The organism is Streptomyces sp. NPDC048639 (assembly GCF_043199075.1).
Taxonomy (GTDB): Bacteria; Actinomycetota; Actinomycetes; order Streptomycetales; family Streptomycetaceae; genus Streptomyces.
The window spans coordinates 452,122-508,456 of record NZ_JBICVP010000006.1 but is presented as its reverse complement, the minus strand read 5'-3'; the positions used below and the strand labels follow the sequence as shown (position 1 = coordinate 508,456).

The 56,335-nt window shown below is 71.6% G+C and carries 53 protein-coding genes, 1 tRNA gene and 1 pseudogene (1 of these 55 cut by a window edge); 37 read left to right on the top strand and 18 right to left on the bottom strand.

Annotated features, from left to right (window positions below):
- On the top strand, positions 1-166 hold the 3' end of the coding sequence (locus ACGFNH_RS19535) for a CHAD domain-containing protein (RefSeq protein WP_393655257.1). It extends 1,421 nt beyond the left edge of the window; 166 of the gene's 1,587 nt are visible here — the last part of the coding sequence; its start codon lies beyond the left edge, outside the window; its stop codon occupies positions 164-166.
- On the top strand, positions 166-678 hold the full coding sequence (locus tag ACGFNH_RS19530) for an NUDIX hydrolase (RefSeq protein ID WP_393655255.1): 513 nt from the start codon (positions 166-168) through the stop codon (positions 676-678). The genes ACGFNH_RS19535 and ACGFNH_RS19530 overlap by 1 nt, the downstream gene beginning before the upstream one ends.
- A gap of 177 nt (positions 679-855) precedes the next feature.
- Here ACGFNH_RS19530 and ACGFNH_RS19525 read toward each other — a convergent pair whose 3' ends face one another.
- A complete protein-coding gene (locus tag ACGFNH_RS19525; RefSeq protein WP_393655253.1) occupies positions 856-1,887 on the bottom strand; it encodes an aldo/keto reductase in 1,032 nt (343 codons plus the stop codon).
- Between the two features lie 286 nt (positions 1,888-2,173).
- Between ACGFNH_RS19525 and ACGFNH_RS19520 the strand changes: the two genes are divergently transcribed.
- The 4 genes from ACGFNH_RS19520 (at position 2,174) to ACGFNH_RS19505 (ending at position 6,772) form a co-directional block, all read left to right on the top strand.
- Positions 2,174-3,292, top strand: a complete 1,119-nt coding sequence (locus tag ACGFNH_RS19520) for a hypothetical protein (protein WP_393655251.1) — start codon at positions 2,174-2,176, stop codon at positions 3,290-3,292.
- Positions 3,289-4,605, top strand: a complete 1,317-nt coding sequence (locus ACGFNH_RS19515) for a hypothetical protein (protein WP_393655249.1) — start codon at positions 3,289-3,291, stop codon at positions 4,603-4,605. The genes ACGFNH_RS19520 and ACGFNH_RS19515 overlap by 4 nt, the downstream gene beginning before the upstream one ends.
- Positions 4,606-4,859: 254 nt before the next feature.
- The gene (locus ACGFNH_RS19510) at positions 4,860-5,573 is read left to right on the top strand and encodes a hypothetical protein (protein ID WP_393655248.1); all 714 of its coding nucleotides are present in this window, start codon (positions 4,860-4,862) and stop codon (positions 5,571-5,573) included.
- On the top strand, positions 5,570-6,772 hold the full coding sequence (locus ACGFNH_RS19505) for a caspase family protein (protein ID WP_393655246.1): 1,203 nt from the start codon (positions 5,570-5,572) through the stop codon (positions 6,770-6,772). The genes ACGFNH_RS19510 and ACGFNH_RS19505 overlap by 4 nt, the downstream gene beginning before the upstream one ends.
- Here the strand turns inward: ACGFNH_RS19505 and ACGFNH_RS19500 are convergent.
- On the bottom strand, positions 6,732-7,568 hold the full coding sequence (locus ACGFNH_RS19500) for a class I SAM-dependent methyltransferase (RefSeq protein ID WP_393655244.1): 837 nt from the start codon (positions 7,566-7,568) through the stop codon (positions 6,732-6,734). The two genes, ACGFNH_RS19505 and ACGFNH_RS19500, sit on opposite strands and share 41 nt — an antisense overlap.
- A 316-nt stretch (positions 7,569-7,884) precedes the next feature.
- Here ACGFNH_RS19500 and mshA point away from each other — a divergent pair, with 316 nt between their 5' ends.
- A complete protein-coding gene (gene mshA, locus ACGFNH_RS19495) occupies positions 7,885-9,246 on the top strand; it encodes a D-inositol-3-phosphate glycosyltransferase (protein ID WP_393655242.1) in 1,362 nt (453 codons plus the stop codon).
- A complete protein-coding gene (locus ACGFNH_RS19490) occupies positions 9,239-9,772 on the top strand; it encodes a YbjN domain-containing protein (RefSeq protein ID WP_393655240.1) in 534 nt (177 codons plus the stop codon). The genes mshA and ACGFNH_RS19490 overlap by 8 nt, the downstream gene beginning before the upstream one ends.
- A 31-nt stretch (positions 9,773-9,803) precedes the next feature.
- Here the strand turns inward: ACGFNH_RS19490 and ACGFNH_RS19485 are convergent, their stop codons facing one another.
- The gene (locus ACGFNH_RS19485; protein WP_393655238.1) at positions 9,804-11,186 is read right to left on the bottom strand and encodes an MDR family MFS transporter; all 1,383 of its coding nucleotides are present in this window, start codon (positions 11,184-11,186) and stop codon (positions 9,804-9,806) included.
- Positions 11,187-11,294: 108 nt separating this feature from the next.
- Here ACGFNH_RS19485 and ACGFNH_RS19480 point away from each other — a divergent pair, with 108 nt between their 5' ends.
- Positions 11,295-12,056, top strand: a complete 762-nt coding sequence (locus ACGFNH_RS19480; protein WP_393655236.1) for a phosphoglyceromutase — start codon at positions 11,295-11,297, stop codon at positions 12,054-12,056.
- A 522-nt stretch (positions 12,057-12,578) separates the two neighbouring features.
- Complete coding sequence (locus ACGFNH_RS19475; protein WP_393655234.1) at positions 12,579-13,304, top strand: hypothetical protein; 726 nt, start codon at positions 12,579-12,581, stop codon at positions 13,302-13,304.
- A gap of 190 nt (positions 13,305-13,494) precedes the next feature.
- On the opposite strand, the gene ACGFNH_RS19470 is transcribed toward ACGFNH_RS19475, so the two are convergent.
- The 4 genes from ACGFNH_RS19470 to phoU all read right to left on the bottom strand — a co-directional run bounded on the left by ACGFNH_RS19470 (position 13,495) and on the right by phoU (position 18,491).
- Positions 13,495-14,958 carry an MFS transporter gene (locus ACGFNH_RS19470; protein WP_393655232.1) on the bottom strand — a complete coding sequence of 488 codons (1,464 nt, stop codon included), beginning with the start codon at positions 14,956-14,958 and terminating at the stop codon, positions 13,495-13,497.
- Positions 14,959-15,436: 478 nt separating this feature from the next.
- Positions 15,437-15,838 carry a DUF4234 domain-containing protein gene (locus tag ACGFNH_RS19465; protein WP_393655230.1) on the bottom strand — a complete coding sequence of 134 codons (402 nt, stop codon included), beginning with the start codon at positions 15,836-15,838 and terminating at the stop codon, positions 15,437-15,439.
- A 289-nt stretch (positions 15,839-16,127) separates the two neighbouring features.
- On the bottom strand, positions 16,128-16,652 hold the full coding sequence (locus ACGFNH_RS19460; protein ID WP_393655228.1) for a GNAT family N-acetyltransferase: 525 nt from the start codon (positions 16,650-16,652) through the stop codon (positions 16,128-16,130).
- Positions 16,653-17,813: 1,161 nt separating this feature from the next.
- On the bottom strand, positions 17,814-18,491 hold the full coding sequence (gene phoU / locus ACGFNH_RS19455; protein ID WP_393655227.1) for a phosphate signaling complex protein PhoU: 678 nt from the start codon (positions 18,489-18,491) through the stop codon (positions 17,814-17,816).
- A 277-nt stretch (positions 18,492-18,768) separates the two neighbouring features.
- On the opposite strand from phoU, the gene ACGFNH_RS19450 reads away from it, so the two are divergent.
- Positions 18,769-20,055 (top strand): sensor histidine kinase, encoded by a 1,287-nt coding sequence (locus tag ACGFNH_RS19450; protein WP_393655225.1) that lies wholly within the window; start codon positions 18,769-18,771, stop codon positions 20,053-20,055.
- Complete coding sequence (locus tag ACGFNH_RS19445) at positions 20,052-20,732, top strand: response regulator transcription factor (RefSeq protein ID WP_360860746.1); 681 nt, start codon at positions 20,052-20,054, stop codon at positions 20,730-20,732. The genes ACGFNH_RS19450 and ACGFNH_RS19445 overlap by 4 nt, the downstream gene beginning before the upstream one ends.
- A gap of 207 nt (positions 20,733-20,939) precedes the next feature.
- Here ACGFNH_RS19445 and ACGFNH_RS19440 read toward each other — a convergent pair whose 3' ends face one another.
- On the bottom strand, positions 20,940-21,644 hold the full coding sequence (locus ACGFNH_RS19440; protein ID WP_393655223.1) for a DUF461 domain-containing protein: 705 nt from the start codon (positions 21,642-21,644) through the stop codon (positions 20,940-20,942).
- A 664-nt stretch (positions 21,645-22,308) separates the two neighbouring features.
- On the opposite strand from ACGFNH_RS19440, the gene ACGFNH_RS19435 reads away from it, so the two are divergent.
- The 8 genes from ACGFNH_RS19435 (at position 22,309) to ACGFNH_RS19400 (ending at position 30,598) form a co-directional block, all read left to right on the top strand.
- Positions 22,309-22,791, top strand: a complete 483-nt coding sequence (locus ACGFNH_RS19435; protein ID WP_003953493.1) for a CarD family transcriptional regulator — start codon at positions 22,309-22,311, stop codon at positions 22,789-22,791.
- A gap of 313 nt (positions 22,792-23,104) precedes the next feature.
- Positions 23,105-23,893 (top strand): 2-C-methyl-D-erythritol 4-phosphate cytidylyltransferase, encoded by a 789-nt coding sequence (gene ispD / locus ACGFNH_RS19430; protein ID WP_393655432.1) that lies wholly within the window; start codon positions 23,105-23,107, stop codon positions 23,891-23,893.
- A complete protein-coding gene (gene ispF, locus ACGFNH_RS19425) occupies positions 23,883-24,386 on the top strand; it encodes a 2-C-methyl-D-erythritol 2,4-cyclodiphosphate synthase (protein WP_393655221.1) in 504 nt (167 codons plus the stop codon). Before ispD ends, ispF begins: the two co-directional genes overlap by 11 nt.
- Positions 24,387-24,540: 154 nt before the next feature.
- The gene (locus tag ACGFNH_RS19420; RefSeq protein WP_393655220.1) at positions 24,541-24,945 is read left to right on the top strand and encodes a PPOX class F420-dependent oxidoreductase; all 405 of its coding nucleotides are present in this window, start codon (positions 24,541-24,543) and stop codon (positions 24,943-24,945) included.
- A 119-nt stretch (positions 24,946-25,064) separates the two neighbouring features.
- On the top strand, positions 25,065-26,465 hold the full coding sequence (gene cysS / locus ACGFNH_RS19415) for a cysteine--tRNA ligase (RefSeq protein ID WP_393655218.1): 1,401 nt from the start codon (positions 25,065-25,067) through the stop codon (positions 26,463-26,465).
- A 155-nt stretch (positions 26,466-26,620) separates the two neighbouring features.
- Positions 26,621-27,595, top strand: a complete 975-nt coding sequence (gene rlmB, locus ACGFNH_RS19410) for a 23S rRNA (guanosine(2251)-2'-O)-methyltransferase RlmB (protein WP_393655216.1) — start codon at positions 26,621-26,623, stop codon at positions 27,593-27,595.
- Positions 27,596-27,841: 246 nt separating this feature from the next.
- On the top strand, positions 27,842-29,512 hold the full coding sequence (locus ACGFNH_RS19405; RefSeq protein ID WP_393655214.1) for a DoxX family membrane protein: 1,671 nt from the start codon (positions 27,842-27,844) through the stop codon (positions 29,510-29,512).
- Positions 29,513-29,926: 414 nt separating this feature from the next.
- Positions 29,927-30,598 carry a chitinase gene (locus ACGFNH_RS19400; RefSeq protein ID WP_393655430.1) on the top strand — a complete coding sequence of 224 codons (672 nt, stop codon included), beginning with the start codon at positions 29,927-29,929 and terminating at the stop codon, positions 30,596-30,598.
- A gap of 322 nt (positions 30,599-30,920) precedes the next feature.
- Here the strand turns inward: ACGFNH_RS19400 and ACGFNH_RS19395 are convergent, their stop codons facing one another.
- Both ACGFNH_RS19395 and ACGFNH_RS19390 read right to left on the bottom strand, forming a co-directional pair.
- Positions 30,921-31,202 carry a CPCC family cysteine-rich protein gene (locus ACGFNH_RS19395; RefSeq protein ID WP_393655212.1) on the bottom strand — a complete coding sequence of 94 codons (282 nt, stop codon included), beginning with the start codon at positions 31,200-31,202 and terminating at the stop codon, positions 30,921-30,923.
- A gap of 25 nt (positions 31,203-31,227) precedes the next feature.
- Complete coding sequence (locus ACGFNH_RS19390) at positions 31,228-31,374, bottom strand: hypothetical protein (protein ID WP_393655210.1); 147 nt, start codon at positions 31,372-31,374, stop codon at positions 31,228-31,230.
- A gap of 395 nt (positions 31,375-31,769) precedes the next feature.
- Between ACGFNH_RS19390 and ACGFNH_RS19385 the strand changes: the two genes are divergently transcribed.
- Positions 31,770-32,270: a hypothetical protein gene (locus ACGFNH_RS19385; protein WP_393655208.1), complete on the top strand. Its 501-nt coding sequence runs from the start codon at positions 31,770-31,772 to the stop codon at positions 32,268-32,270.
- A 406-nt stretch (positions 32,271-32,676) separates the two neighbouring features.
- Here the strand turns inward: ACGFNH_RS19385 and ACGFNH_RS19380 are convergent.
- Positions 32,677-32,752 (bottom strand) — tRNA-Thr (locus ACGFNH_RS19380).
- Positions 32,753-32,972: 220 nt separating this feature from the next.
- Between ACGFNH_RS19380 and ACGFNH_RS19375 the strand changes: the two genes are divergently transcribed.
- From ACGFNH_RS19375 to ACGFNH_RS19345, 7 genes are all read left to right on the top strand, one after another.
- Positions 32,973-34,112, top strand: a complete 1,140-nt coding sequence (locus ACGFNH_RS19375; protein WP_393655206.1) for an ABC transporter ATP-binding protein — start codon at positions 32,973-32,975, stop codon at positions 34,110-34,112.
- 287 nt (positions 34,113-34,399) lie between these two features.
- Positions 34,400-34,816: a hypothetical protein gene (locus ACGFNH_RS19370; RefSeq protein WP_393655204.1), complete on the top strand. Its 417-nt coding sequence runs from the start codon at positions 34,400-34,402 to the stop codon at positions 34,814-34,816.
- 118 nt (positions 34,817-34,934) lie between these two features.
- Entirely contained in the window at positions 34,935-35,690 is a 756-nt protein-coding gene (locus ACGFNH_RS19365; protein ID WP_393655202.1) for an NDP-sugar synthase, read from the top strand.
- 59 nt (positions 35,691-35,749) lie between these two features.
- Complete coding sequence (locus ACGFNH_RS19360; protein ID WP_393655200.1) at positions 35,750-36,928, top strand: 3-hydroxybenzoate 6-monooxygenase; 1,179 nt, start codon at positions 35,750-35,752, stop codon at positions 36,926-36,928.
- A gap of 142 nt (positions 36,929-37,070) precedes the next feature.
- Positions 37,071-37,538: a GNAT family N-acetyltransferase gene (locus ACGFNH_RS19355; RefSeq protein ID WP_393655198.1), complete on the top strand. Its 468-nt coding sequence runs from the start codon at positions 37,071-37,073 to the stop codon at positions 37,536-37,538.
- 340 nt (positions 37,539-37,878) lie between these two features.
- Positions 37,879-38,502 carry a pentapeptide repeat-containing protein gene (locus ACGFNH_RS19350; protein WP_393655196.1) on the top strand — a complete coding sequence of 208 codons (624 nt, stop codon included), beginning with the start codon at positions 37,879-37,881 and terminating at the stop codon, positions 38,500-38,502.
- A gap of 60 nt (positions 38,503-38,562) precedes the next feature.
- Positions 38,563-38,916, top strand: a complete 354-nt coding sequence (locus tag ACGFNH_RS19345; protein ID WP_393655194.1) for a hypothetical protein — start codon at positions 38,563-38,565, stop codon at positions 38,914-38,916.
- A gap of 12 nt (positions 38,917-38,928) precedes the next feature.
- On the opposite strand, the gene ACGFNH_RS19340 is transcribed toward ACGFNH_RS19345, so the two are convergent.
- From ACGFNH_RS19340 to ACGFNH_RS19330, 3 genes are all read right to left on the bottom strand, one after another.
- On the bottom strand, positions 38,929-39,426 hold the full coding sequence (locus ACGFNH_RS19340; protein ID WP_393655192.1) for a hypothetical protein: 498 nt from the start codon (positions 39,424-39,426) through the stop codon (positions 38,929-38,931).
- A gap of 49 nt (positions 39,427-39,475) precedes the next feature.
- Positions 39,476-40,156 (bottom strand): GNAT family N-acetyltransferase, encoded by a 681-nt coding sequence (locus tag ACGFNH_RS19335; protein ID WP_393655190.1) that lies wholly within the window; start codon positions 40,154-40,156, stop codon positions 39,476-39,478.
- A 126-nt stretch (positions 40,157-40,282) separates the two neighbouring features.
- A complete protein-coding gene (locus tag ACGFNH_RS19330) occupies positions 40,283-40,921 on the bottom strand; it encodes a GNAT family N-acetyltransferase (protein ID WP_393655188.1) in 639 nt (212 codons plus the stop codon).
- Between the two features lie 859 nt (positions 40,922-41,780).
- On the opposite strand from ACGFNH_RS19330, the gene ACGFNH_RS19325 reads away from it, so the two are divergent.
- The 6 genes and pseudogenes from ACGFNH_RS19325 (at position 41,781) to ACGFNH_RS19300 (ending at position 48,584) form a co-directional block, all read left to right on the top strand.
- Positions 41,781-43,397: a hypothetical protein gene (locus tag ACGFNH_RS19325; protein ID WP_393655187.1), complete on the top strand. Its 1,617-nt coding sequence runs from the start codon at positions 41,781-41,783 to the stop codon at positions 43,395-43,397.
- 168 nt (positions 43,398-43,565) lie between these two features.
- Positions 43,566-43,775, top strand: a pseudogene (locus ACGFNH_RS19320) (transposase); the annotation flags it as partial.
- A 271-nt stretch (positions 43,776-44,046) separates the two neighbouring features.
- The gene (locus ACGFNH_RS19315; protein ID WP_393655185.1) at positions 44,047-44,979 is read left to right on the top strand and encodes an ROK family protein; all 933 of its coding nucleotides are present in this window, start codon (positions 44,047-44,049) and stop codon (positions 44,977-44,979) included.
- Complete coding sequence (nagA, locus tag ACGFNH_RS19310) at positions 44,979-46,286, top strand: N-acetylglucosamine-6-phosphate deacetylase (protein ID WP_393655183.1); 1,308 nt, start codon at positions 44,979-44,981, stop codon at positions 46,284-46,286. The genes ACGFNH_RS19315 and nagA overlap by 1 nt, the downstream gene beginning before the upstream one ends.
- Before the next feature lie 175 nt (positions 46,287-46,461).
- The gene (locus ACGFNH_RS19305) at positions 46,462-47,568 is read left to right on the top strand and encodes a 1-phosphofructokinase family hexose kinase (RefSeq protein ID WP_393655181.1); all 1,107 of its coding nucleotides are present in this window, start codon (positions 46,462-46,464) and stop codon (positions 47,566-47,568) included.
- A gap of 89 nt (positions 47,569-47,657) precedes the next feature.
- Positions 47,658-48,584, top strand: coding sequence for a ketose-bisphosphate aldolase (locus ACGFNH_RS19300; protein ID WP_393655179.1), 927 nt, complete (start codon positions 47,658-47,660; stop codon positions 48,582-48,584).
- A gap of 132 nt (positions 48,585-48,716) precedes the next feature.
- Here the strand turns inward: ACGFNH_RS19300 and ACGFNH_RS19295 are convergent, their stop codons facing one another.
- Together ACGFNH_RS19295 and cdgB are read right to left on the bottom strand one after the other, a co-directional pair.
- The gene (locus ACGFNH_RS19295; RefSeq protein ID WP_393655177.1) at positions 48,717-49,730 is read right to left on the bottom strand and encodes a carbohydrate-binding protein; all 1,014 of its coding nucleotides are present in this window, start codon (positions 49,728-49,730) and stop codon (positions 48,717-48,719) included.
- 339 nt (positions 49,731-50,069) lie between these two features.
- The gene (cdgB, locus tag ACGFNH_RS19290; RefSeq protein WP_393655175.1) at positions 50,070-51,767 is read right to left on the bottom strand and encodes a diguanylate cyclase CdgB; all 1,698 of its coding nucleotides are present in this window, start codon (positions 51,765-51,767) and stop codon (positions 50,070-50,072) included.
- A gap of 361 nt (positions 51,768-52,128) precedes the next feature.
- Here cdgB and ACGFNH_RS19285 point away from each other — a divergent pair, with 361 nt between their 5' ends.
- Complete coding sequence (locus tag ACGFNH_RS19285) at positions 52,129-52,629, top strand: flavin reductase family protein (protein WP_393655174.1); 501 nt, start codon at positions 52,129-52,131, stop codon at positions 52,627-52,629.
- Between the two features lie 176 nt (positions 52,630-52,805).
- Here the strand turns inward: ACGFNH_RS19285 and arfB are convergent, their stop codons facing one another.
- Positions 52,806-53,231, bottom strand: a complete 426-nt coding sequence (gene arfB / locus ACGFNH_RS19280) for an alternative ribosome rescue aminoacyl-tRNA hydrolase ArfB (RefSeq protein ID WP_393655172.1) — start codon at positions 53,229-53,231, stop codon at positions 52,806-52,808.
- Between the two features lie 256 nt (positions 53,232-53,487).
- On the opposite strand from arfB, the gene ACGFNH_RS19275 reads away from it, so the two are divergent.
- Positions 53,488-54,063 (top strand): TerD family protein, encoded by a 576-nt coding sequence (locus tag ACGFNH_RS19275; protein ID WP_393655170.1) that lies wholly within the window; start codon positions 53,488-53,490, stop codon positions 54,061-54,063.
- Positions 54,064-54,520: 457 nt separating this feature from the next.
- Here ACGFNH_RS19275 and ACGFNH_RS19270 read toward each other — a convergent pair whose 3' ends face one another.
- Positions 54,521-55,498 carry an SIS domain-containing protein gene (locus ACGFNH_RS19270; protein WP_393655168.1) on the bottom strand — a complete coding sequence of 326 codons (978 nt, stop codon included), beginning with the start codon at positions 55,496-55,498 and terminating at the stop codon, positions 54,521-54,523.
- Positions 55,499-55,873: 375 nt separating this feature from the next.
- On the opposite strand from ACGFNH_RS19270, the gene ACGFNH_RS19265 reads away from it, so the two are divergent.
- Entirely contained in the window at positions 55,874-56,116 is a 243-nt protein-coding gene (locus tag ACGFNH_RS19265; protein ID WP_393655166.1) for a DUF3263 domain-containing protein, read from the top strand.
- The last annotated feature ends 219 nt before the right edge of the window (positions 56,117-56,335 follow it).

Genomic DNA, 56,335 nt, shown 5'->3' with positions numbered 1-56,335 from the left:
CGCCTCCGAGGCGGCCGCGGCTGCTGCGGCGGCGGCGCGTACGCCCCGGATCTCCCCGGCGACGGCGTACGCGCTCGGCGTGCTGCACGCCGACCAGCGGCACGACGTCGAGGCAGCGCGGTACGCCTTCGGCAGGCTCTGGCAGCGCATGGCGGTGAGCGTCTGATGGCGAGCGGAACGAGCGGAACGAGCGGAACGAGCGGAGCGGGCAGAGCGAGCGCGGCGGGCGCGGCGGGCGCGGCGGGTGGAACGGCTGCTGAGCGGACGGTACGGGCAGCGGGCTGCGTCCTGTGGCGGCGCACCCCGCGCTCGGGCCGGCACGGCGAGCCGATCGAGATCGCGCTCGTGCACCGCCCGAAGTACGACGACTGGTCGCACCCCAAGGGCAAGCTGAAGCCAGGCGAGGACCCGCTGCGCGGCGCCCTGCGCGAGGTGTTCGAGGAGACGGGCCACGACTGCGAGCCCGGGGCCCGTCTGCCGAGCGCTCACTACACGGCGAACGCCCGGCCCAAGGAGGTCCTGTACTGGGCGGCCGAGGCCACCGACGGGACGTTCGTACCGAACCGCGAGGTCGACCGCCTCGTGTGGCTGCCGCCGTCCGCGGCCCGCCATCGCATCAGCCACGAACGCGACCGGTACCTCGTGGACGCCCTGCTCGCGGCCCTCCACATGGCCTGACCGGCACCACGCCTTGATGGGCACACCCGCCTGCCCTGAACCCCGCCTGGCTGCCCTGAACCCCGCCTGGCCGCGCCCCCGCCTGCCCTGAACCCCGCCTGACTGCGCCCCCGCCTGGCCGCGCCCCCGCCTGAGCGGCGCACATCACCAGGTCGGGGCGCTGATCGCTTCGCGGACTCAGCGGCGGCGCAGCGTCCGGTCCGCCAGCGCCGGCGGCATGTAGTAGCTGTCGTCCCGGTTCAGATCGGTCCCGGGCGGCACGATCTCGTCGATCCGGTCCAGGACGTCCTCGCTCAACTCCGTGTTCGCACCGTCCAGCAGGTCGTCCAGGTGCGCCGGGGTGCGCGGGCCGATGATCACCGAAGTGACGGCGGGGTGGGCCCGGACGAACGCGATCGCCAGGTGCGGCAGCCTCAGACCGGCGTCGGCCGCGAGCTTCGTCAGCTCGCCGACCGCCTCCAGCTTGCGGGCGTTGCCCGGCCGCGACGGATCGAACTTGTGCTGCTCCATCGCCGCACGACCGCTGCCCTCCGTGAGATCCACGTCCGCCGCCTTCGCGTACTTGCCGGAGAGCCAGCCCGCGCTGAGCGGGCCCCAGGTCAGCACGCCCATGCCGTAGCGCTGGGCGGTCGGCAGGACCGCTGCCTCCACACCGCGGGCGAGGATCGAGTACGGCGGCTGCTCGGTGCGGAAACGGAGGTGACCGCGCCGTTCGGCCGCCCACTGGGCTTCGACGATCTGCTCGGCGGGGAACGTGGAGTGGCCGATCGCCCGGATCTTGCCCGCCCGTACGAGGTCGGAGAGAGCGGACAGGGTTTCGTCGATGTCCGTGGCCGGGTCGGGGCGGTGGACCTGGTAGAGGTCGATCCAGTCGGTGCCGAGGCGGCGGAGGCTGTCCTCGACGGCGCGGGTGAGCCAGCGCCGCGAGTTCCCGCGCCGGTTCTCGTCCTCGCCCATCGAGCCGTGCCCCTTCGTGGCGAGGACGACGTCGTCGCGGCGGCCCTTGAGGGCCTTGCCGACGATCTCCTCCGACTCGCCCCGGCTGTAGATGTCGGCGGTGTCCACGAAGTTGATGCCCGCGTCCAGGGCGTGGTGGATCATGTTCACCGACTCGTCGTGGTCGGGGTTGCCCATGGCGCCGAACATCATCGCGCCGAGCGCGTATTCGCTGACCGAGATGCCGGTGCCACCGAGAATCCTGCGCTTCATGGGAGTCATGCCTTTCGTACGCCGGTGGGCTCGTACGCCGCGCCGGTGGGCTCGTACGCCGGTGGGCGCGACGGGCGCCGTTCCCCTTCCCCTCCCACTGTCCGCCGCTTCGGCGGTCCGCGCACGTGCACGGGCACGCGGCGGTCCTGTGCCCGTCGGCCGCGGGGCCGCTCGGTCGTGTGCTGTCCGCGCAGGGTCAAGTTCCCGTAATCGCAGTGCACTTGAGCCGATGACGTGGCAGCCTGTCACCCCTCGGTTTCGGTGTGCGACACATCTGGGGTGACGGGTGATCACGGGCGAGGGCATGCAGCTTCCGGGCTGGCGGGGCGGGGACGCCAATGCCGCGTACCTGGACAAGACGCTGCGACACGGGGACATCGAGCTGGCGCTCGCCGAGAGCGTCGGCTGGCGGGCCGTTCTCCAGTTGTGGCTGCGGGCGTTCGTCGTCTCGCTGGCGGTGTTCGTCATCCCCGCGTTCATCGGGGTGATGACGCTCATCGCGGACTCGGGCAGCAGCTACGACTCGGCGTACGGGTACGGCGATTCGGGCGGCGACGCCGGTGGCGCCGGGTGGCTGGTCTTCGCGTTCATCGCGTCCGGCGTCTCCTTCTGGCTGGTCCTCCTGCTGACGCGGGTCACCGAGCCGATCGCCGCCTGGCGGGTGCTGCTGGCCGACCGCGAGGACCGCGGGGCCTCCGTCTACAGCCAGATCCGCGGCACGCTGCGGGCGCGCCGCAGCCCGCTGATCGTGCGGGAGCGCAGGATGCGGGCGATCGGCCCCGGCTCCGGCGGCGTCGCCAACCGGCTGGTGCTGTCCGACGGCCCGTACAACGCCTACGTCTCCGTCTTCTCCTACGGATCGAGCCTCTACCTGGGCTGGATGATGTGGCGCTCGCGCCGCGGCGCCACGCTCATCGCCCAGTTCGTCGGGGACCTCTTCCGCGGCATTCTCGGACAGAACTCGCCCGAGGAGGAGGTCATGCGGGCCGACCGGCCGCAGGCGATGCGCGAGGCGGTCCATCTGGCGTGCCGTGAGGGCCTGTTCGTGGCGATCGAGGGGATCGACGTACCGGACTCGTACGGGTTCCCGCAGGGGCTCCCGCCGGTCGAGGAGGCCGTAATGCCCGCGGCGCCCGCACCGGGCACGGCCCCGGGACACGGTCCCGTTCCGCCGCAGGGCCCGGTGCCCCCGCAGGGACCCGTTCCGCCGTCGGCTCCGGTGCCGCCGCAGGGCGGCAGGTCCGGTGCGCCGCACTACCCCGCGCCCCCGCAGCAGGACCCGACGGCCGGCGCCGGGTACGACACGCGCTCCTGGGCGCCCGGCGACGGGACCGACGGAACAACCGGCAGCGGGCCGTCCACCGCCCCCGGCAGCGGCCCGGATCCGCAGTCGCCGAAGGCATGACCGCGCACCGGGGCGCGGGCCCGGACGACGTACTGATCTCGGCGGGCCCGCAGGGCAGTTGGGCCTGGACCGGCGTACGGGTGGAGCCCGCGCCCACGGCCGCCGAGCACGGCGGCTTCGCGGGCCTCCCGGAGGAGCAGCGCAGGGCCGAGGCGGCGTCCCGCGAGCAGGTCTGGCTCGCGGAGCAGTGGCAGCCGGGCGGCCGTCACCGCTTCGAGATCCGCTGCATGAACGACCCGGTGGCGCGAGAGGTGTCCTGTGCGCTGCTCGGCCAGGTCCACGCCCCCGATCCCGCGGGCGCGGTGGCAGCGGCGCGTGCGCTGCGCGCCCGGCTGCGGGCCGCCCCGCGCCACGTACGGGCCCACGCACTCGACGCCCCCGGGGTACGCGGCGCGCTCATGCCGTTCGGGTTCCCGTCCGAGCCGCGGTCCGGACACCCCGCGGACCCCGAACACCAGCCGGGTGCACCGGCGTTGCCCGGACTCGCGGAGGTCCGCAAGGGGCTGAGCTGGGCCTGGTCGACGCGGTACGACGCACGCTTCCGCGTCGGGGTCCTCGCGCATCCGCTGCCGGGCACCGCGGTGTCCTGGGAGCCGGTGTGGGACGCCCTCGCCCGCCAGCAGCACCGGAGCCTGGTCAGTGTCTGCCTGGAGCCGTACGAGGTGGGCGAGGGGCTGCGCTCCCGGCTCGCCTATCTCGCGCAGGAGTACGGGCGGCTCGCGGTGCCCGGCACGCCCAACCCGGTCTACGAGCAGCCCGTACCGCCCGACCCCTTCGCCGTACGGGCCGCGGCCGCGTACAGCGATGCGGCGCACCGGTACGCGGGCCGCGCCTACCGTCTCCGGATCGCCGTCGCCGCGGACGGACCGGTGCCGGTGCATCTGGCCGAGGTGGTCGCGGCCACGCTGTCCGGTGCCCGAACGGCCGTATCGGGTAGGGGAGTTGAGGGGCCTGCGGTGGTGTGCCTTCCGTCGGGCGGCGAAGCGGCCACGGCCTGGGGCAATGTCACGGCGATCAACCGCACCTGGCTGGAGGAGACATACCGCCAGAGCGTGCCGGAGGGGTATATGGGGCAGGTCGAGCGGATCCTGAGCGACCTCGTGGACCTGCCGGAGGCCACGGCGGCCTTCCGCTTTCCTTACGAGATCCCGGGGCGGCCGCGGCTGTTCGCGACGACGGCGCGGCGCCAGGCGGGGGCCGACGCGGATGCGGGTGCGGGCGGGACGGGGGCGGATGCCGGTGCGGGAACGGGTGCCGGTGGAGGACGCGGCGAGGCCGCCGACCCGCACTTCCCGGACCTCCCCGGCCGCTGATGTCACCTGACGCCGACCTGCGACCCCCGGGCTTACTGGTGACGACCGGGGCCGACCGGCGATACCCGGGCTTACTGGCGACGACCGGGGCCGACCGGCGACGACGGGGGTCGACCGGCGACGACCGGCGACGATCGGGGCCGCCTGGCATCGGCAGGCACCGGCTCGTGACGGAGAGGTCAACCTGCCCGTACGGCAGCATGGTTGATCTCGTATCGAGGACATCCGACGGACACGACGATGGGGCCCGCACCGTGAATGCGCTCACCTTTGAATTCGGAGGCACGGCCGCCGAGGCGGACGCCCTCGCCCGCGACCTCGCCGCATGGCTGGACGACGACGAGGACGTGGCCGCCTCGGCGCGGGTGCGCATGGTCCCGCCGCCGTCGGGGGAGCAGGGCGGTCTGGCCGACGCGGCCGAACTGCTGGGCGCGGTCGAGCCGTTGCTGAGCGCGGGCATCGGGGCGTTCGGCATGTGGCTGGCGGAGCGCGCGAGGAGCCGCCGCATCAGCTTCCGCGCGGTACGGCCGGACGGCGCCGAGCTGGAGTTGTCGGCGGGCAGCCGCGCGGAGGCGGAGGCGGTGCAGGAGCGGCTGGAACTCTTCGTGGCGGGCGGCAGTACGAACGCCACCGGCGGCACTGATGGCACCAGTGGGGCCGGTGGCACTGACGGCACTGGTGGCGCTGACGCCACCATTGGCACGGGCAGCGGCATCAGCACGGGCATCAGCACGGGCGGCACGGGCGGCACGGGCGCCGAGGAGAGGCCGGGCCAGGAGCCGGACCGTCGCGCCACCGGCTCCGGCCGTGGTGCTACCGACCAATGCCGCGGGGCAACCGGCTCACGCCGTGGTGCTACCGACCAAAGCCGTGGGGCAACCGACCCAGGCCGCGGGGCAACTGCCCCAAGCCGTGGGGCCACCGACCCGGCCCGTGGCGACAACGAGAGCCGGGGCAGCACCGGTTGAGCGGTGAGTCATGGGCGGTCGAAGTCCCCCGGCGTCTGCGCTCCGCGGCCGTCATCGTCGGCACGGCCAGTCACACGGCCCCCGGTGCACTCCGCCCCATCCCGCAGGTCGCGGCCAATGTGCGGGCCCTCGCCGACGCGCTGACCGGGGCGTACGGGCTGTTCGACCCGAGCAGGGTCCGCACCCGCGTGGACCCGGAACGCGTCGCGGACGTCCTCGACCTGATGCCCACGCGCGACGGCGGCCGACTCGACCTCTGCCTCTTCTACTACGCGGGCCACGGACTGCTCGCGGAGGGCGACCGCCTCTGCCTGGCCCTGCCCGGTTCCGTGGACGAGCCCGCGCGAGCGGCGCGCTCCTCGCTGCCGGTCGACGACGTCCTCGCGGCCCTGGACCACACGAAGGCGCGCCACCGGGTCGCGATCCTCGACTGCTGCTTCTCGGGGCGCGCCTTGGACTCCCCGGCGGCGGCGGACGTCCACCTGCTGACGGCCACGAGCCGTACGAAGCGGGCGCGTTACGGGACCGACGCCGAATACACCGGCTTCACCGGGGAGTTGCTGCGCCTGCTCGCGGACGGCGTACCGGACGGGCCCGACCACCTCGACCTGGCGCTGCTCCATCGGCGGTTGTCGGTCGCGTTGCCCACGGCCGCCGAACCCTGCCCCGTTCCAGCACAGCGGACGGTCGGACGCGGCGGGGACCTGGCCCTGACGCGTAACCCCGCCCATGGCACGGGCCGGACCCGTCCGGGTCTGGCGGCGCGGGCGCAATTCGCCCTGCGGGTACGGCAGGAGACGCTCGCGGGAGCGGCCGCCGGCCGGCCGGAGCGCCTGACCCGGGCCGTACGGCTCTTCGCGGACATCGCGGACGACGGTGAGCGCGCGTTCGGCGCCGCCGACCCCGACGTCCTGGCCTACCGGCACGCGTACGCCTCTCTCATGGGGGAGGCGGGCGACGTCTCCGCCGCGGCGCGTCTGCTGGAGGCCGTGGTCGCCGATGCCGAAGCGGCGCCGCCGCCGGGCGGCGCCCGCCTCGAAGCGACGGCCTCCGAATCAGCGGCCACCGAATCAGCGGCTCCGCCGGGCGGCGCCCGCCTCGAAGCGGCCCGCGCGAGCCTGGCCCACTGGCGCACCCGCGCGACGGAGGCCGACCCTCTCAGCAGTCCCGCGGTGCGACCGCCTCCCACCGCACCGTGACCTCGCCCTGCCGCCAGCGGTTCGGGCCGCCGGTCAGCGGCCAGTCGGCCGCGACATCGCGTACGGCTCGCGTCCAGCGCTGTCGCGCGCCGAGCGGCGCGAGCGGCGCCGCGGCCGCCCAGGCGCGGTCGAGGTCGCGCAGGAAGGCGTGAACGGGCTCGCCGGGGACGTTCCGGTGGATCAGCGCTTTGGGCAGGCGCTCGGCCAGGTCGGAGGGTTGGGCGAGGGATCCGAGCCGCGCCGCGAACGTGACCGTGCGCGGCCCTTCCGGCCCGAGCGCGACCCAGACGTGCCGCCGCCCGATCTCGTCGCATGTGCCCTCCACCACCAGCCCGCCGGGCGCCAGCCGCCCGCAGAGCCGCTCCCAGACACCCCGGACCTCGCTCTCCTCGTACTGGCGCAGCACGTTGGCGGCGCGGATCAGCACCGGCCCGGCGACCGCGGGCGAGCGCCCTTCGCCGGGGACGGGCCCGGGGAGGGGGATCTCGAAACCGCCATGGGCGAAGACGAGACCGTCGCGCTCGTACGGGCGGGCGGCTTCGACGCGGGCGCGATCGATCTCGATGCCGACGACGCACGCGTCCGGCCGTACGGTCCGGAGCCGCGTGAGCAGTTCGACGGCGGTCCAGGGCGCGGCGCCGTACCCGAGATCGACGGCGACGGCGTCCGGGGACCGGCGCAGTGCGGCGCCGTGCTCGGCGGCGATCCACCGGTCCATCCGCCGCAGACGGTTGGGGTTGGTCGTCCCACGCGTCACATTCCCGACGGGCCGGGACGAGGGGATGCGGGAGACCATGCGACGAGGGTAGGCGGTGGGCCGGGCGCGCCCGGCGCCCGGCCGGGCAGGCGCACCGGGGGCAGGGCAGCGGTCCTCGCCGGGGAACAGCAGCACACAGCAGCCCGATGGCAGCCCGACGGCGGCGGACGGTGCGGGACATCGGCCCCCCGGCCCCATGCGGCCCGGCAGCCACGCCAGCCCCGTGCGTACCGCCCGCGCGGTGCGACGGGCATCACGTTTTGGCAAAGCGGAAATGGCAGGGCCCTTTCCGCTGGTTACCCGCTTGGCAGGACTGGTGCGTCCAGCGTCCAGCGTCGCAAGGAGGTCACGCACGGTGAGCCAGTACGCGTCCCGGCTCGGAGCACTGCGCGGTCGTGTCCAGGGTCCCCTCGCGGGCTCCGGGCGGCTGCGGCTCCCGGGTGCCCCGCGCAGTCCCCGTCGCATAGCGATGCTCAGCGTGCACACGTCACCGCTCCACCAGCCCGGCACGGGCGACGCGGGCGGCATGAACGTCTACATCGTCGAACTCGCCCGCCGCCTCGCCGCGCTCAACATCGAGGTGGAGATCTTCACCCGCTCCACCACCGGCGCGCTGCCCCCCGCCGTCGAGCTGGCGCCGGGCGTCCTCGTACGCCATGTGGACGCGGGCCCGTACGAGGGCCTGGCCAAGGAGGAGCTGCCCGCTCAGCTCTGCGCCTTCACCCACGGCATCATGCAGGCCTGGGCCGGCCAACGCCCCGGCCACTACGACCTCGTCCACTCCCATTACTGGCTCTCCGGCCACGTCGGCTGGCTCGCCGCCGAGCGCTGGGGCGTGCCGCTGGTCCACGCCATGCACACCATGGCGAAGGTCAAGAACGCGGCCCTGGCCGCGGGCGACGCCCCCGAACCCGCGGCCCGCGTCATCGGCGAGACGCAGATCGTCGACGCCGCCGACCGGCTCGTGGCGAACACCGCCGAGGAAGCGAACGAACTCGTACGCCACTACGACGCCGACCCCCGCAAGGTCGCCGTCGTCCACCCCGGCGTGAACCTGGAGCGCTTCCGACCCGCCGACGGCCGCGCCGCCGCCCGGGCCCGGCTCGGCCTGCCGCAGGACGCGCTGATCCCGCTCTTCGCCGGCCGCATCCAGCCGCTCAAGGCACCGGACATCCTGCTGCGCGCCGTCGCCGACCTCCTGGAGGAGCAGCCGCGGCTGCGCGAGCGGCTCGTCGTGCCGGTCGTGGGCGGTCCCAGCGGCAGTGGCCTCGCCAAGCCCGAGGGTTTGCAGAAGCTGGCCGCCCGGCTCGGCATCTGCGACGTGGTCCACTTCCGCCCGCCGGTCGGGCAGGATCAGCTCGCGGACTGGTACCGGGCGGCGTCGGTCCTGGTGATGCCCTCGTACAACGAGTCGTTCGGCCTGGTCGCGGTGGAGGCGCAGGCGTGCGGGACCCCCGTGATCGCGGCCGCGGTCGGCGGTCTGCCCGTCGCCGTACGGGAGGGTGCGAGCGGCTTCCTCGTCTCCGGCCACGACCCCGCCGACTACGCGCGGGCGCTCCGCCGCTTCGCCGACGACCCCTCCCTGACGGACCGGATGGGCGCCGAGGCGGCGCGGCACGCGGCGTCCTTCGGCTGGGACTCGGCGGCCGCGGCGACGGCGGACCTGTACACCGCGGCGCTGCACGAACGGCGTCGTCTACGCTCGCTCCATGGCTGACGCTGACGCTGACCCGAACATCAGGAAGACCGTCGAGCACACCCTGAAGGACGCGGACCTGGAGTGGGAGAGCCCGTCGGACGGCAGGTACGTGGTGACCCTGCCGGGCACCAGGAAGCTGTCCACGACCTGCTCGCTGGTGGTCGGCAGGCACTCGCTGTCGGTCAACGCCTTCGTCGTCCGCCGCCCCGACGAGAACGAGGCGGCGGTCCACCGCTGGCTGCTGGAGCGCAACACCCGGCTGTACGGCGTGGGTTACGCGATCGACCCGCTCGGCGACATCTACCTCGTCGGCAAGCTGCCGCTCACCGCGGTGACACCGGAGGAACTGGACCGGCTGCTCGGCACGGTCCTGGAGAACGCGGACGGCAGCTTCAACACCCTGCTGGAGATGGGGTTCGCGACCGCGATCCGCAAGGAGTACGCCTGGCGCACCTCCCGCGGCGAATCGACGCGCAACCTCGAGGCGTTCGCGCATCTGACCCGCCGCTCGGCCGAGCCGACGCCGGAGCCGAAGCCGGAGTGACGGCGGCGGCCGCGGCCCCCGAGGATGCGGCTCAGGCCACGGGATCCGTACGGGGCACGGCCGGCTCGCCGCCCACGCCGCCCACCGGGGAAACGGCGCCGGTGGAAAGGGCATTGATGGAAAGTGCGTCGGTGGTCAGGGCTCCGGCGGACCCGCTGTCGGTGGAGACAGCATCGGCCGGTGTCGCGTCGGTCGTGTCCCCGTCCTCGTTCGGAAGGTCCCGCATCACCAGCCAGAAGCCGAGCGCGGTGACCGTGCCCACCCCCGCGACGCCCGCCCACAGCCACTCCGCCCCGTAGGCGTCGATCACCAGACCGCCCGCCACGGGAGCGGTCAGCGCGGCGACCGACCAGGACAGCGTGAACATCCCCTGGTAGCGGCCGCGTCCGTGGGTCGGCGACAGCCGCACCACCAGGCCCATCTGGGTCGGGGACGCGATGACCTCGCCGAGCGTCCACACGCACACGGCCAGCACGTACGCCGCCAGGGACCCGGCGAACGCGGTGAGCCCGAAGCCGTAGCCGGACAGCAGCGCCGCGACGATCAGCAGGCGCATCGGGTCGCGGTGCTCGATGAAGCGGGTGACCGGGATCTGCAGGGCCACGATCAGCACGCCGTTGACGGCGATGGCGGCGCCGAAGTCGGAGCTGGAGAAGCCGCTTTCGCCCATCGCGACGGGCAGCGCCACATACGCCTGCATGAAGATCAGGGCCATGAGGAAGGACAGCGCGACGACGCTCATATAGCGGCGGTCCCGCAGAACGGTCCCGATGGAGATCCGCGGTTCCGGCTCCGCGCCGTCGGCGCCGCGCGTGACCTCGGGGCGGGACTCCGGGAGCTTCACGAAGACCACGACCGCGCACACCAGCGTCATACCGGCCTCCAGGAGGAAGCCGAGGAGATAGCTGTGCTCGGCGACGAATCCCGCACCGGCCGAGGAGAACGCGAACCCCAGGTTGATCGCCCAGTAGTTGAGCGCGAAGGCCCGTACGCGGTCCTCGGGGGCGACGATGTCGGCCATCATCGCCTGCACCGCCGGGCGCGAGGCGTTGCTCGTCATGCCGACGAGGAAGGCGACTGCCGCGATGGCCGCGGGGTGGGTCATGAAGCCCAGCAGCGCCACGGACGCCGCCGTCGAGAGCTGCGCCATCAGCAGCGTCGGCCGCCGCCCGAGCCGGTCCGTCATCACCCCGGCACCCACGGAGGACACGGCGGCGCCGAGCCCGTGCAGTGCGGCGACCGCGCCCGCGTACGAGGCCGAATAGCCGCGCTCGATGGTCAGGTAGAGCGCCATGAAGGTGGCGACGAACGCACCGAGCCGGTTGATCAGGGTGGAGGTCCACAGCCACCAGAACGCCCCGGGCAGACCGGCGACGCTCTCCCTCACTGCACGCCTCACAGCGGCGACGGACATGGCGGACCCCCCGATTCGACCGGCCGGACGCGTAACAGGCGCCCTCCGGGAGCGGAGCTTACGACAGCGGGGTGCGGGGCGCCATCGAATATTGGTTAGGCTCGGGCCATGGCCGACGCGACATACAAGCTGATCCTCCTCCGCCACGGCGAGAGCGAGTGGAACGCGAAGAACCTGTTCACCGGCTGGGTGGACGTGAACCTGACCGAGAAGGGCGAGAAGGAGGCGCTCCGCGGCGGCGAGCTGCTCAAGGATGCGGGCCTCCTTCCCGACATCGTCCACACCTCGCTCCAGAAGCGCGCGATCCGCACCGCGCAGCTCGCACTGGAGGCCGCCGACCGGCTCTGGATCCCGGTCCACCGCTCCTGGCGCCTGAACGAGCGCCACTACGGAGCGCTCCAGGGCAAGGACAAGGCGCAGACGCTCGCCGAGTTCGGCGAGGAGCAGTTCATGCTCTGGCGCCGCTCGTACGACACCCCGCCGCCTCCGATCCAGGACGGCTCCGAGTGGTCGCAGAGCGACGACCCGCGCTACGCCACGATCCCGCCGGAGCTCCGCCCGCGCACGGAGTGCCTGAAGGACGTCGTCACGCGCATGCTGCCGTACTGGTACGACGGCATCGTCCCCGACCTCCTCACCGGCCGCACGGTCCTGGTCGCCGCCCACGGCAACTCGCTGCGCGCGCTGGTCAAGCACCTGGACGGCGTCTCGGACGCCGACATCGCGGGCCTCAACATCCCGACGGGCATCCCGCTCGCCTACGACCTGGACGCCGACTTCCGCCCCCTGAACCCGGGCGGCACGTACCTGGACCCGGACGCGGCGAAGGCGGCGATCGAGGCCGTGAAGAACCAGGGCAAGAAGAAGTAGAGAACGTGATCCCGCCTCCCACCTGCGCGTACGGCGCGGTTGGGGGGCGTTTTCGCGACCCGGGACCCTCTGGGTCCTCAGCCCTCCGGGTCTGCGGCCGGAGGGCCTGGGCGCGGTCCCGACCGCTGGGCGAGATGTGCGCGTACACCTTCAAGGCCAGGCCGGGTTCAGAGTGCGAGGTGCTCGGCAGGGGCTTTGATGCTCTCTCCGGCGTCCAGGAACACGGCGGACGGTCGTGGGACGTTCCCGTGCGTTGCTGGAGTCCACTCCATCGGTGCGAACAAAGTCGTTCACTTCCTGGAGAAACACCTTGGCTGAGCTGTACCGAGAGGTCCGTGCACGACGGTCCTCGACGCTCATCTCATGCCGCTACGACCTCAAGACACTCGACGTGCTGGAGAGTCGACGTGTCACTCCGCCGTACCGACTCGAGGGGTGATCATGCGAGTCTCCATTGACACACTTCCCGGGGGAGCAAGTCCGAACGAGGATTGGGTGGTCGGCACGCCTACGCTCGCAGTCGTGCTGGACGGACTGAGTACCGCAGGCCTGGCTACGGGGTGCCGTCATGGCGTCCCGTGGTACGTCGCCCAACTCGGCGCCCAGTTGGTAGCAGCACTGGCAGAGCCGGACCGACCACTCGCAAGCGCGCTGGCGGATGCACTCGAACGGGTTGCCGGACTGCACCCCGAGTGCGACCTGGGCAACCCGGGAACGCCATCGGCCACGGTTGCAGTCCTCCGGCACCGGCATGGGGTGCTCGACCATCTGGTTCTCGCCGACTCACCCATTGTCTTCGACGGCCCTCATGGCTACTCGGTGATCACGGATCTCCGCGTGGACGACTTCCTGCCCGAGATGCGGGCCGAGGTGGAGCGGCATGAGACGCACACGCCAGGACACCGAGAGGCACTGCAACGCTTCGTGCTCGCGCAGCGGCAGATGCGCAACACGCAAGACGGTTACTGGGTTGCTTCCGCCGGTCCAGTGGCTGCTGAGCACGCCTTGACCGGCACAACGTCACTCGATGAGGCAAGCTCAGCTGCCGTCATGTCCGACGGGGTGTCGCGGCTTGTGACCGAATACCGGATGGCGACTTGGTCTGACGTATTCGCGACGCTCCGTGCAGGAGGACCCCGAGAACTGATCAACGCTGTGCGCAAGGTTGAGGCGACAGATCCCACCGGACGTCGCTGGCCGCGATACAAGTCCGGCGACGATGCCGCCGTCGCCTTCTGCCAGTGGTGACATGAAGGGTGCGGTGCTGACACCCATACCTGATATCAACAACCCGTACATCGACGCACAATCCGATGCTGATCTTGGTTCGCGTTGCCGGACCGGCGGCACGAACGGCCGGTCAGAAGCGTCTGGTTCAGGGATGTACGCGCCTACGGATCAGAAGGCTGCACGTTCGAATCCTGCCGGTGCACAACTGTCAGCAGCGACGGGTCTGGTACGGCACCGGGGCGGATTCCCCCTCGGACGCTGTCGGGCACCGGCTCAGGGCGACGAGGAAGGTCAGCAGGATTCCGCCTGCCACGACGAAGAGCGTGGTGCTGATCCCGTCGGCGGTTGCGATGCGGAGCTGTTCACCGGAGAGACCATCGAGGCCGGCTGTCGCCACCAGGACGAGGATGGCGAGGCCTACGGCCGCGCCCACGCCTGAGCCGGTGGAGGCGATGCCGGAGGCGATGCCTTGTTCCCGGTCGGCGATTCCGGTGGCGGCGGCGATGAACATGGCCGTGAAGACCACGCCGTCGCCGATGCTGAGCGCCACGAGGCCGGGGACGAGTTCGAGGTAGGTGCCGTCCGGCGAGATCGCGAGGCCGAGTCCGAGCGCACCGAGCGCACCGACGGCGAGCGCCGCGGCCAAGGTGCGCCTGAGGCCGAACCGCGTCACGAGCCGGCCCGCGGTCGTCGAACCGGCCACCACCACTGCCGTGGGGATCAGAAAGCCCGCACCGGTCTCCAGAGCGTCGTAGCCCAGAATCTCCTGGAAGTAGAGGGAGAGGAAGTAGAGCACGGAGCCGAAGGTCGCCATGAACATGAACGTGATGACGACGCCCGTGACCAGGTTGGGGTTGGACAGCAGCCGGGGTGGCATGAGCGGGTCGTCACTGCGCCGCTCGATGACGAAGAAGGCTCCGATCAGCAGCACGCCCGCCGCTGCGCTGACCAGGATGCCCGGCGAAAGCCAGCCCAGTCCTGGACCTTGCACGAGAGCGAACACGATGAGCGTGACACCGAAGGTGACGCTGAGCGCACCGGGCAGGTCGAACTTGCGGCCCTTTTCGCGTTCACCGTCCCGGGGGATGAATACAAAGGCGAGCAGCAGCGCGGGGCCGGCCAGGAGGACGTTGACGAGGAAGACCGCTTCCCAGCCGAACGCCTGCGTCAGCACGCCGCCGAGCAGCACACCGATGACGAGTCCTGCCGCGCCCGACCCTCCCCAGATTCCCAACGCGCGGTTGCGGGCGCGGCCTTCGACGAAGGTGGTGTTGATGAGCGCCAGCGTGGTGGGGAACACGAGGGCTCCGCCGAGACCTTGGAACGCGCGGGCGGCGAGGAGCGTCGCGGGGCTGGTCGCGAGTCCTCCCACGAGCGCTGCCCCGGCGTACAGCGCGAGGCCGGTGGCCAGGATGCGGCGTCGTCCGAGCAGGTCGGCGGCGCGCCCGCCGAACAGGAGGAAGCCGGCCGAAGCCACCGCATAGGCGCTGATGACCGACTGGAGCGTCTGCGCGGAATAGCCGAGGTCGCGTGCGATGTCGGGGAGGGCCACGACCACGATGTACTGGTCGAGCGAAACGATCAGCATGGCGAAGGACAGGAGCGCCAGCGTCGCCGTCTCACGGTTCCAACCGAGGCTGCCGGGCGCGGATGGCGTCTCTGGGGGTCGCACGGCAGCACTCCTGATGATCGGTCAAGTCTGTGCTCACGGCCTGCCGGGAAGTCCGTCGGTTTCGGGGCGGGCAGGTGGCCTCGCCGAGAAGGACGGGTGCCAAGACCCTATACAGCTCGCCCTCACCGATCCCGTCAACGACCCGCGTGCGCCGGACGGCGCTCACAAGCCGGGCCCTTGGAGTCCGTACCGGTTCGTGACTCCCTGTCGTACGCGGTGCGGAGGAGAGGGCGGCTCGGCTTCCTGGCGCGTCTGTTGCTGCCGTTGATCGCTGGTGGGGCGGCTGCCTGAAGAGGGGCGGGCCCAGCGCGCGAGCATGCTCAGGAGCCGACCGTCGGCCGCGATCGGGGCGTTGCATGCCCCCCGTTCGCGGGTTCCCGCGGGACAGGGGGCGGTTGCGCCGGGCGTGGGCTGCGGAACGGGCTGCGCGGCCGCCGTGTTCGGACCGCGGCGGCCGTGACGCGAGCCTCTTCAGGCGTCAAGCAGCAAGAGGTACCTGCTCGCCCTCTGCCGGGGTCTGGTAGTGGGCCCAGACCTGGTTCAGCTCGTGCTGGTAGTAGAGCGGGTACAGACCAGCAACGATCATGAGGATGAGCCCGATCCAGGGATTGCAGGTCGGCTGCATCCCGGCCGACTGCTGCATCCGGGCAATGCGCTGACCGGTGTTGTAAAGGGAAACGAACGGCGGAACGATCACCAGCCAGCCGACCGTAATGGCCAGAACCGACACCACTGGATTGGCCTCGATCCGCTGATCAAAGTCCTGCGCTTCGCGATTGACCTTGTAGTACCAGACCAGGTGGTAGATACCCAGCGTGATCAGAGGCCAGATCAGCCATACGAGAAAGATGTTGCGGGTCTTGCCGGCGCGACCTGACATGGCACACCTCCCATGTATCCAGTGCATCACGACCGGTCGCAACGCGCGCGTCGTGCACGTTGCCACCGCGGGGGAGCCTCCCCGCACGGCCACACCACGAGCCTCGGTCGGGCACCGTGCCATCCCGTCACCGTGCCGCATCGACCGTGGCCGGGCGGAGCCGACGGTGAGGGCCAGCGGGAGCCGCAGGCACCGGGCTTCGGCATGTCACCACCGCATGCCGGTGATCCCGCACGCCGGCGCCATCGCTGCAAGCAACGGAACGGGGGAGAACCGGGGGATGCCGGTCTCAGGAAGCCCATTCATGCGCCAGGAGGCCGAGGACGACCACGTCGGCGCACGCGCCGTACACCCAGGACGAACGTCGCAACGTGCCCTCGATCGTGAATCCCGTCTTCGTCGCCGCCGCGATCATCGGGGCGTTGTCCGCCATGGTCTCCACCTGCAGTCGCTGCATCCCGCGGACCGCGAACCCGTACTCGCACAGGACGTGGACGACGTCCGAGCCGAGTCCGCGACCGCGGAAGGCGGGGAGCAGGGAGATGCCCAGGTGCGCCTTCCTGTTGTGGGCGTCGATGCCCCACAGCAGGGCCGCGCCGGCCAGTTCCCCGGAGTCGAGGTCCACGACCGAGAAGGGTGCTGCGGTGTCCGACGGCTCGGCGACCGCGAAGGGGGAGCGTGTCCCCGGCGCTATCGGCTGCCAGGGCACGGAGTCCTCGCGGCAGCGGGTCGCCACGTCGTCGTGGAGCGCATGAAGTACGGGTACGTCAGCCTCGCGCCGTGCCCGCAGCTCGGTCCTTTTTCCACGCATCATCCGCCCTTGCTACCCGAGGACGGCGCGTCGCTCAACCGGCTTTCGACCGCCGGAGATCCTGGTGACCCGCGCCAAGACCCTTGCGTACGAGCCGGGTTCGCCTGTCACCCCGAGGGTCGCAGGCCGCGCCGAGACCACCGAAGTGTCGTGATCGCAGGCCGCCCCGCTTCCGCACCATGCCGGAAAATGAGGCTGTCGGAAGTGCCACCCGAAGACGTTCGTCCTCACCTGAGGGCCGAACGCGCCGCTCTGCTCGACCCGTTGGAGGGCTTGGGCCGGACGTGCCCCGGCACTCCAGTCCGACAACCATGCCAAGGACCGACACGGCAGGAGGCTCGGGGGCCGGTGACACGGTGCGGAGCCGCGGAGCCGCGGAGGCCGTCGGCACGGCAGAGCCCCGGCCGGAACACCGGCCGGGGCTCGCGTTGCGTATGCGGCGTATGCGGTGGTGAGCCGCCCGTCCGCGGTGATGTGCTGCGGCTAGCCGCAGCAGCCGCCGCACTGGCACGGCCCGCCACTCTGGCAGCCGCAACCGCACCCGGATCCGCAGCCGCATGCGGCCACGATCGGGCCCGGCACGTCGGACACCTGAAGCGACCGGTCCGTGCATGGCTGTTCGCGGCGCGGATGCGTGCTGGGGGAGTCGGCCATGGGGTCCCTCCTCGAAGGCAGAGCGTCCTCACGTGCCTACCCGGGTCCGCAGGCGCACCAACGGCGCGCGGAAGCGTGACGGCGCAGGGCCGTACGCCCCGGGCGCGGTTGTACGCCTCGCGCAGGGCCGTACGCCCCGGGCGCGGTTGTACGCCTCGCGCAGGGCCGTACGCCCCGGCACCGGGCCCGCGTCGTGCACGCCCCCACAGCACGCACGCTGCGGGCCCGCTGCCGTAGCGCCCCCAGACCTTATGCGGTCCAGGTCCGGGCCCGTACGGCGGGCCCGCCCGACCGGCGTCCGGGGAGTTCACGCCGAGCTCACGCCGAGCCCGTCCAGGCGCGACACCCGGCCCGCGCAGGCGCCGCTTGCCCGCCTGCCGACTGCAGGCCGGCGCGCCGCAGGACGGTGCACGCCGGACCGCCCACCGCGGGCCCGCGGGCCGCCCAGCAGGACCGCCCACGCCGGACCGCCCGCCGCAGGAAGCGGCCCGCTGCCCGGCGCCGGCGGGCTTACGCGCCCTCGACCGTGATCGGCGGGGTCATCTCGTCCGCGTGCTCGCCCGTCACCAGGTAGACCACCCGCTGCGCGACCGAGACCGCGTGGTCCGCGAACCGCTCGTAGTAGCGGCCCAGCAGGGTCACGTCCACCGCCGTCTCGATGCCGTGCTTCCAGCGGTCGTCCATCAGGTGCTGGAAGAGCGCGCGGTGCAGCAGGTCGATCTCGTCGTCGTCCTGCTCGAGCTGCAGCGCCAGGTCGACGTCCTTGGTGATGATGACCTCGGCCGCCTTGGCCATCAGCCGCTGGGCGAGCTGCCCCATCTCCAGGATCGTGGCGTGCAGGTCCTGCGGCACCGCCGACTGCGGGAAACGCAGCCGCGCGAGCTTGGCGACGTGCTGCGCGAGGTCGCCTGACCGCTCCAGGTCGGCGCTCATCCGCAGCGAGGTGACGACGATGCGCAGGTCGGTCGCGACCGGCTGCTGGCGTGCAAGGAGGGTTATCGCCCGCGCCTCCAGGTCACGCTGCAGGCCGTCCACCTTCTCGTCCTGAGCGATCACGCTCTCGGCGAGATTGAGGTCCGCGTCGAGGATCGCCGTGGTGGCACGGCCGATCGCGGAGCCGACGATCCGGGCCATCTCGACCAGGCCCTCACTGATCGAATCGAGCTCCTCGTGGTATGCGTCCCGCATCGAAATCCTCATCTCTCAAACTGGCTGGTTTCACCAGCATCCACGCTCGGGGCCCTGTGCGTCCCCTTCGAGCCCCCCGAGTGAACGCCCACCCACTTCACCGTGAACTCTTGGCAACGCCCGGAGCCCCATCCGGAACCCCGCCCCGACCTGCGATCGACACCCGTCTGACCAGAATGAACCAGCCGCGACCTGCAGGTGAACTCTCGGCAACGAGTGCCGAAGGTCGCCTCCGACGGCCTGTGGAGCGTACTCACCACCCGCTTAATCTGGACGCATGGATGTGAACGCGGCGGTTGCCGCACTGGCAGCGCTCGCCGGCGTGTGCACCGGCGTCGTCGCCATGCTGGCGTTCCGCTGGAGCGAGCGGGAGCAGGCCAAGCCGACCCGCAGCTCACTGCACACCGAAGCGGTCCTTCCGCCCGGCGTCGACACCGTACTCTCCGTCCTCCGGTCCTCCGCGGTCGTCCTCGACGAGTCGGACAGCGTGGTGAAGGCCAGCTCGGCGGCTTACGCACTCGGCCTGGTGCGCGGCGGGAAGCTGGCCGTCGAGCCGATGCTGGTGATGGCCAGGGACACCCGGCGCGACGGCGAGATACGCCAGATCGAGTTGGACCTGCCCCGCCGAGGGAACGGCCGCGGCGACGGCCTGGCCGTCTCCGCACGCGTCGCGCCGCTCGGCTCCCGGCTGGTGCTGCTGCTGGTCGAGGACCTGACCGAGGCCCGGCGCATAGAAGCGGTGCGGCGCGACTTCGTGGCGAATGTCAGCCATGAGCTCAAGACCCCCGTCGGCGCCCTCTCCCTCCTCTCCGAGGCCGTGATGGACGCCTCGGACGACCCGGAGGCCGTCACCCGCTTCGCCGGCCGCATGCAGGTCGAGGCGACCCGCCTGACCAGCCTCGTCCAGGAGCTCATCGACCTCTCGCGGGTGCAGAACGACGACCCGCTCGAGGACGCCGAGCCCGTACGCGTCGACGAGCTGGTGGCCGAGGCCATCGACCGCTGCCGCCACGCCGCCGGCACCAAGCAGATCACCATGGCGGCCGGCGGTACCGCGGACCTCCATGTGTGGGGCAACCGCGGCCAGCTCGCCGCGGCCCTCGGCAACCTCATCGAGAACGCCGTGAACTACAGCCCGGCCCGTACGCGCGTGGGCATCGCGGCCCGCCGGATCACCGTGCACGGCGGGGAGATGCTCGAGATCGCCGTGACCGATCAGGGCATCGGCATCTCCGACCGGGACAAAGAGCGGATCTTCGAGCGGTTCTACCGCGTCGATCCGGCGCGCTCGCGCGCCACCGGCGGGACCGGCCTCGGACTCGCCATCGTCAAGCATGTGGCCGCCTCGCACGGCGGGGAGGTCACGGTCTGGAGCGCCGAAGGACAGGGCTCCACCTTCACACTGCGGCTGCCGGAGGCGGCCCGCGAACGGGACCGGGACAAGGCCGACCGCCGTGACCAGTCCCTCGTAGAACCGGACGAGGTCGGCGACGATGCCGCCGCCGACCGGCCCTACGAGACCTTCACCGATGAATCCCTTCCTGCTCCGGAGGTCCTTCCGTGACCCGAGTTCTCGTCGTCGAGGACGAAGAGTCCTTCAGCGACGCTTTGTCGTACATGCTCCGCAAGGAGGGCTTCGAGGTCGCCATCGCGGCAACGGGGCCCGACGGGCTGGACGAGTTCGAGCGCAACGGCGCCGACCTCGTCCTGCTCGACCTGATGCTGCCGGGGCTGCCCGGTACGGAGGTGTGCCGTCAGTTGCGCGGCCGCTCCAACGTCCCGGTCATCATGGTGACCGCCAAGGACAGTGAGATCGACAAGGTCGTCGGGCTCGAAATAGGAGCCGACGACTATGTGACCAAGCCCTTCTCCTCCCGTGAGCTGGTGGCCCGCATCCGTGCGGTGCTGCGGCGCCGCGGGGAGCCGGAGGAGGTCGTTCCTGCCGCCCTGGAGGCCGGTCCCGTCCGCATGGACGTCGACCGGCACGTGGTGACGGTCGGCGGCGGCAAGGTGGACCTCCCGCTCAAGGAGTTCGACCTGCTGGAGATGCTGCTCAGGAACGCCGGCCGGGTGCTGACCCGTATGCAGCTCATCGACAGGGTGTGGGGCGCGGACTATGTCGGCGACACCAAGACCCTCGACGTCCATGTGAAGCGATTGCGGGCCAAGATCGAGCCGGATCCGGGGGCCCCGCGCTACCTGGTGACGGTGCGCGGTCTGGGCTACAAGTTCGAGCCGTAGAAAGGGAGTCGGGGCCGCCAGCCCTTCCGTTGCGGACGCCCCCTCGCTGCGGACGGTGCACCACGCGCGCCCCGCGCCGAGCCTGTGGCGGCACACGCGGCCTTCACGCGCGCCCCGCGCGCACAGGGACACGACGAAGGCCCCGGAGCGCATCACTCCGGGGCCTTTCGTCGTGCTGCTGTGGCTGACGCGTCGGGCTGTCGGCGGTCAGTGACCCGCGGAGGTGCCGCCCGTCGCGTGGCCGGCGCTCGCGGACGCGCCGGCGGCGGGGGACTGCTGCGTCCCGGCGTCGTCGCCGTTCAGCTCGTCCTCCTCGTCCTCGGACGTGCCCTCCTCGGCTTCCTGGTCCTCGCCGTCGGCCGGCAGGGTGGAAGGGCTCGCGGAGCGCGAGGGGGTCGGTACGGCGGTGGGGCCGAAGCCCTCGAAGTAGTGCGTCGCGGGCACCACGAAAGCCTGGAGTTCGACCTCGCCGGTCCGGCTCAGGTCGAAGACCACGTCCTGGACGTCGCCGTCCCGCATGGCCTCGTTGCCGGTGGCCAGAACGGCGGAGGGGTTGCCCTCGCCGCCGAGGATCAGGGCGCCGCCGGCCGGGACGGTCAGCGGACCGGTGCCCTTGGCCGGGGAGAGCTTCACCTTCTCCCGGGAGCCCTCGACGGTGACCGACTCGAGGACCTGGTCCTTGTCGCCGTTGTTGAAGATCTTGGCGGCGATGACGGCCGAGCCCTCGCTGCCCTCGGGCTGGGTGATCACGTTCGCGTTCTGGATCTTGATCTCGCCGACGTGTGTCGCGGCGTTGTCCGGCTTGACCTGCAGCGTCGAGGCCGAACTCCCGGCCCCGCAGGCGGTCAGCGCGGCAAGGGAGAAGGCGATGGCAGTGGCGGCGAGAGCGCCACGTCGGATGCTGCGGCTCACGGCGGCGGCAACTCCTTGGACGACGGGAGGGGCGGCTCGGAACCGCCCCAAGGGCTTGTCAGCGGGCTTAGGTTACCGAGCCGCCCTCCCCGCTCCGCACCCGACCCGCCCCGGCGCCATTCGTCCCCTTCCGGGACTCCCTGCGGAAAATTCCCCGGACATCTGTCCGGGCGATTATCCGGGCGAATCCGGGAACGCACCGGAAATTGATCAGCATTGATCGGTGCGGACGATCCTGGTTCACCGTCAGGCGTCCGCGATGAACGCCGGGATGAACATCGGGATGAACGGTGGGATGAACACCGTGATGCGTGCCCCGGATGCATGTCCCGGATCCAAGTCGCCGTCAACACGGTGATCAATTCGCGAAACGTGTCGCGGCGGGCTCGAAGGATCCGATTGGAGTAGTGGAAGTCAGCCACCTGGACTCCGGCAAACCGGGACGTTCGACCTGTCTTAAGGGGTCCGCAAGGTGGGTAACGGCCATGTTTCGACCCACCGTCACAGCCGCTCCCACCTGCGAATTCCCGTCTCCGGAGAGCCTTCGCAGCACGTTCCGGTCGCTGTTGTCAAGCCCCGAGATATGCCCTGACCTGCGAAAACGCCATTCAGAACGCGCCGTTCCCGTGTTACTCTGGATAGCCACGGAAGGGGTACCTGTCACATGACGTTCAAGGTTGGCGACACCGTGGTCTATCCCCATCACGGGGCCGCGCTGATCGAGGCCATCGAAACTCGCCAGATCAAAGGCGTGGACAAGACCTACTTGGTGCTGAAGGTCGCCCAGGGCGACCTGACGGTTCGTGTGCCAGCGGACAATGCGGAGTTCGTCGGCGTGCGCGATGTGGTCGGGCAGGACGGGCTGGACCGGGTCTTCGAGGTGCTGCGTGCGCCGTATGCGGAAGAGCCGACCAACTGGTCCCGCCGCTACAAGGCAAATCTCGAGAAGCTCGCGTCCGGCGACGTGATCAAGGTCGCGGAAGTCGTGCGCGATCTGTGGCGCCGTGAGCGGGAGCGCGGGCTTTCCGCAGGTGAGAAGCGCATGCTCGCCAAGGCCCGGCAGATTCTGGTGAGCGAGCTCGCCCTCGCTGAGAACACCAACGAGGACAAGGCCGAGGCTCTGCTCGACGAGGTTCTCGCGTCCTGACGCGCTGATCCGATTCTGCAGGTCCGACGCTCCGTCGGCCACCGGCCCGGAGGCTCTTCCGGGGCGATGAATGCCGACGTGATGGCTGGTGTGTCTATGCCGCGGTGCCCGAGTGACGAAAGTCTGTCGCCGGGCGCTGCGGCATGTATACGGCAGCATGAGCACGCCGTCCTGTGGTCAAGCGTGCCGGGCCCGGGCAACTCTCCCCCAGCTACTGCTGGTGGGGCCCCGGACCAGTTGTCACGGAAGGGACTGGTCGGGGCATCGCGCCCGGCACGCTGAGGCCATACCCAACCCGGCCGAGGAAACAAACCTGAACGCGCAACCAAAGTCCGAGACGCCGCGCCCGGCGGGACATTCCGGTGCCCCGCACAACACCCGTACCGCCGCGGTCATTCCGGCCGCGGGGCGCGGGGTCCGCCTCGGCCCCGGTGCCCCCAAGGCGCTCCGGGCCCTGAGCGGCACACCGATGCTGGTGCACGCCGTACGGGCCATGGCCCGCTCCCGTGCCGTCTCCCTCGTCGTCGTGGTCGCCCCGCCGGACGGGGCGGCGGACGTCCGCAACCTCTTGGGCGACCATGCCCTGCCCGGGACCACCGACGTGCTCGTCGTGCCCGGCGGGGAGACCCGCCAGGAGTCCGTACGGCTCGGCCTCGCGGCGCTCCCCGACGACATCGGCATCGTCCTCGTCCACGACGCCGCCCGCCCGCTGGTGCCGGTCGACACGGTCGACGCCGTCGCCGCGGCCGTACGGGACGGCGCCCCGGCGGTCGTCCCCGCGCTGCCGCTCTCCGACACCGTCAAACAGGTCCAGCCGCGCTCCGGGAGCGAGCCGGAGCCCGTCACCGGGACGCCCGAGCGTGCCCTGCTGCGCGCCGTGCAGACCCCGCAGGGCTTCGACCGCGCCACGCTCGTCGAGGCGCACGAGAAGGTCGCTCTGGAGGGCGAGGGGGCCACGGACGACGCGGGGATGGTCGAGCGGCTCGGCGTCCCCGTCGTGGTCGTCCCGGGCCACGAGGAGGCGTTCAAGGTGACCCGGCCCCTGGATCTCGTTCTGGCCGAGGCCGTACTCGCCCGCAGGAGGGCCACCGATGGCTTCTGACTCCGCCGCGCAGCCGCTCATGCCGCTGACGGGCATCGGCACCGACGTGCACGCCTTCGAGAAGGGGCGTGAGCTGTGGTGTGCGGGCCTGCTGTGGGAGGGCGCCGAGTACGGCCTGGCCGGGCACTCGGACGGTGACGTGGCCGCGCACGCCGCCTGCGACGCGCTGTTCTCCGCGGCCGGCCTCGGTGACCTCGGTGCGCACTTCGGAACGGACCGGCCCGAGTGGTCCGGAGCTTCCGGAGTGACTCTTCTCACAGAGGCCGCCCGCATCGTACGGGAGGCCGGCTTCGGCATCGGCAATGTGGCGATCCAGGTGATCGGCGTACGGCCCAAGATCGGCAAGCGCCGGGAGGAGGCGCAGAAGGCCCTCTCCGCGGCGGTGGGCGCCCCGGTTTCGGTCTCCGGCACCACGACCGACGGCCTCGGTCTCACCGGCCGCGCCGAGGGCCTGGCCGCCATCGCCACGGCCCTGGTCCACCGGCGCGCGTAGAGCCCCCGGGCGCCGTGGGGCGCCCTGCGGGGCGGTCCGCCTCCCGGGGGAATGTCACCCCGATGGGGCGCCCGGGCCGGGAATGAAGCGGGTCCGACGGGTAGTTGAGAGCTATCGCCTCACCGCACCCGTTCCGCACCCGGAAGGACCGACCGTGGCACACGCGCTCTCCGACGACCTCAGGAACCTCCTCGACAAGCCGGTCTTCGTCACCCTGGCCACCACCCAGCCCGACGGCAGTCCCCAGCTCTCCGTCGTGTGGGTGAAGCGCGAGGGCGACGACCTCCTGGTCTCCACCACCGAAGGCCGCCGCAAGGAGCGGAACATCCGGCGCGACCCGCGGGTATCGGTCATGGTCAACCCGGTCGACGCCCCGTACACGTACGCCGAGATCCGCGGCACCGTCACGGTCGCCGAGGACCCCCAGGGCGAGCTGATCGACGAGCTGTCGCTGAAGTACACCGGCAAGCCGTACTCGGAGTTCAACCCGGCCTCCGCCGAGGACGCCCCGCGCATCATCGTGCGGGTCAGCCCGCGCAAGGTCGTCGGCAACATCTGAGCCGGGCCGTCCGGGCCGGGGCGTGGGCGGCCCGCGCCGCGCTCCCGGCCGCGTGACGCATCGGTGGACCGCGCCCGACGGGGCGCGGGGCACTGCCCGCGGCGCACTACCCTTGATGCGTGACCATTCGCCTGTACGACACCAGCGCCCGGCAGACTCGTGACTTCACCCCGCTCCGGCCGGGCTGCGTCTCGATCTACCTGTGCGGCGCGACCGTGCAGGCCCCCCCGCACATCGGGCACGTCCGGTCCTACCTGAACTTCGACATCCTGCGCCGCTGGTTCGTCCACCGCGGCTACGACGTCACGTTCATCCGGAACGTCACGGACATCGACGACAAGATCCTCGTGAAGTCCGAGGAGACCGGCGAGCCGTGGTGGTCGATCGGCTACCGCAACGAGCGCGCCTTCAACTCCGGCTACAACGCGCTCGGCTGCCTGCCGCCCACCTACGAGCCCCGCGCCACCGGCCACATCCCCGAGATGGTCGACATGATGCGCGTCCTGATCGAGCGGGGCCACGCCTACGCCGTCGAAGGCAACGTCTACTTCGACGTGAAGTCCTTCTCCGGGTACCTCCAGCTGTCCAACCAGGAGCTGGAGAACCTCCGCCAGCCGGAGGGCGAGGGCGAGACCGGCAAGCGCGACCCGCGCGACTTCGCGATGTGGAAGGCCGCCAAGCCGGGTGAGCCGAGCTGGGAGACCCCGTGGGGACGCGGCCGCCCCGGCTGGCACCTGGAGTGCTCGGCGATGGCGCACAAGTACCTCGGCTCCGCCTTCGACATCCACGGCGGCGGCGTCGACCTCGTCTTCCCGCACCACGAGAACGAGATCGCCCAGGCCAAAGCCTATGGTGACGCCTTCGCCGCGTACTGGATGCACAACGGCTGGGTCACCATGAGCGGCGAGAAGATGAGCAAGTCGCTCGGCAACTCGGTGCTCGTCTCCGAGATGGTCAAGACGTGGCGCCCCATCGTGCTGCGCTACTACCTCGGCACCCCGCACTACCGCTCGATGATCGAGTACAGCGAGGAGGCCCTGCGCGAGGCCGAGTCCGCCTTCGCGCGCATCGAGGGCTTCATGCAGCGCGTCGTCGAGAAGGCGGGCGGCCCGGTGGAACCCGCGTCCGAGGTCCCCCCGGCCTTCGCCGAGGCGATGGACGACGACCTGGGCGTCCCGCAGGCGCTGGCCGTGGTGCACACCACCGTGCGCCAGGGGAACTCCGCACTGACCGCCGACGACAAGGAGGCGGCGGTCGCCCGCCTCGCCGAGGTCCGTGCGATGCTCGGAGTGCTCGGCCTCGATCCGCTCGATGAGCAGTGGGCGGCCGGCACCGGTCGGGGCGAGGACCTCCACGGCGTGGTGGACTCCCTGGTCAGGCTGGTGCTCGAACAGCGTCAGGCCGCCCGTGCCCGCAAGGACTACGCGACGGCGGACGCGATCCGCGACGAGCTGCAGCAGTCGGGGCTGGCCATCGAGGACACCCCTTCGGGACCGCGCTGGGAGCTCGGTCCGCGCTGAGAACCACCGGGGCCCGGGCCGGGGAGACCGCGGGTCCCTCCGGCCGGGAGACCTCACCCGGCCCGTCCGCGCCCTGAGCGCGGCACACTGTCCGAGTACGTACGTACGCTCAGCACGCGCCTCGCGCGTGCCCGCAGGAAAGAGTTTGGTGACGCATGGCGGGGAACAGCCAGCGCAGGAACCGCCGCACCGCGTCCAAGAAGGGCGCGACGGTCGGCAGCGGCGGCAAGCGGCGCCGCTCACTCGAGGGCAAGGGGCCGACCCCGCCCGCCGAGATGCGCAAGGGGCACGCCAAGCAGCGTGCCGCGAACGCCAAGGCCAAGCAGGCCGCACGCCGACCGGCCCCGCGCCGCGGTGGCCCCAAGGGCACCGCCGAGCTGGTCGTCGGCCGCAACTCGGTCTTCGAGGCGCTGCGCGACGGCGTACCGGCGAACACGCTCTACGTCCAGCAGTTCATCGACAACGACGACCGGGTGCGTGAGGCGCTGAAGCTCGCCGCCGACCGCGGCGGCCACAGCGGGGGCCCGGGCGGTGTCGCGCTCATGGAGGCGCCGAAGGCCGAGCTGGACCGGATGACGAACGGCCTGAACCACCAGGGCCTGGTCCTCCAGGTCCCGCCGTACGAGTACGCGCACCCCGAGGACCTGGTCGCGGCCGCCTTCGACGAGGGCGCGGACCCGCTGATCGTCGCCCTCGACGGCGTCACCGACCCGCGCAACCTCGGCGCGGTCGTCCGTTCCGTCTGCGCCTTCGGCGGGCACGGTGTGGTCGTCCCGGAGCGGCGGGCCGCGGGGATGACGGCGGGCGCCTGGAAGACGTCGGCCGGCACGGCGGCGCGTACGCCCGTGGCGCGCGCGACGAACCTGACGCGGGCCCTGGAGGCGTACCAGAAGGCCGGGGTGACGATCGTCGGCCTGGCGGCGGACGGCGAGGCCGAGCTGCAGGACCTCGAGGCGCTGGACGGCCCGGTCGTGGTCGTCATCGGCAGCGAGGGCAAGGGCCTTTCGCGGCTGGTCGGCGAGACCTGCGACGTACGCGTCCGGATCCCCATGCCGGGCGGTGCGGAGTCGCTGAACGCCGGTGTGGCGGCGGGAGTTGTGCTGTACGAGGCGGCGCGCCGCAGGGCGTGACCCGACCTGCGGCTCGTGGCACCGGGCCCTGAAGGCCGCGTAAGGGGCTCTGTCCATGGGACAGGGCCCCTTACCGGGTGAAGGGGCCAACGGGTGAACGGGGCGCCGGCGCCCGGGCGTTCGGTCCGCGCCCGCCCGTTGACCTGCGAGCCCGAGGGCATCCGCGGCGCGGGACAGGCGTCTTGACGGGCCTCGGACAGATCTGCGCAGTCAAGGCAGTGTCCTTAACGCGGGTCACTCGGTTAGATGAGCGTGGACACCAGAACACCCCGCCCTATGGGGGGACGCTCGCCAGGATTCGACGCCGAGCCTGCGCTGAGCACGGTGAAGGTGCCGTGCGACCCGGCTCAGGTCATCGTCAACCACGCGAGCTTCCGAGTGCAGCTCGCCACGCCGGTGCAGGCCGTGAGCGGCAGACGAACGCTCGTGGACACCGCGCTGTTCGCCGGTGCGCTGCCCGCAGGTGCCAGGACCCGTACCCCCGCCGCCATCGGCTCCGCCGCCAAGCGCCGCAGTCCTGTGGTGTGGAGCGGCCGTACCGAGCCGGGCGACCCCGCCGCCGGCCGGCTCCTGCAGGCGGTGCGGAACTCCGGGGTGAGCCTCGGGACGGAGTCCGGAGGCGCCGACGCGGGCGCCACCACGCAGGTGCTGCCGCGGATCAACCTCGACGACGCGCCGCCCACGGTCATCAGGCCCCGTCGCCCGGAAGCGGACGACGCCACCACCGTGCCCCGGCACGCACGGGCCGGCCACCGCGCGGGCAGCCTCATCCCGCCCGTGGACCGGGACGCCGACGAGTACCTCGACCACGACGACTACGAGGACGCGGAGTTCGCCGACGACGAGCGCTCCGGGGGCCGCCGCCATGCGGACAAGGTCCGCCACGCGTATTACCCGGGCCGCCGGATGAACCTCGGCGTCGTCCTGCTGCCGCTGCGCATCTTCCTCGGTCTGATCTCCGTGTACGCGGGCATGGGCAAGCTCTGCGACCCCGTCTACTTCGACGGCGGGGACCGCGGCTCGATGGTCACCTGGCTCTCCCGCCTGGAGCCCTGGGCCGTCGCGTCCCCGCTGCAGGACTTCGCGGTGGCCCACCCGGTCGGCGCCGGCCTCACCGTCGCCTTCCTTCAGGTCGTCGTCGGTGTGCTCACGATCTTCGGGCTGTGGCAGCGGCTGGCGGCCTCGGTCGGGGCGCTGCTCTCCGCCGCCCTGCTGGTCACGGTGAGCTGGAGCTCGGGACCGGCGTACGAGGCGCCGGACATCATCTACCTCGCCGCGTGGAGCCCGTTGCTGATCGCGGGCGCTCCCGTGTACTCGATGGACTCCCGCCTCGCGGGCGAGGCATGGCGCAAGCTCGGTCCGCGCGTCTCGATCTGGCAGCTCCGGCGCCGTGTGCTCCGGCGCGGCACGCTGATGGCCACGGTCGTCGGCGGACTGACCCTGCTCGTGGGCTCGATGCTCGGCGGTGCCGTGCGGTCGACCGACATGACGACCGTGCCGGGTCCCACGGACGCGCCGCGCAACCACCTCCCCGGTTCGCCGGTGCCGGAGAAGCCGGGCGAGGGGAAGGCCTCCCAGGGGCCCACGTCGGCGGGCACCGGCTCGCCCGAGGCCCGCAAGAGCGCCGGTCCGTCCGCCTCGTCCGGCGCCACGACGGGCCCCGGCGCGGCGCGCGAGCGGGAGACCGCGGGCACGGGGCATCAGCCGGGCCAGTCCCCGTCCGGCCAGAACGGCAGCGGGGCGGCGGAACAGCCCGCCGTGCCCGCGCCCCCGCCGAGCCATACGGCAGGGCCCTCGTCGACCGGCGGCGGCTCCACGAACCCGAGTGGCGGCTCGGGCGGCGACGGCGGTACGGGTGGCGGTGGCTCGGACGGCGGTTCGGGCGGCGACGGTGCTCTCGGCGGCCTCCTGGGCTGACCTCTGGCGCTGCCGGCCATCCCGTACCGGTGCCGCCCCACGCAGTGGCGTGGGGCGGCGCCGGTCGTCGTGTACGGGGCCGGTCGTCGTGTACGGGGTAGGCCGTCGCTCCGGCACCGGTCGTCGCGTACGGCGGCGGTCGTCGCTTACGGGGCTGTGGCGCGGGGGTTGGGTACGCAGGCCCTCGGCCCACCCCGACCGCCTCAATGGAAAAGGATTGGTCTACACCTTGACGTACTTGGTGTAGACCAAGGAGCTTGGGTGTTCTCAATCCCCCACAGCGGCCGCCGTGTTGGGCCGGTGCCTTGGCCCGTCCGCGTGCGGTTCGCGAGACGAAGGAGTGCTCAAGTGCCGAGGAAACGCCTCCTGGCGTGGCTGACCGCCGCGGTGGTCGGATGCGCGCTGTTGATTGTCATGCCTATGGCCTCCAACGCGGCAGCCCCGAACGCGCCGCGCGCCGTGGCGGCGGACTTCGTCGTGAGCGAGGCCCAGTTCAACCAGATGTTCCCGAACCGGAATTCCTTCTACACGTACGGCGGACTGGCAGCGGCCCTGAGCGCGTACCCCGCGTTCGCCACCACCGGCAGCGACACCGTCAAGAAGCAGGAGGCGGCGGCCTTCCTGGCCAACGTCGGCCATGAGACGGGCGGTCTGGTCCACATCAAGGAGCAGAACGAGTCCAACTACCCCCACTACTGCGACGCGAGCAGGCCGTACGGCTGCCCGGCGGGCCAGGCCGCGTACTACGGCCGCGGGCCGATCCAGCTGAGCTGGAACTTCAACTACAAGGCGGCCGGCGACGCGTTGGGCATCGATCTGCTCAACAACCCCTGGCTGGTGGAGAAGGACGCCGCAGTCTCCTGGAAGACCGCCCTCTGGTACTGGAACACCCAGACAGGCCCGGGCACGATGACGCCGCACGACGCGATGGTCAACGAGCGCGGCTTCGGTGAGACGATCCGCAGCATCAACGGCAGCCTGGAGTGCAGCGGCGGAAACCCGGGCCAGGTCCAGAGCCGCATCAACGCGTACCAGAGCTTCACCCAGATCCTGGGCGTCCCACCGGGGGGCAACCTGAGCTGCTGAGCGGCCGTGAGGCCGTGAGGCCGCGCGAACACGGCGGCGCGGGGCGGCGGGCGCGAACGGCCCGTACGGGGGCGCGTGGTGCGCCGTACGGGCCGCGCGGATAGGCGGCGGGTACAGGTCGTACAGCGAAGCCCAGGCCGATCCTGACCGGCCTGGGCCTTTCTCGCAGCAGCCTGCCGGATGCGAACCGAGGACCTTCGCTACGAGTGCGATCTCCGGTCCGAGCGGATGGCTCGCATGTGGGCCCATGGGAAGGCCCGGATCCCGGTCCGAGCCATCGAGATCTGTCGTCGCCCGGCCGTGTTGATGTCACCTGGTGGTGTCAGAGCTCGGGGTGCTCGTCCGGGCGAGGGTCGCGCACGAATTGGGTGCACCGCCGGTCACAGGCGCCCATGACCCGGAAGTTCGCTCGTGCCTCGCTGAGACTGAGGCCGTCGTTCGGGCCGCCTCGAACTTGGTCCGCATCGTGGTCGTCCTGCCCGTCATCCTCCCAGAAGCACACGGGGCAGATCTCGAACGCGCCACGCTCATCAAGCGTCAGGAAGCCGCAGCAGGGGCAGGAGTGCGGGCCGTGCCCGGCCTTGCCTTGGGTGTTGACGAACATAGGGGACAGCCCCGCGATGCCGTTGTCACGAACTCTCGACGAAGCGGACGGACCAGGCGTAGCCGCTCAAGTTGTTGTGTGGGACCCGCCGGACTTCTCTGACCTGGCAGCCGTCGTGGGCGTACTTGCGGGCGAACCGGTCGAGGCGCTGCGCCTCTGTGAGGTCGTCCATGGACAGCGGTGCTCCGACGACGAGGTCTTCGTGAAGGACTGTCTCCGGCGAGGCATCGTCCGAGCAGGCCGAGCAATGATGCGTTTCAGGTAGGGCCATAGGGCCAGTGTCCTCCTACCTGGACGCCTCGACGTTCAGAGCGAGCTTGGCCTCATCGGTGCCGCACGCGCGGGGGCCTGCTGGGACTTGTCCGGAGCATCAAGATGTTGACCCACCGGTGATGAGTGGCCCGCACAGCGAAGGGCCGTCCTACCCGAAGGAGGAGTGGCCCCCACTGCGCTCGGATCCGTATATCCGGTACTGCCCAGCGGCTTCCTGCCTGCGGCGTCGCACCCACCACATCAGGGCTGCTCCGGCCGCCCCGAGCGCCGCGGCTAGGGTCGGGTGGCATGGAGATGACCAGCGCAGAGTACGAGGAGCTGCGGGAGCTGGACCGGATCCGGTCGGACAACCCGGTGCTGAACGCGTGGCTGGAGATCCTGCGCGGCGAGTTCCCGGCGTGGGCCGAGCGCCACGGTGGCGGCTGGGACTTCAGCCTCGGCTCCCTTGTCCGGATGGAGGAGCTGGTGCGCTCGACGTACTCGGGTAGCGCTCAGGCCCAGGCGGAGATCGGCGGGGACTTCCATCAGACGGCGGCCTGGTATGTCGGCGAGGTCCACAACCGGCACGTTGGGACGGTGTGGCAGTACCACCCCGATTCGCTGGAACTGGACCCCGGCACATGGCCGTTCGTGATCGTTCCGTTCGAGCGGCTGGAGGAGTTTCCCGACGAGGACGGCATCGAGCCGGATGGGCGACCCCTCTACAGTCCGGTGCACCGGCTGTGCGGCGTACTGGACCCGGGCAACGGGCACCTGGCGACAGACGTCGATATTCACGCACCGGAACGCAGTTAGCCCTACGAGAGCGAGCCCGCGTCATGCCCAGGCAGAACCGGGCGTCACTCGTGCCCGCTTGTGCAAGAGGGCGCTGGCCGACGTGGCGTCGAAGCAGCCGAGGAGCGTGGGCCGTTGAGCTCGAGCCGGCGCCCGCAAGCGGGGCGCGGACTGCGACGAGGCCGGTCTCGTGTTCACCGCACGCCGCGGTCGGCGGGGCGAGTCGCGCAACGTGTATCCATCCTTCTCGCGGCTCCCCGATGAGGCCGGCCGCCGGCTCCTCCGGATGCAGGACGCGCGGCAGGGTGCGCCGTTCTCCTCGCCGCGGCCGGGGTCGGGGTCGGGCCGCGAGTCCTCATGGAGATCCCCGGGCACAGCCAGACGCCCCGGACGATCTTTCGTCCGGGGCGTTGGCGCTGTTCAGGCGTGGAGCCGCCTGTCGGATTCGAACCGACGACCTTCGCTTTACAAGAGCGGTGCTCTACCAGCTGAGCTAAGGCGGCAGCGCGTACAGACTACACAGCGTCCCGTGCCCCGAGCCACGTCGGCGGGTGCCCCTCGACGGCGCAGGTGAGCGGGGGCGTGCACGTTGGTTTCACGCGCCACCGACTACTGACAAACCGCGGAGCCGCAAGGTACCGTCACCGGCAGTTCACTCGGGTGGACTACACCTTTACAACGGATCGTCCGGCACGTTCCTGCCGGTGAAGGGACCACAACACCATGGCTACGGTCACGTACGACAGCGCGACCCGGATCTATCCGGGTTCCGACAAGCCCGCCGTCGACAAGCTCGACATTCAGATCGAGGACGGCGAATTCCTCGTCCTCGTCGGCCCGTCCGGCTGCGGCAAGTCCACCTCCCTGCGCATGCTCGCGGGGCTCGAGGACGTCAACGGCGGTTCCATCCGGATCGGGGACCGCGACGTCACTCATCTTCCGCCGAAGGACCGGGACATCGCGATGGTGTTCCAGAACTACGCGCTCTACCCGCATATGACCGTCGCCGACAACATGGGCTTCGCCCTCAAGATCGCCGGCGTCAACAAGGCGGAGATCCGCAAGAAGGTCGAGGACGCGGCGAAGATCCTGGACCTCACCGAGTACCTCGGCCGCAAGCCGAAGGCGCTCTCCGGTGGTCAGCGCCAGCGTGTGGCGATGGGCCGTGCGATCGTCCGTGAGCCGCAGGTGTTCCTCATGGACGAGCCGCTGTCGAACCTCGACGCCAAGCTCCGTGTCCAGACCCGTACGCAGATCGCGAGCCTGCAGCGCCGCCTCGGCATCACCACGGTCTACGTCACCCACGACCAGGTCGAGGCCATGACCATGGGCGACCGTGTGGCGGTTCTCAAGGACGGTCTGCTGCAGCAGGTCGACTCGCCGCGGAACATGTACGACCGCCCGGCCAACCTCTTCGTCGCCGGCTTCATCGGCTCCCCGGCCATGAACCTCGTCGAGGTGCCGATCGCCGACGGCGGCGTCAAGTTCGGCAACAGTGTCGTGCCGGTGTCCCGCGAGGCGCTGTCCGCCGCGGCCGACAGGGGCGACCGCACGGTCACCGTCGGCGTCCGCCCCGAGCACTTCGACGTCGTCGAGCAGAACGGCGGCGCCGCGCAGTCGCTGTCGAAGGAGTCCGAGGACGCCCCCGCCGGTCTGGCCATCACGGTCAACGTCGTCGAGGAACTCGGCGCCGACGGGTACGTCTACGGCACCGCCGAGGTCGGCGGCGGCGAGCGCAAGGACCTCGTGGTGCGTGTGAGCGGCCGCCAGGTTCCGGAGAAGGGCTCGACGCTGCACGTCGTTCCGCGGGCGGGTGAGAACCACGTGTTCTCCACGTCCACCGGCGAGCGCCTGACCGACTGACGCTCCGGCGGCGCGCCCGGAAGGCCGGAAAGCCCGAAGGCCCGAAGGCCCGAAGGCCCGAAGGCCCGATTGACGGATGGCCCGAAGGCCGGAAAACAGGGACGCCCACGGAAGTTGTACGCGGCGCCGCACACCGCTCCGAGTGGTGTGCGGCGCCGCGGCACATCCCGGGCACTTCCGACGTTTCGGTTCTGTACGTCAACATGCCGAGCGGGCTGCTCGGGGATCCGTAGCTCGACAGGGTGACTAAATGTCGCCAAATCACTACCTCTCGCTACGATCGCCGCGTGAACCATGCAGCCCGCCGAATCGGCAGAACCCTCGCACTTGTCCTCCCCGTCGTTCTCGTGCTGTCGGGGACGCTCGCGGTCGCCCGCGTCCCGTGGTCGGCGCCCGACGCCGACACCCAGGTGCTCACCGCGTCCGCGGAGAAGGCCTCCACCCGCGCGATGTCCCGCGCACCGCAGGACCTCCTGCGGGACCGGCTGCTCGCGGAGCTCCAGGAGAAGGATCCGGGCGCCGCGCTCACCGGTCTCCAGGAGGCGACCGAGGCCCGTCCCTCGCTGGCCCGGCACTGTGCGTCGATCGCCCGCGCGCTCGGGCGTGCGGCCGTGTCGAAGTACGGCCCCCGCAAGGCGCAGAGCTTCTCCCGCCCGGTGTGCGACACCGCGTTCGCGTACGGCGTGGCCCAGGACGCGAGCTGAGCCGGGGGCCCGTCGCCCGGGCCCGCTGCGGCTTTCTCCGCAGGCCCGCCGTGCCCGGTCCTCCGCGTATCGCTTCTCCGTATGTCTGCGCGCCGCCTCTGCGCATAAGGTGCAAAGCGTGACAGAAGAGCAGCGAGCGGGCCGTGGCGACGGCCACCCCACTCCGACACAGGCCGTGGTCCTGGCCGGTGGCCAGGGGGCGCGGCTGCGTCCGTACACCGACGACCGTCCCAAGCCGATGGTCGAGATTCCCGGGACCGGGACTCCGATCATCGGCCACCAACTGGCCTGGATGGCCGCCGAGGGTGTCACGGACGCCGTCGTCTCCTGCGGGCATCTCGCCCGGGTCCTCCAGGACTGGCTCGCCTCCAGGGCCGGCCGGCTCCCGCTGCGGGTGACGACCGTGGTCGAGGAGGAGCCGCTCGGCCGCGGCGGCGGCCTCAAGCACGCGGCCGCCTCCCTCCCCGAGCCCGACCGCCCCTGGTACGCCATGAACGGCGACATCTGGACCCGCTTCTCCTTGCGCGAGATGGCCGCCTTCCACGAGGAGCGCGACGCGTTGGCGACGCTGGCGCTGTCCCGGCCGCGGATGCCGTGGGGGGCCGTGGAGACCAACGAGTTCGGTCAGGTCGTGGACTTCATCGAGGCCCCGCCGTCGCCGTACCTCATCAACGCGGGCATCTATGTCTTCGCCGCCGCCTTCACCGAGCAGCTCCCCGAACGCGGCGATCACGAGCGGACGACCTTCCCGCGTCTCGCGCGTGAGCGCCGCCTCGCCGGGTTCCCCCTCCCGCAGGGCGCCTACTGGCGTGCGATCGACACCGCGAAGGATCTCGACGAGGCGGCCGAGGAGCTGGCCGCGGCCGGGAGTTGAGCCGGTTCCCTGACGGGAAACGGCCCTCGGGCACGACGGGGCGAAGGGAGGAGGAGAGCGTGGACATCCTCATCGCCGGAGGCGGCATCGGCGGGCTCGCGACCGCGATCGGCGTCGCCCGGAGCGGGCACCGGGCGACCGTACTGGAGCGCCATGAGGCCTTCGCCGAATTCGGTGCCGGGATCCAGCTCGCGCCCAACGCCTTCCGCGCCCTCGACCACCTCGGCGTGGGCGATGCCGTACGCGACCGGGCCGTCCACATCGACGAGTTGCGGTTCATGGACGGGACGACGGGGGAGCGCGTCGCGAGCATGCGGCTCACCGGCGGATACCGCGAGCGGTTCGGCAATCCGTATGTCGTCGTCCACCGCAACGACCTCTACGAGCCGCTGCTGGCGGCCTGCCGTGCCGCACCCGGGATCGTGCTGCGCGCCGACAGCCCGGTCGCGTCGTACGAGCAGGACGACGCCGGTGTGTGGGTGGTCCTCGGCACGGGGGAACGCGTCGCCGGGGCGGCGCTGATCGGTGCCGACGGGATCCGGTCGGCCGTGCGCCGGCAGCTCGTGGGGGACGGGGAGCCGCACGTCTCGGGCCACACCATCTACCGGTCCGTCATCCCGATGGAACGGGTGCCCGGCCAACTCCGTTGGAACACGGTCACGTTGTGGGCCGGGCCTCTCTGGCACTTCGTCCACTACCCGATCGGGCACGGCTCCTACCTCAACCTCGCGGCCGTACGGGACGACGGCGCCCGCGAGGTGGTGACCGGGGACCCCGCCGAACGCGCCCATGTGCTGGGGGAGTTCCCCGGCCTCGGCGCCACCGCGCGGCAGCTGCTGGAGCTGGGCGAGGACTGGCGGCGATGGGTCCTCTGCGACCGTGACCCGGTCGACCGCTGGACCGACGGCCGTGTCGCCCTGCTGGGCGACGCCGCGCACCCCATGCTGCAGTACGCCGCCCAGGGCGCGTGCATGGCGCTGGAGGACGCCGTGTTCCTGGGCGAGTTGCTGCGCGAAGGCGGCGAGGACGAGGTGCCGCGGACATTGGAGACGTACGCGGAGGGCCGCCGGGACCGCACCGCCCGCGCCCAGCTCGTGTCGAGGGACATGGGGACGCTGCTGTACCACGCGGCCGGTGCGGAGGCGGTGCGGCGGAACGCGATGCTGGCGGCGCTGTCGCAGGAGGACCTGTACGCGAAGGTGGCCTGGCTCCACGGCGCGGGCGGCGACGGGCGCTGACCCGCCCCCTTCCGACAGTCGATACCGAGGCGCTGACCCGTCCCGCTTCCGACAGTCGTGACCGTGCCCACGCCGCGCCCGTCCCGTACGGGTGTGATCTGCGCCGGTGCGGCGGGGCCGGGGGCGGTCGTAGCCTGGGCGGATGATCCGCACCGCCATACCCGGGGACGTCCCCGCCATCGTCGCCATGATCCGCGAGCTCGCCGCCTACGAGAAGGCGGAGCACGAGGTGGAGGCCACCGAGGAGCACATCCGGCGTGCGCTCTTCTGCGACCGGCCCGCGGCGTTCGCCCATATCGCGGAGACGGACGGCCGTACCGAGGGCTTCGCCCTCTGGTTCCTCAACTTCTCGACCTGGACCGGCGCCCACGGCATCCACCTCGAGGACCTCTACGTCCGCCCCGAGGCCCGCGGCCGCGGCCACGGCAAGGCACTCCTGGCCGAGCTGGCCCGGATCTGCACCGAGCGCGGCTACGGCCGTCTGGACTGGTCCGTGCTCGACTGGAACACGCCGTCGATCGACTTCTACCTCTCGCTGGGCGCCCGGCCCCTGGACGAGTGGACCGGCTACCGCCTCACCGGTGACGCCCTGTCCCGGCTGGGTGCGTAGCGAGCCGGTCTGTCCCGGGCGGCCGGTCCCGCCCGGCGACCCGGAAGCGGGACATACCGGTGCGGTGCCCTGTGCCGTGGCCTCAGGGGACAGCAGGTTCTCGCCGGGTCGAAGGCGTACTGGCGGATCGCGTGCATGGCGGACTCCCGGGTCGGTCGGGGCAGTTGGGCGCGTGGGACCGCCGTGGTCCCGCCCCGTGGCCGGCTCCTGCCGCCGCTCTCCGACCTCAAGCTCGCTCGAGGTCAGCAGTGAACTCCGTACGCCCTGGTGGGAGCCGTTGTCAGTGGGTGCCTGCACGATGGGGGCGGGTACAACGCAGACCGGACAGCGGGAGAGGCATATGGAGCTGCAGCCGTTCGACGAGGGCGAGCTCAAGGGCGAGGGGGACTACGAGGGCCTGCTCTTCGCGGACCTCGACCTCGCCGGGCAGGACGGACGGGACGCCCGCTTCCTGGACTGCGCGCTGCGGCGCTGCGGCCTCGACGAGACGCGTCTGACCGGCGCGCGCTTCATCGACACCGAGTTGGAGGAGATGCGCGGGATCGGCACCGACCTGGTGGGCGCCGTCCTCCGTGACGTGACGCTCATCGACGCCCGGCTGGGCGGCGTGCAGATGCACGGTTCCGTCATGGAGCGGGTGGTGGTGCGCGGCGGCAAGATCGACTATCTCAACCTGCGTGCGGCAACGCTCAAGGACGTGGTTTTCGAGGGGTGCGTACTGGTCGAGGCCGATTTCGCCGGAGCGCAAATGGAGCGGGTCGTGTTCCGCGACTGCACGGTGCGGCAGGTCGATTTCAGTAATGCGCGGATGAAAGGCGTGGATCTGCGGGAGGTGGTCGAACTGGACATTGCTCGTGGCGTTGACCGATTGGCCGGAGCCGTCATCAGTCCGACCCAACTTCTGGAATTGGCGCCGGCATTCGCCGCGCAGATCGGTGTACGGGTCGCGGGCCCCGGCGACTGATATCGAATCGCAAGCTCCGGTAGGGGTTTCCCGTCGTCGGCTTCGGCTATCAACGGGGGCATGGACAACAGCCGTGAACCCCTACCCGTCAATGACCCCTACCGCGGGAGCGAGCCGTACCGCGGCAATCCGCCCGGCACCGGAACAAACCGGGCGGCTCTCATCATCCACACGATCGCGGACATCGCCGCAGGATTCCTGGGCCTGTGGATCGCCCTGTATCTCCTGGAAGCCAACCAGGCGAATGTTTTCGTCGATTTCGTGCATGGCATGGCGAATTTCCTCGCCGGATGGTCGCAGGACATTTTCACCATGGACACGGAGGGACTGCGCGTCCTTCTCAATTACGGTCTGCCTGCCGTGATGTACCTGGCGATCGGTCACGGAGTGGCTGCGCGTCTGCGACGGGCCTGACCGTATGCCGCATCAGACCCGGGGGAAACGCGCTTGCAGGTCCCAGATGACGGGATTGTGCGCAAGGGCGTCGTGCATGTCCGTGAGGTCCGCGACCAGATCCTGGAGAAAGTCGCGGGCCTCACGGCGCAACGCCGCGTGGTTGAACACGAGCGGCGGCTCGTCGGCGGGCTGCCAGTCGGCCGTGATGTCGACCCAGCCGAACCGGCGCTCGAAGACCATGCGGTCCGCGGACTCGGTGAAGTCCAGTTCCGCGTACTGCGACGTGTGAGACCGGCTGCCCCGAGGGTCGCGGTCCAGCCGCTCCACGATGTCGCACACGGCCCAGGCGAAGTCGAGCACGGGCACCCATCCCCAGGCTGTGGACAGCTCCCGGTCCTTCTCCGTGTCGGCGAGATACACGTCGCCGCAGAAAAGGTCGTGCCGCAGGGCGCGTACGTCCGCACTCCGGTAGTCCGTCTGCGGAGGGTCGGGGAAGCGGGGCGAGAGCGAATAGCCGAGGTCGATCACGGCTCGATGGTGTCACCCACCGTTCAGCGCCGTGCGCCCGGGAAGCTGTTCAGCGGCGTACCCCCGTGGAGCCGTCACGGCCGCTGCCGCCGGCCGAACCGCCCTTGCCGCCCCGCCGGCCGAAGTCGGCCGAACCGTCTGCCCCGGCCGAACCACCTGCGCCGGCCGAACCACCCGCTCCGCCCGGCCTGTCCGCGCCGCCGCGCAGGTCCTTGCGCAGTACCGCGCACGGGCGGTGCATCCGCCGGTCCTCCCGGTGGTCGATGACCTCGTACCCAAGCGTCGTCCAGAACGCGAGGGCTCTCGGGTTGTTCTCCAGCACGGCCAGACGGAGCCCCTCGTGACCGTCGGCCCGCAGCCGCTCCTCCACCAGATGGGCCAACTCCCGCCCGTAGCCGGTCCGTTGCTCCTGGCCGTGCACCATCAGCAGGCCGATCCAGGGGTCCGGGTCGTCGGGGTCGGGGTGTTCGGCGAGGGTGATGGCGACGCCCAGCAGCCGGTGGCCCTCACGGGCGAGCAGCACCTCGGCGGCAGGGTGCTCCAACTCCTCCCGAATGCTCGCGGCGACCTGATCGGGGCGGATGTCCTCCGGGTCGGGGAAGTCGCCGCTGATGCGCTGGAAGACGGGGTCGGAGCGGTAGAGCGCGGTCAGCTCGTCGAGCAGGGGCGCGGGCAGGCCGTGGGGTCCGTGCGTCCCGTCGTCGGACAGCGTGAGCGGTTCCAGGATCATGCATCGACGCTAACGCCGCGGGCCCGGCCGGTCCGTCCGGCGCGCGTGCACGTCGTATGGCTCGGGCGCCGTGTCCGTACGACGTGTGCGGGGCGACGTCCTGAACGGGACGGGGAGGGGCGGCCGTCACCAGAGTCTGTCGATCCCGCCGGGGTGAAGGGCGATGCGGGCATCGTGGAAGGACGCCTCCCGGCGGCGGCTCTCCTCCGAGAAGAAGCAGGCCATGGTCACCTTGTCGAACCCCGGGCGGTCACTGGGGAAAGGGGCTTCCGGCGTCCCGCCGATGAGGACCGTGCCGGGGAGGACCCGCCAGCCTGCGCCCTCGTAGAACGCCTGGAGCGGACGGTCGCAGGTGAACAGGCCCACATCCACCGTCCCGCCGGCCATCTCCTCGCGGGCCGCGATCACGAGCCGGCGGCCATGGCCCTGCCCGCGTGCGGCGTTGCGGGTCACGACCGTGCTCAGCCCGGCGGCCGCATAGCGCCGGCCGGCGTGGACGATCTCCTTCGAGAGGATGTCGAGCGCGGCGAGCACCGTGCCCTGGTTCTCACCGTCGCCCTCGCCCTTGCCTTCGCCCTTGCCTTCGCCCTTGCCCTCGCGGTCGACGAGCAGCATCGAGCGCGGGTTCAGTGCCGGATCGTGGCTGAGCCGGTCCGGGGAGAGCGGCTGCCCGCTCTGGGACGGCCAGGCCTCCTCCTGCAGTTCGAGGACCTGGGCGCGCAAGGCGGCCGGCGTGGCCGCTTCCGGGAAGGTCAGGATCTCCACGGGGCGGGACCCTAACGGGCCGTACGGTCGCGGCGCGATCGGTTTTCCGCCGCCCGGCCACTGCGCGGGCGCGACCTTCCCTTCGCGCCCGCGCAGGCCCCCCTTTCGCGCCCGCGCAGGTCCCTCCTTTCGCGCCCGCGCAGGTCCCTCCCCGCGAGACGGGGTCCCGGCCGGCGTGTTCGATGAGCCGGGGGGCACTCGCCCGGGCCTTTCGAGCAGCTCCTTCGCCCTCACGGGGCCGGCCCGGAGCCACCCGCAGGCTGCGCCCGGAGCCACCCGCAAGCTGCGCTCGGCGCACAGGCGCGCGAGGTCTGGAGCGGGAAAGTCCGACTCCCTGCGGCGCATGGGCGAACCGAGATAGGTTCGTTCAACTTCCTTTCTGCGGCGCCGAGTTCGAGTGCGCGGGTGGTCTCTACGGGCCCCGTTCGCAGGGCCGGGGGACTTCTGCGGTCCGTCCCCCGGAAGGAAGCGCATGCCTCAGAACGTCACGTTCGACCTCCCCTTCGACACCCCTGTCAGCAGACATCTGGAGCACGCCCAGGAGCACCATCTGTGCTGGTTCTGAGACATGGGCCTGGTCCGCAGCCGGGCCGGGGTTGGAGGACTACACGTCATGGTCTGCCGCAGGCCGCCGCCCGCAGCGGCCCACACGCCTCGGCCGACGACATGGTCGTCCTGACGAACTGGTTCTCCTGAGGCGGCGATATCGATTCCGTTGCCAGGACCACAGCTTGAAGGGAACCGTGTGAAGTTTCGAGTCGCAGGTGCTGTTCCGACAGCGTCCGCCGGACGTTTGATCCCGGCGCAGCCAAGCGCCCAGCTCCAGCCCGCGGAGGCAGGGAGCACTCTGGCCCGCCTCTTGGCGAAACGCATCAAGGGGAGCACGGAGCAGCACCGAGGGTGCCAGAACGCCGCTCAGCAGCGGCTGGACGCACTCGGATCCCCCCACTCCAGCACCACGCTGCATGTGGAGGGAGCCCTCCAGCTGGCGCCGCGCGCGTTCCTCCCGCCCGACGAGGAGGGCTACGCCAGGTTGAGGCACCTCGACACCGGCCTGCGCACGATCGAAGCAGCCTTCCCAGACGTCGGCACCGATATTGAGGTCTGCCGACTGACCTGCATGATGCTGGAAGGGGCCTGGAGGAGCCGGGCACTCACCCCGCCGCGCGAGGAGGAGCGAACAACCGTCTGCGCCTGCCCTCTGTGCCGTTGGCTGCCCACGCCCCCCGCACGCACGCTGGACGACTACCGCTGGCGGCAGAGCGCCGGTCGTCCCCTCACCGTCAAGACCTGGCCATACCGCCGGGAACTCGACAGCGTCCTGACCGGTGGATGGTCCTGGACCCGGCAGATGAACGACCTTGAACGAGACCTCGGCCACCGCCACCGCTTCGAAGACGACATCCTGGTCTTCCACGAATACAAACGCGTGATCGACACCATCGATGCCACGCGCCTCACCGAACTCGTCCAAGGCCGCTTGGCCGAGAGTTTCAGCACCAACAGCGCACGGGCCCTGATCTCCGGAACCTTCGCCGCCCATAAGCGATCCGTCGACGAGTACTGGCTCCAACAGCACCACGCGGGCAGCGTCATGCTCCCCCAGACCAACCCACTCAGCCAGAGCGCCTACGCACACCTGCAGATGCTGGACTGCCTGTTCTGGCACGTCTCACCCGACACCGAACTCTGGCAGGAAGAACACCTCGCCTCCCTGCTGCTGTGCCGCGTCATCGACGACATGGTGGACGTACGAGCCGACGCCCTGACCGGCGAGATCAGCAACTTCTGGCTCGCCGACATGTCCCCCCACACCAAGGCCCTCTACGCTGCCTGCGCCATTGCCCTCGTCAAGTACGGCTGCATGCCCGAGGCGCATGCCCCGATGTGGAACACCTGGCTGATGAACACCACCATCGTCTGGATGGGGCTCACGGGCCGCCACGCCCTGTGGTTCGACGGCATCACCCAGGGCCTCCCCCCGGCCCAGGCGTGCCCGCTCTGCGACCTGCAGCCCAACGCATGCACCGGCATCGTCACCCACGGCACCACCCTCACCATCACCCCGCGGCCCACCGCACCAGCGCTGAGCACCCGGGCCGCCGAGCTATCCGCGCGCTGCCGAGCCCAATACCCCCAGACATGGCCCCTCTTCGACGCCGAGCTCCATGCCTTCGAAGCACTGCACGGCCCCTGGTACGGCAACACCGATAGCACATGGGAGATCCTGCGCCGCACCTACATAGCCGCCGTGGAGGCATCCAGCGCCGCACCGTCCCCGGGCCGCGCTCTTCATGTCCAACAAGATGCCGGCGTAGTCGGATCTGAAAAGTTCCACACCCTGCACGACCCTCGAACCGGGAGGGAAGACACCGCACTGCTCGCCTACATGTTCGGCTGCGCCCACCCGCATTTCCTCTGGAACGCCACGGGATACCGTCCCACGGGCCTCGCTGGCGACTGGCTCGACGGCTGACGCCTCAGTTGTTCCAGAAACCCAGTAGGTGACTCCTCCCCCCGGATGAATCCGGGGGGCTTCTCCTGTCGGCGGCTGGGCCGTGTCTTTTCGTGGGCTGGTCAATTGATCGGGTCTGTCTGGCCGATGAGTGATCACTGACGCGATTGGGGTCGAATCGAGCCGCTGATGCCGGCCGATCCGGCCCGCGGACGGCGATGGGCCGACCACCGCCGAACGTTGGAGGCCATCGCGGGGGAAGTGCCGCTCCAACTCGCCCTGGCGTGATCTGCCTGCCGAGCTCGGCGCATTCCGGATCGCTCACAAGCGGCTGGTCGGATGGGCCGTCGACGGCACCTGGAAAGGATCCTCACCAGCGTGCTGACCATGGCTGATGCTGATGCTGACGGCGACATCGACAGGCTCTAGCCATCCAGCGCCCGCGGCGCAAGAACGAGCCTCGGGGCGGCAGGAGCCCGGGGCTGAGGCCCGCGTCCGCAGCAGGGCCGGGTGACACACCCGCGCAGGTCCCTCCTCGCTGCGCGCCGGCGCGCTCCCGCTCTCACCGCATGTCCGCGTGCTGTGTGTTCACCGGGCGCGCGAAGGTTCGTACGGCAAGGGCCTGCGAGTGGACTAGACCTCTCGGCCCGTCCCGCGCGAGACTGTTCCCGTGAGAAACGTCATCGCCCTCGACGTGGGCGGCACCGGCATGAAGGCCGCCCTCGTGGCGGCGGACGGCGCGCTGCTCCACGAGGCCCGGCGGGCCACCGGCCGTGAGCGCGGGCCCGATGCCGTCGTCGCGTCGATCCTCGCCTTCGCCGAGGAGCTGCGGCAGGAGGGACTGGTGCGGTTCGGCGAGCCCCCCTCCGCGGCCGGTGTGGCCGTCCCCGGCATCGTGGACGAGGCCGGCGGTGTCGCCGTGTACGCGGCCAACCTCGGCTGGCGGGACGTACCGCTGCGCGCCTTGCTGGCCGAGCGGCTCGGCGGCGTCCCCGTCGCCCTCGGCCACGACGTCCGCACGGGCGGCCTCGCCGAGGGCCGCCTCGGCGCGGGACGGGGCGCCGACCGCTTCCTCTTCCTGCCGCTGGGCACCGGCATCGCCGGCGCGATCGGGATCGAGGGCCGCATCGAGGCGGGGGCCCACGGCTGCGCGGGCGAGATCGGCCACATCGTCGTACGCCCGGGGGGACCGGACTGCGGCTGCGGGCAGGCAGGCTGTCTGGAGACCCTCGCCTCCGCCTCCGCCGTCGCCCGGGCCTGGGCGGCCGCGAGCGGCGACCCGGAGGCCGACGCCGCGGACTGCGCGAAGGCCGTCGAGTCGGGGGATCCCCGGGCCCTTGCCGTTTGGGACGAGGCGATCGGCGCCCTCGCCGACGGCCTCGTCACCGGGCTCACCCTGCTCGACCCGCGCACGCTGATCATCGGCGGCGGTCTGGCCGAGGCCGGGGAGACGCTGTTCTCCCCGCTCCGGGCCGCGGTCGAGGACCGGATCACCTTTCAGACCGTCCCCCACATCGTCCCGGCGGCCCTCGGGGACAACGCCGGATGCCTGGGCGCGGGCCTGCTCGCCTGGGATCTTCTCTCCGCGGAGGTAACCGCCTGATGGTGGCTCACAAGGCAGTCCAGGTCCTCGCCGGCGCGCGTGTGGTGCTGCCGACGGGCGTCGTCGAGGGCGGCGCCGTCGTCGTCGACGGCCGCACCATCGCGCCGTACGCCGGGGATGGGGCCGCGCTGCCCGCCGGGGAGGGGGGCTCACCGGACGCCCGCGAGGCCGCCTCGTACGCCGCCGGATCGGCCTCGTCCGCCCCCGGAGCCGCTTCGTACACCCCTGGGACGGCCGCGGGCACCGCCTCGTACGCCGCGGCCGGACAGCGGGTCACCACGCTCGACCTGCCGCGCGACCACTGGATCGTCCCCGGCTTCGTCGACATCCATGTGCACGGCGGAGGCGGCGCCTCCTTTTCCGGAGGGACGGCCGAGGAGGCCCTCGCAGCGATCGCGACCCATCGGCGGCACGGCACGACGACGATGGTCGCCTCCACCGTCACCGGCGACCTCGACACTCTGGCCCAGCAGGCGTCGGCCCTCTCCGAACTCGTCGAGCAGGGCGACCTCGCGGGCATCCACTTCGAGGGACCGTTCATCGCCCGCAACCGCTGCGGCGCCCACGAGCCGTCGCTGCTGCGCGACCCCGACCCCGCGGACGTACGGAAGCTGGTCGACGCGGCGCGCGGGTCCGCGCGGATGATGACGCTCGCGCCCGAACTGCCGGGCGGCCTCGAGTCGGTGCGGCTGCTGGCCGACCAGGGCGTGATCGCGGCCGTCGGCCACACCGACGGCTCGTACGAGACGACGCTCCAGGCAGTCGACGCGGGTGCCACTGTGGCCACGCACCTGTTCAACGCGATGCCTCCGCTCGCCCACCGGGCACCGGGGCCGATCGCCGCGCTGCTGGAGGACGAGCGGGTCACCGTCGAGCTGATCAACGACGGCGTGCATCTGCACCCCGCCGTCCTCGAACTCGCCTTCCATCGCGCGGGCGCGTCCCGCGTCGCCTTCATCACGGACGCCATGAGCGCGGCCGGCAAGGGCGACGGCCGCTACCGGCTCGGCGGGATGGAGGTGGACGTCGCCGACGGCGTCGCCCGGCTCGTGGCCGGCGGCACGATCGCGGGCTCGACGCTGACGCTGGACACGGCGTTCCGGAGGGCCGTCACGGTCGACGGGCTGCCGGTCGGGCAGGTCGTCGAGGCTGCTTCGGCGGCCCCCGCCCGGCTGCTCGGCGCGTACGACCGGATCGGTTCGCTGGAGCCGGGCAAGGACGCCGACCTGGTGGTGCTGGACGGGGGCTTCCGGCTGGTCGGCGTCATGAGCAAGGGGGAATGGGTGGTTTCGCCGGAACTGTCCTGATCCGGGATCCGATTGGCCCGGTCACGGGTCTCGCCCGCCCGAACCCGCGGTGGCATGATCGCTGGCGCACCCGGGCGGGCGCGGGCGGGTCGGCGTTCGCGGCGACAAAGGTCCGGGTGTGCCCCGGCGAGCCGGGACAGTACGGGGCACCACCGACACACGGGAGGGGTAGCCGTTGATCCTCACAGTCACCCTCAACGCGGCCCTCGACATCACCTATCGCGTACCGCACCTGCGGGCCGCCGCCTCGCACCGTGTCACCGACGTCTCCGAGCGGCCCGGCGGCAAGGGCCTGAACGTGGCCCGCGTCCTCGCGTCGCTCGGCCACTGCGCGGTTGTCACCGGCTTCGTCGGCGGCCGGACGGGCGAGAAGCTGCGGGAGTTGCTCGCGGCGGACGCCACCGTCGAGCCGCCCATGGACCCTTCGGCCGACTCCGTCCGCGAAGCCTCCGCTCGCGAGGCCGCGGCCTTCGAAGCCTCCACCGGCCGGGCCCTGTCGTCCGTCCCGCCCCAGCGCCACCCCGGCGACGCCACCGGCACCGTGCCGCCCGGTGCATCACACCCCCGCTACGGACGCCTCATCGACGCGCTCACGCCCATCGAGGGGACCACGCGGCGCACCGTCGGCGTCGTCGACGCGGCCTCCGGGGACACCACGCAGCTCAACGAACCCGGCCCGGCCATCGGCCGTGCCGAGTGGGACACCTTTCTGCACACCTACACCGCGCTCCTCGGCGACGCCACGGCCGTCGCGCTCTGCGGCAGTCTGCCGCCGGGTGTGCCCGTCGGCTCGTACGCCCGGCTCGTACGCGACGCGCAGGCGGCGGGGGTGCCCGTCCTTCTCGACACCAGCGGTGAACCCCTGCGCCGCGGCATCGCCGCACGCCCCGACCTCGTCAAGCCCAACACCGACGAACTGGCCGGGCTCACCGGCTCCACCGAGCCCATACGTGCCGCGCTCGACGCCCGCCGCCGCGGCGCCCGCGCCGTCGTCGCCTCGCTCGGCTCCGACGGGATGTTCGCGGCGACCGCCGACGGGAGCTGGCAGGCGGCGCCCCCGCGCCGCTTCGCGGGCAACCCGACGGGCGCGGGCGACTCCGCCGTCGCCGGTCTGCTGTCGGGACTGGTGGAGGGGTTGTCGTGGCCGGACCGCCTGGCGCGGGCCGTGGCCCTGTCGGCGGCGACCGTACGGACCCCGGTGGCCGGCGAGTTCGACCCCGCGACGTACGAGGACCTGCTCTCGCAGGTCGAGGTTCTGGACCGGTCGGATGTCCCGGTCTGACCGGAAGATCCGTTTCGCGAGGGGCGTCCGACCGGCCGGACCGGACGTCCGACACAACCGGGTCGCAACGGCCCACGTCTGGGGGGCGCATGCCACTGGTCGGCACAGGAGAACTGGTCGCGCGGGCCCGCGCGGAGGGCCGTGCCGTCGCGGCCTTCAACGTGATCACGCTGGAGCACGCGGAGGCAGTGGCCGCGGGCGCGGAGGCCGCGGGGCTCCCCGCGGTCCTGCAGATCTCCGAGAACGCGGTGAGGTTCCACGGCGGCCGCCCCGGCCCGATCGCCGCGGCCACCGCCGCCGTCGCGCGGGCGTCCACCGCCCGGCTCGCCCTCCACCTCGACCACGTCGAGTCGGTGGAGCTGCTCCATGCCGCGCACGTCGAGGGCTTCGGCTCGGTCATGTTCGACGCCTCGAAGCTGGACTATGCCGACAACGTCAAGGCCACGGCGGAGGCCGTGCGCTGGGGCCATGAACGCGGCATCTGGGTGGAGGCCGAACTGGGTGCGGTCGGCGGCAAGGAGGGCGACACGGCCGGCTCCGGCGGGGCGACCCTCGACGCCCACGCCCCGGGCGTACGGACCGATCCGGCGGAAGCCGCGGCGTATGTGGACGCCACGGGTGTGGACGCGCTCGCCGTCGCCGTCGGCAGTTCGCACGCGATGACCGAGCGCACCGCCGCGCTGGACCATGCGCTGATCGCCCGCCTCCGGGACGCCGTACCCGTACCGCTGGTGCTGCACGGCTCTTCGGGCGTCCCCGACGAGGAGCTGCGCCGCGCGGTCGCGTCCGGCATGTCCAAGATCAACGTCGGTACGGCCCTCAACACGGCCTTCACCGGCACCGTCCGCGCATATCTGGAGGCCAACGGGCGGGTCGTCGACCCGCGGAAGTACCTGGCCCCCGCACGGGAGGCCATGGCCCACACGGTGGACCGCTTCCTGCGCACGGTCGGCGGGGACGCGGGCGCGGGCAGCGGGGACGCGAGCACGGACGGCGGGGGCGCCGGCAGGGGCTGAGGGCCCGCGCCGGTGCGCCACCGCGGTTACGCGCACGTGGCGGGGGAGCGGAGCGGGCTCACCGGATCAGGCGTTCAGCGGGTGCCGGGTGCCGGGTGCCGGGTGCCGGTGAACTCAAGTCACCGGCCCCGCTCACCAGCCCGCAGGCGCGGTGCCCTTCTCGGGCCGGAGCGCGACCATGTCGAGGCTGACGTCGCACTGGTTGCCCGCCTCGCAGGAGAGGCGGATGCGGTTGGTGCCCTTGTCCAGAGTCACGATGGACCAGGTGTTGGCCCACCCCTTCTCCAGGTCGCCCTCGGGCGCGTTGGCGAAGTTCTTCATGTTCAGCGGTCGGCTGTCGGGCTTGCCGTTCACCGACATCGTCAGGTTGGCGTCCTTGCCGGGTACGCCGTAGCGGACGTACAGCCGGTACTGGCCGGCCTTCTCCACCTTGGTCTTCCAGGTGGCGGCCGCACCGGGTGCGTTCATGCCCACGTAGGAGCCCGAGGAGCTCTTGGCGCCCTTGACATCCGAGGCGGTGGCCGCCGGGCTGTCGAGACGGAGGCCGGCCGCGTCCTTGTTCGGCAGGTCGGTCTGCGGCTTGTCCCCCTTACCGCTCCCGGGCTCGACGCTCTCGGCGGGCGCCGTGGTCCCGGAGCCGCCGGCGTCGTCCTTGGTGGAGTCCCCGCCGGTGTTGGTCATGATCGCGACGCCGATGGCCACGACGACCACGGCGACGACGGCGATCGCGCCGACGAGCAGGCCACGGTTGGGCCCGCGGCCGCCGCCCCGCCCTCCGAAGTCACCGGGAGGCGGCGTGGAGCGGCCCTGCCCGCCGGGGAGCGTCTCGGGGGCGGCGTAGTGCGGGTTGGCCTGCCGGCCGTAAGCCGACTGCCCGTGGGTCTGCTGCCCGTACGCCTGCTGGCCCTGCGGGGCGTACTGCGCCTGCCCGTAACGCCGCTCGCCGACCCGCGAGACCTGGTTGTACGAGGTGCGGGGGACGCCCGGCTGCGCGGGTCCGGGGTAGCCGTAGCCGCCGGTCGGTGCGCCGGTCGACTGCGAGCCGCCGTCACCGCCCTCTGTGCGGTACAGGTAGGCGAACGGGTCGTCGTTCTCGGGCGTGCCCGTCCCGTCGGGCGTACCCGTCCCGTTGTTCCCGGCCGTCATCCCCTTGTCACTCCCCAACTGGTTGCGAACCACCGGCGCTCTGGACTCAGAGCGCCAGGACAGCTCCTATCAGGGCCGGGGTGCCCCCGACAGGTCGTCCGCTGTCCTGATGGCCAACGTTCATGATCGATTCACCGGCGGTCACGGCAGCCCCGTATGCACATCGCCGACCGGTCGAGCGTACCGGGTCGCGGTGCCCGCTGTTCCCTGCTTGCCGCACCGGAGAGGGATACCCGTCGTGCGCGGCTGTGGGGCGCCTGCCCGGCCTGGGCATCCCCATGCCGCAAGGCGCCGAGGGTGAGGCGTCTCACGCTCGGCCCGCGGCACCCGCCGATGCCCCTAGCCCGCGCGGCGGGCCTTGGAGCGCGAGCGCTTCTCCACGTACATCCGCTGGTCCGCGGACTGCAGGACTTCCTCGGCCGACATGCCGCAGCTCGCCCAGCCGATGCCGAAGCTGGCACCGACGCGGACGGCGCGGCCGTCCACCCGGATCGGCGGGATGATCGCGTTGCGCAGGCGGACGGCCAGGTCCTGGGCGTCCGCGCGGCCGAGGCCGTCGGCGAGGACCACGAACTCGTCACCGCCGAGACGGGCGACCGTGTCCCCGTCCCGTACGCCGTTGGTGAGCCGGCGGGCGACCTCGATGAGGACGGCGTCGCCGGTGTGGTGGCCGAAACGGTCGTTGATCGACTTGAAGCCGTCGAGGTCGCAGAAGAGCACGGCGAGGCCCTTGGTGCCGTCGTCCTCCTCGCCCTCGGGCGGCGCGACGGTGTGCACATGGTGGTCGAGCGGGGCCCCGGGAGGCCCCGCCCGCCCGGGGAACGGCGAGTCGAATCCGTCCGAGCGGAAGCCGAGTTCATCGGTCTCGACCTCCACCGCCGGCGCGTACGCGGCACCGCCGAACTCGCCCGAAGCCACATCGAAGGTCTGGCTGCTCGGCCCGTACTGCGAGGGCAGCGGCGGGCGGCTGCACAGCCGGGCGCCGAGCCGGGCGCGCAGCTCGGCGCTGTTGGGCAGTCCGGTGAGGGAGTCGTGGCTGGCGCGGTGCGCGAGTTGCAGCTCGTGCCGCTTGCGCTCCTCGATGTCCTCGACGTGGGTGAGCAAAAAGCGCGGCCCGTCGGCGGCGTCGGCGACCACGGAGTTGCGCAGCGACACCCACACATATGTGCCGTCGCGGCGGGCGAGGCGCAGCTCGGCGCGGCCGCCCTCGGCGGAGGTGCGCAACAGGGTGCCGATGTCCTCGGGGTGCACCAGGTCGGAGAAGGAGTAGCGGCGCATGGCGGCGGCCGGGCGGCCGAGCAGCCGGCAGAGCGCGTCGTTGGCGCGCAGGAGGCGGCCGTGCTGGTCGCCGCCCATCTCGGCGATGGCCATGCCACTGGGCGCGTACTCGAAGGCCTGCCGGAACGACTCCTCGCTGGCGCGCAGGGCCTGCTGCTCGCGCTCCAGCCGTACGAGAGCGCGCTGCATGTTGGCCCGCAGCCGGGCGTTGCTGATGGCGATGGCGGCCTGGAAGGCGTACATCTGCAGGGCCTCGCGGCCCCACGGGCCGGGCCTGCGGCCGTTGCGCGGCCGGTCGACCGTGATCACGCCGAGGAGTTCGTCACCGGCGGAGTACATGGGTGCGAGCAGTCGGTCTCGGGGGTGCCAGTCGTCGGCGAAGCGCGGCTCGGGCCCGTCGTTGCGCCACTGCGGGATGTCGTCGTCGTCCAGCACCCAGCCCTCGGTGTGCGGGATGAAGCGCAGCGCGCCCCAGTGCTCGCCCATGGAGAGCCAGCGGTCCCAGGCGGTGCGGTTGCCCACCCGGCCCGCCATGAGGGCCTCGGCGCCCGCGCTGCCGGCGACGGCGGCGACGACGAGGTGTCCGTCGGGCCGTACGAGGTTGACGGCGGAGAGCTCGTAACCCAGGCCGTTGATGATGCCGTCGGCGACGGTCTGGAGCGTGTCGGCGAGGCTGCGAGCGGTGTTGAGGTCCGCCACGACGTGATGCAATTGACGCAGGGTGGCGAGCCGGACGTACGGCTCCGACTCCGTCTCCATCGCTCGCACCCCCCGAGACCTGACAGCAAATCCAGGGTCAGACATCCATTGCCACGGCCACTGAATCACAGCGAGCTGCCCACTCGGTACACAGGGTCAACAATTACCGCCTGCTGTGACTCAAGTCACAGTACGTGGTGGGGGGTTGGGGGTTTGGCGGGGGTGGACTTCTGTAGTTCCGGAAAGCAAATCCGGAATTCGCCCACGCCTCACGTGGCCCGAGGCGCAGGTACGCCGTATGGCCTAGGTCCCGGCTGGGTCCAGGGTCCGATGCGGTCACGCGGCCGCGGCCGCTAGCGTTCTTCGCGTGTTGCCGAAGACCCCGCACCCGCGCACCGAGACCATCCTCCATGCTGATGGGGTGAGCGACGACCAATTCCGCGCCGCCATGTCCCGGCTCGCCGCGGGAGTGGTGCTCGTGACCGCGTTCGACCCCGAGGACGGCCCGCAGGGCGAGGACGTCGGCATGACGGCGACCGCGTTCATGTCGGTGTCACTTGACCCACCGCTCGTCATGGTGAGCGTTCGCAACGACTCGCGAATGGACGAGCTTCTGGAGCGTCAGCCGCTGTGGGCGGTGTCCGTCCTGTCGGAGAGCCAGCGTCACATCGCCGGCCGGTTCTCCATGAAGGGCCGGATCAGCGACCGGCTGCTCTTCGAGGACATCGCGTACGAGCGCGGGACGACGGCGGGGGCACTCCTCGTGGGCGGGGCGCTCGCAGTGCTGGAGTGCCGTACGGAGGAGCGGGTGCCGGCGGGGGACCACACGCTCGTGATCGCGCGGGTGCTGACGGCCCGTACGCCGAGCACCGAGGGCGGGCCGCTCACGTACTTCCGGGGGCGGTACCGGCGACTGGACTAGCGGCGCGGCGCACGGCCTTCGGGGTTTCGGGATCTTCCGTGTTCGTGAGGGCTTTGCAAGCTTCGAGGGCTTACGAGTCGTCCTGGGTCATTCGCGATCGACCCGGCCGTAGGGGGGTTCAGCCGTACGGGATTCCATCGCGGAGCGGGGTGGAGCGCGGCCCGGCGCCCGCCTGCCTACCAGTCCCGGCCGTTGCGCCCGCGCTTGGTCTGGCTGCGCTGCTTCTTCTCCCGCAGCCGCCGCTCGTTGATCCCCCGCGGGATGCGGGTCTTGCGACGCGGCTTCGGCGGAGGCGCCGTCGCCTCGGCGAGGAGAGCGGCGAGACGCACCGCGGCCGTCTCGCGGTTGCGCCACTGCGAGCGGTGCTCGGACGCCCGCACCGACACCACACCGTCGACCAGGCGCCCGGCCAGGCGCTCCAGTGCGCGCTCCTTCCACACCGGCGGCAGCGCCTGCGTACCGGCGAGGTCGAAGCGCAGCTCGACCTGGCTGTCCGAGGTGTTGACGTGCTGGCCGCCGGGCCCGGAGGAACGGGAGAAACGCCACATGAGCTCGGCCTCCGGAAGGGAGACCGAACCGCGGATGACGTAGGGCCCGGACATGTCCACCATGATCCCGCCGCCGGACGCCGATGGCATCCGCTTTTTTCCGCCGGGTTTCCGACGCCCGTACGGGCTCGGCCGGGCGGGCGTGGCCGGTGCTGCCGCGCAGGGCCGGTCGGGCCGGGACGCACAAGGTTCGTAAAGAAAGTAAAGCCAGGCGGAACCTCGCGATGCCGTCCTGGCGTTGTGGAGGGTGACGGTAGCTTCGTCACCGGCACGGAGCCCGCACGATTCTGACGAGGAAAGGGACATCCCCATGGCTGTAAGCCTGTCCAAGGGCGGCAACGTCTCGCTCACGAAGGAGGCGCCGGGCCTCACCGCCGTCACGGTCGGCCTCGGCTGGGACGTCCGGACCACCACCGGCACGGACTTCGACCTGGACGCGAGCGCGATCGCGGTCAACCCGGGCGGAAAGGTCGTCTCCGACGGTCACTTCATCTTCTTCAACAACAAGTCGACGCCGGACCAGACGATCGTGCACACCGGCGACAACCGCACCGGTGAGGGCGCGGGCGACGACGAGGCCATCAATGTGAACCTGGCCGGTCTGCCCGCCGACGTCGAGAAGATCGTCTTCCCGGTCTCCATCTACGATGCCGAGAACCGCAGCCAGAACTTCGGCCAGGTGCGCAACGCGTACATCCGTATCGTCAACCAGGCCGGTGGCGCCGAGATCGCGCGCTACGACCTCAGCGAGGACGCGGCCACCGAGACCGCCATGGTCTTCGGCGAGCTGTACCGGAACGGCGCGGAGTGGAAGTTCCGTGCCGTGGGCCAGGGCTACGCGTCCGGCCTGGTGGGCATCGCGCAGGACTTCGGCGTCAACGTCTGACGTCTCACGCCCCGGGGCCGACGTCCGGCGTTCGACGCCTGACGCCTGACGCCTGACGCCTGACGCCTGACGCCTGACGGCTAATGGCTGACGTCCGGCGTCTCGCGTTTCGGCGTCTCGCTTTCGGCGTTCGAGTCTCGTGCCCGGCGTTCGGCGTCTCGCGGTCGGCGGCGGTATCGGGATGGTGTGAGCCGTCCGCGACACCGGCGCACCTGACGTGCGCAGCAGGGAAGAGGGCCGGCCCGCATTGGGCCGGCCCTCTCGCGTCGCCGTCGGTGAGAGGGGGCCGCGCTGCCCGAGCCGGGTCATCAACGAGCCCCGCCGCGCGGCCCGTTGCCCTGCCCCTGGCCCCTGCCCCTGCCCTCTGAGACCCTCGACCCTCTTGCCCCGTCGCCTCGGGCGAGACCCCGGCCCGTTGCACTGACCCGCGAGGATGAGTGACCCGCGGGAAGGATGCCTACCCCGCGAGGATCACGCTCCGCGTGAGGTTCCTCGGCCGGTCCGGGTCAAAATCCCGCGCCTCGGCCACCGCGACCGCCAGCCGCTGGGCCCGGATCAGGTCCGCCATCGGGTCCAGCGCTCGCGGTCCCGTCCCGCTGTCCGACTCGGCGAGCAGCGTGCCGCCCACCCGTGCGACATCGGCAGCGAGCCCCTCAGGCAGCGAGCCGAACATCCACGCCACACGCCCGGGCCCGGTGATCGAGATCGGACCGTGCCGGTACTCCATCGCCGGGTAGGACTCGGTCCAGGCCCCCGCCGCCTCGCGCATCTTCAAACCGGCCTCCTGTGCCAGCCCGTACGTCCAGCCACGCCCGAGGAACGTCCACTGCTCGGCGGTGACTGCTGCCTCCGGCAGCGGCTGGGTGACGGCGAGTTCGGCGTCGACGGCGGCCTCGGCGATCGTCTTCACGCCCGCGGGGAGCGGGCCGTGCACCTCCAGGCCGGCCCGCAGATACGCCAGAGCCGTGGTCGCGAACCGGGTCTGGACGACCGACTCCTCGTCCGCCCAGTCCAGTACGGCCACGGCGTCGGCCGCCTGCATCACCGGCGTCTTCGGGTCGGCGGTCAGGGCGGTCGTGGCGGGGCGGTCGCGCAATTCGGCGAGCAGGTCCAGCACCTCGGTGGTGGTTCCCGACCGCGTGATGGCGACCACCCGGTCGTACACCCGCCCGTCGCCACCCGGCCCGGCGGCCAGCCGGGGGAACTCCGATGACGCGAACGCGTCGGTCTCGCCCTGCCCCGCGGCCTCGCGCAGCGCCGCGTACGCCTGCGCCATGAACCACGACGTGCCGCATCCGGTGACGGCGACCCGCTCGCCCGGCCGCGGCAGCCCCTTCCCGGAGGCGGCGGCCTCGGCGGCGCGCCGCCAGCAGCCGGGCTGGGTGGCGATCTCGGCCGCGGTACGGGACGTCGGGGGCTGCTCGGGCTCCGCCATGGTCGGGTGCTCCTTCTGTGCGGTGAACAAGCCAGGTCGGGGGACCGGCCACCCGTCGTGGATAGCAGGCCGGGTCGGGGGGAGGGAAGGGCGGTTTCCGCCGGGAGTCACCGGCAGGAGTCAAAGGTATGGACCTGAGCGGGAGTTGGCTACGTCGACCCGTCGGCAGTACGCGGTGCCCCGGACGGCGAGGCCGAGGCCACCGGGAGGGGCACGGAACGCGGTGTGGGAAGGCGGCGGGAGGACTGCGCGGAAGTCGGCGGGAATGCTGCGCCGGAAGTCGGCCGCGACCGCGGCCCGCCCGGGGGCGGTCGGGACCGTGCGTACAGAGGACGGGCCAGGGCCGTGTCGGACGCGGCGGCTAGGGTGAGGGCCATGACACGGGGCGAGAGCGGGGGACTGTCCGACCGGGACCGTGCCGTGCTCGCCGTGGAGCGCCGCTCCTGGTCCGGGCCGGGCGCCAAGGAGCGGGCGATACGGGAGCGGCTCGGCCTCTCCTCGACCCGCTACTACCAGCTGCTGAACGCCCTGCTGGACGACCCGCACGCGCTCGCCCACGACCCCGTCACGGTCAACCGCCTGCGCCGGGTCCGCGACGCGCGCCGAGCCAACCGCTGACCTCCACCGCTGTGGCGCCGAGCGCTGACTGCCCCGGCGGGTCACCAACCGCCGGTGCCCGGACACTGACGCCCTGGACTCCGACCGCAACCGCTGCCGCCGCCAACCGCCACCCCTTGGCGTCCTTGCCGCTGCAGCGCCAACTGCGCGCGCCGGATCATCGCCGCCCGAGTCCCGAGTCCCGAGTCCCGAGTCCCGAGCCCTGGGTCGTTCCCGCCG

What these genes read in the sequence shown, in the direction of transcription:
- ACGFNH_RS19265 (WP_393655166.1), top strand. Translation starts at nt 55,874, where the DNA reads ATGACACGGGGCGAGAGCGGGGGACTGTCCGACCGGGACCGTGCCGTG.
- ACGFNH_RS19400 (WP_393655430.1), top strand. Translation starts at nt 29,927, where the DNA reads ATGCCTATGGCCTCCAACGCGGCAGCCCCGAACGCGCCGCGCGCCGTG.
- ACGFNH_RS19355 (WP_393655198.1), top strand. Translation starts at nt 37,071, where the DNA reads ATGATCCGCACCGCCATACCCGGGGACGTCCCCGCCATCGTCGCCATG.
- rlmB (WP_393655216.1), top strand. Translation starts at nt 26,621, where the DNA reads ATGGCGGGGAACAGCCAGCGCAGGAACCGCCGCACCGCGTCCAAGAAG.
- ACGFNH_RS19300 (WP_393655179.1), top strand. Translation starts at nt 47,658, where the DNA reads ATGCCACTGGTCGGCACAGGAGAACTGGTCGCGCGGGCCCGCGCGGAG.
- ACGFNH_RS19515 (WP_393655249.1), top strand. Translation starts at nt 3,289, where the DNA reads ATGACCGCGCACCGGGGCGCGGGCCCGGACGACGTACTGATCTCGGCG.
- cdgB (WP_393655175.1), bottom strand. Translation starts at nt 51,767, where the DNA reads ATGGAGACGGAGTCGGAGCCGTACGTCCGGCTCGCCACCCTGCGTCAA.
- ACGFNH_RS19335 (WP_393655190.1), bottom strand. Translation starts at nt 40,156, where the DNA reads ATGATCCTGGAACCGCTCACGCTGTCCGACGACGGGACGCACGGACCC.
- ACGFNH_RS19385 (WP_393655208.1), top strand. Translation starts at nt 31,770, where the DNA reads ATGACCAGCGCAGAGTACGAGGAGCTGCGGGAGCTGGACCGGATCCGG.
- phoU (WP_393655227.1), bottom strand. Translation starts at nt 18,491, where the DNA reads ATGCGGGACGCATACCACGAGGAGCTCGATTCGATCAGTGAGGGCCTG.
- ACGFNH_RS19405 (WP_393655214.1), top strand. Translation starts at nt 27,842, where the DNA reads ATGAGCGTGGACACCAGAACACCCCGCCCTATGGGGGGACGCTCGCCA.
- ACGFNH_RS19390 (WP_393655210.1), bottom strand. Translation starts at nt 31,374, where the DNA reads ATGGACGACCTCACAGAGGCGCAGCGCCTCGACCGGTTCGCCCGCAAG.
- ispF (WP_393655221.1), top strand. Translation starts at nt 23,883, where the DNA reads ATGGCTTCTGACTCCGCCGCGCAGCCGCTCATGCCGCTGACGGGCATC.
- ACGFNH_RS19490 (WP_393655240.1), top strand. Translation starts at nt 9,239, where the DNA reads ATGGCTGACGCTGACGCTGACCCGAACATCAGGAAGACCGTCGAGCAC.
- ACGFNH_RS19465 (WP_393655230.1), bottom strand. Translation starts at nt 15,838, where the DNA reads ATGTCAGGTCGCGCCGGCAAGACCCGCAACATCTTTCTCGTATGGCTG.
- ACGFNH_RS19270 (WP_393655168.1), bottom strand. Translation starts at nt 55,498, where the DNA reads ATGGCGGAGCCCGAGCAGCCCCCGACGTCCCGTACCGCGGCCGAGATC.
- nagA (WP_393655183.1), top strand. Translation starts at nt 44,979, where the DNA reads ATGGTGGCTCACAAGGCAGTCCAGGTCCTCGCCGGCGCGCGTGTGGTG.
- ACGFNH_RS19480 (WP_393655236.1), top strand. Translation starts at nt 11,295, where the DNA reads ATGGCCGACGCGACATACAAGCTGATCCTCCTCCGCCACGGCGAGAGC.
- ACGFNH_RS19275 (WP_393655170.1), top strand. Translation starts at nt 53,488, where the DNA reads ATGGCTGTAAGCCTGTCCAAGGGCGGCAACGTCTCGCTCACGAAGGAG.
- ACGFNH_RS19295 (WP_393655177.1), bottom strand. Translation starts at nt 49,730, where the DNA reads ATGACGGCCGGGAACAACGGGACGGGTACGCCCGACGGGACGGGCACG.
- ACGFNH_RS19485 (WP_393655238.1), bottom strand. Translation starts at nt 11,186, where the DNA reads ATGTCCGTCGCCGCTGTGAGGCGTGCAGTGAGGGAGAGCGTCGCCGGT.
- ACGFNH_RS19525 (WP_393655253.1), bottom strand. Translation starts at nt 1,887, where the DNA reads ATGAAGCGCAGGATTCTCGGTGGCACCGGCATCTCGGTCAGCGAATAC.
- ACGFNH_RS19375 (WP_393655206.1), top strand. Translation starts at nt 32,973, where the DNA reads ATGGCTACGGTCACGTACGACAGCGCGACCCGGATCTATCCGGGTTCC.
- arfB (WP_393655172.1), bottom strand. Translation starts at nt 53,231, where the DNA reads ATGTCCGGGCCCTACGTCATCCGCGGTTCGGTCTCCCTTCCGGAGGCC.
- ACGFNH_RS19395 (WP_393655212.1), bottom strand. Translation starts at nt 31,202, where the DNA reads ATGTTCGTCAACACCCAAGGCAAGGCCGGGCACGGCCCGCACTCCTGC.
- ACGFNH_RS19530 (WP_393655255.1), top strand. Translation starts at nt 166, where the DNA reads ATGGCGAGCGGAACGAGCGGAACGAGCGGAACGAGCGGAGCGGGCAGA.
- ACGFNH_RS19350 (WP_393655196.1), top strand. Translation starts at nt 37,879, where the DNA reads ATGGAGCTGCAGCCGTTCGACGAGGGCGAGCTCAAGGGCGAGGGGGAC.
- ACGFNH_RS19500 (WP_393655244.1), bottom strand. Translation starts at nt 7,568, where the DNA reads ATGGTCTCCCGCATCCCCTCGTCCCGGCCCGTCGGGAATGTGACGCGT.
- ACGFNH_RS19450 (WP_393655225.1), top strand. Translation starts at nt 18,769, where the DNA reads ATGGATGTGAACGCGGCGGTTGCCGCACTGGCAGCGCTCGCCGGCGTG.
- ACGFNH_RS19460 (WP_393655228.1), bottom strand. Translation starts at nt 16,652, where the DNA reads ATGATGCGTGGAAAAAGGACCGAGCTGCGGGCACGGCGCGAGGCTGAC.
- ACGFNH_RS19435 (WP_003953493.1), top strand. Translation starts at nt 22,309, where the DNA reads ATGACGTTCAAGGTTGGCGACACCGTGGTCTATCCCCATCACGGGGCC.
- ACGFNH_RS19345 (WP_393655194.1), top strand. Translation starts at nt 38,563, where the DNA reads ATGGACAACAGCCGTGAACCCCTACCCGTCAATGACCCCTACCGCGGG.